Here is a 56856-nt window from a genome sequence, read left to right as displayed (position 1 = left end):
GGTGGTCCAGTTCGGCGTGATCACGCTGGTCAGCCACCTGTTCCCGGGGGTCAACCTGCTGGTGCCGAAGGGCGCGGCGATCGTCGTCGGGCTGTTCTGGAACTACCTGCTCTACCACTACGTGGTGTTCCGGCACCGGCCCGTTTCGCCCGTTCCCGGTGCAGCGCCCGCCGACTCTGCGTGATCTCGTACGCTGTTCCGAGTGCGTACTCGTGAACTGCGCTTCGGCTTGGGCGTCTTCGTCCTTTCGCTGGGCGTGCTGCTGCTCCGGTTCCTCGTGCCGAGGCCGGTCGGGATGGCGGACAACGGCGACGGCTGGCGCCTCCTGTGCGACCTCGGCGGCCGGCACCCGGAGCTGAAGTCCGAGTTCTACGTGCACTTCAGCTACGGCCCGGGGTCGGCGTGCAAGAGCGACTACATCTCGAGCCAGGCCTGGTTCGACTGGTTCGCGAGCAAGCTGGGGAAGGTGCTCGGCTCGTCGGCGGAGCTCAACCTGCTGGTGCTCGGCGCGATCACGTGCGTGCTGGTCGCGGTGGGTGTCGCGGCGACCGTCCTCGCGCTGGACCTGAGCACCCGCTACCGCGTCATCGCGGCGGTGCTGCTGCTGCTGGTGATGGCCGACTCGGCGTTCTTCGGCTACTTCGCGTCGGTGCTCAGCGAGGGCGCCGGGTTCGTGGGGATGCTGCTGACCACGGGCGGGCTGCTGCTGATGCACCGCGCAGGCGCGTGGCGCTACTGGGGCGCGGCGCTGACCGTCGTGGGCGCGCTGATCGGCATCAACGCGAAGTCGCAGACGCTGCTGCTGATCCCGCTGCTGGTGCTCGCCCTGGTGCTGGTCCGGCCGCTCGGGAAGCGCGGCCTCGCGCGCTGGGTGCTGCCGCTGGGCGTGCTGGTGGTCGTCGGCGCGGGGACGGCGCTGGTCCAGTCCCACGGCGACCCGGCGAACGCCGAGTACCGCGAAGCGAACATGTTCCACGTCGTGTTCGACAGCATCGTGGACGGCAAGCACAACACCGACGCCGACCTGGACGCGCTGGGCCTCCCGCCGAGCGCGAAGAAGTTCATCGGCAAGGGCTGGTGGGAAGCGAGCCCGTGGACGGACGCCGACTACAACGGCTTCCGCGACAAGATCAGCCGCCGCAACGTGGTCCAGTACTACGCGTCCCACCCGCTGCGCACGGCCCAGATCCTCCAGCAGGGCGCGGTCGACACCCTGACGGCGCGGCCGGCCCGGCTGGGCAGCTTCGCCGAGTCGGCCGGGTTCCCGCAGATGGCCCAGGAGTTCCGCGTGCCGGTGTTCTCCGGGCTGTCCGCGCTGGCGGCGCCGCTGGGGCTGTTCGTGCTGGTGCCGTTCTGGCTGCTGATCGGCTGGGCCGGCATCCGCGCGTTCCGCCGCCACCGGCGCGAGTTCGGGATCGTCGTGTTCTTCCTGCTGCTGTTCGCGGTGGGCCAGTTCGGCCTCTCGGCGCTCGGTGAGGGTGTCGAGGGGGTGAAGCACCAGCTGCTGACGCTGTTCCCGACGTTCCTGGCCCTGGTGTTCGGGGTGATCAGCTTCTTCCCGAAGCCGGTGCCGCCTGCGTCGGAGCCGGCGCTGGAGGAGGACGAGCCCGTCACCGAGGTGTTCGACGCCTTCCGCGAGCCGGAATCGCCCGCCGTCCGCTGACCGCTTTGGGCAGCCGTCGAGGACGACGCGCTGGTCGCCGACCAGCGCAGACGGGCCGTGTCGGCTCCCCGATCACGCGTGTCGACCGCTCAATCACGCGCGCGACCGAGCCGAACCGCACGGGATTCGGCACCGCGTACTTCACCCCGATGACGTTCGGGGCGGCTTCGCCCAGCGCCCGCAGCTGCTCGCCAGGTTGCGGACATAGAGCACCACCTCGAGTTCACGCGTGTCGGCCCTCCGGACACGCCGGCAGGCCGGTTCGTGTGCGTCGAGGGTCGACAAGCGTGATCAGGGAGCCGACACGCGTGATTGGAGCGTCGACACGACGTCAGCCGGCCGAGGCCGCCAGGCGTTCTTCGCGGTCCGCCGTCGCCAGGGCGTCCAGCACACCGTCCAAGTCGCCGTCGAGGACCTGGTCCAGGTTGTACGCCTTGTAGTTCACCCGGTGGTCGGAGATGCGGTTCTCCGGGAAGTTGTACGTCCGGATCCGCTCCGAGCGGTCGACCGTGCGGACCTGCGACTTGCGCGCGTCCGACGCCTTGGCCGCCGCCTCCTCCTCCGCGATCGCCTGGAGGCGGGCCTGCAGCACCTGCAGGGCCCGCGCGCGGTTCTGGATCTGGGACTTCTCGTTCTGGCACGACACGACGATGCCGGTCGGCAGGTGCGTGATCCGCACCGCCGAGTCGGTCGTGTTGACGCTCTGGCCGCCCGGGCCGGACGAGCGGAACACGTCGATGCGCAGGTCGTTCGGGTCGATCTCGACCTCAACCTCCTCCGGCTCGGGGTAGATCAGCACCCCGGACGCCGACGTGTGGATCCGGCCCTGCGACTCCGTCGCCGGCACGCGCTGGACGCGGTGCACGCCGCCTTCGAACTTCAGGCGGGACCAGACGCCGTCGACGACCGCCGACTTCGTCTTGATCGAGAGTGTGACGTCCTTGAAGCCGCCCAGGTCGGAGTCGACCGAGTCGAGCACTTCGGCCTTCCAGCCGTGGCGCTCGGCGTAGCGCAGGTACATCCGCAGCAGGTCGCCGGCGAACAGGGCCGACTCCTCGCCGCCCTCGCCGGACTTGATCTCCATCACGACGTCGGAGCCGTCGTACGGGTCGCGCGGCAGCAGCAGCTCGGTGAGCTTCGACTCCAGGTCGGGGATCTTCGCGCTCAGCTCCTCGGCCTCCGCGGCGAACTCCGCGTCCTCCGACGCCATCTCCCGCGCGGCCGCGAGGTCGTCGCGGGCCGTGTCGAGCTCGTGGACGGCCCGCACCACCGGCGTCAGCTCGGCGTAGCGGCGGCCGAGCTTGCGGGCGCGCGCCTGGTCGGCGTGCACCGCGGGGTCCGCGAGCTGCGTCTCCAGCTCCGCGTGCTCGGCGAGCAGCCCCTTGAGCGAGCTCGAATCCACCTCTGCCACCTCTCAGCTCGGTTCCGCGGACAAAGCAACGGCGCCCACCCGCGCGTGCGGGTGGGCGCCGTGAAAAAAGCTACTTGGCGTCGGCGTCCTTCTTCTGCCGCTTGCCGTAGCGAGCCTCGAAGCGCGCGACCCGGCCACCGGTGTCCATGATCTTCTGCTTGCCCGTGTAGAACGGGTGGCAGTTCGAGCAGATCTCGACGTGGATGTTGCCGCTGGTCTTGGTGCTGCGCGTGGTGAAGCTGTTTCCGCAGTCGCAGTTCACTTCGGTGACCACGTACTCGGGGTGAATGCCGCTCTTCATGGTGTCCTCTCTCGTTGGCTCCGGGTCCCCAGTCGTCCACGGGGTGAACCGGCGCCGGACTTCAGCGGATAATTCTGCCAGACGGGCTGACGATCACTGGAACGCACCCCGCTGACCTGGTATTCCGAACGCGCCGGAGGCCTCCTCGCGCCGACCGCGGGGAGGCCTCCGGCGTACGCGCTCAGTCGTCTTCGCCGCCACCGAGGGCGGTCTTCGAGACCTGCATCAGGAACTCGACGTTCGTCTTCGTCTTGCGCAGCCGCGAGATCAGCAGGTCGATGGCCTGCTGCGAGTCGAGCGCGTGCAGCACCCGGCTCAGCTTCACGGTCACGGCCAGCTCGTCCGGCGAGAGCAGCAGCTCGTCCTTACGAGTACCCGACGGGTTGACGTCGACGGCCGGGAACACCCGGCGCTCGGCGATCTTGCGGTCGAGCTTGAGCTCGGCGTTACCGGTGCCCTTGAACTCTTCGAAGATGACCGTGTCCATCGTCGACCCGGTCTCCACCATCGCCGTGGCGAAGATGGTCAGCGAGCCGCCGTTCTCGATGTTGCGCGCCGCGCCGAGGAACCGCTTCGGCGGGTAGAGCGCGGTCGAGTCGACACCACCGGACAGGATCCGGCCGGACGCCGGGGCCGCCAGGTTGTACGCACGCCCGAGCCGGGTGATCGAGTCGAGCAGCACGACGACGTCGTGGCCCATCTCGACCAGGCGCTTGGCCCGCTCGATCGACAGCTCCGCGACCGACGTGTGGTCGGACGGCGGCCGGTCGAAGGTCGAGGCGATGACCTCGCCCTTCACCGAGCGCTGCATGTCGGTGACCTCTTCCGGACGCTCGTCGACCAGGACGACCATCAGGTGGCACTCGGGGTTGTTCGTGGAGATCGCGTTCGCGATGTCCTGCATGATCGTGGTCTTACCGGCCTTCGGCGGCGACACGATCAGGGCGCGCTGCCCCTTGCCGACCGGCATGATCAGGTCGATCACGCGGGTCGTGAGCTTGTGCGACTCGGTCTCGAGGCGCAGCCGCTCGTTCGGGTACAGCGGGGTCAGCTTGGTGAAGTCGGGACGGCGCTTGGCCTCGTCCGGCTCCAGGCCGTTGATCGAGTCGACGCGCACCAGCGGGTTGAACTTCTGCCGCTGCTGCTCGCCGTCACGCGGCTGGCGCACGACGCCGGTGATGGCGTCACCGCGGCGCAGGCCGTACTTGCGGACCAGCGAGAGCGACACGTACACGTCGTTCGGGCCGGCGAGGTAGCCGGAGGTGCGCACGAACGCGTAGTTGTCGAGCACGTCCAGGATGCCCGCGACGGGCAGCAGGACGTCGTCCTCGCGGATCTCGGTGTCCGGCGAACCGCCGTCACGCTGGCCGCCACCACTGCCCCGGCGACGACGGTCGCGGAAGCGACGGCCGCGGCGGCCGCCTTCCTCGTCGTCGTCCGGCTGCTGGTTGCGGTTGTCGCGGTTGTCCTGCCCGCCGCGGTTGCCGCCGTCCTGCTGGTTGCGCTGGCGGTTGCCGTCCTGACGGTTGTCGTTGCGGTTGCCGCCGCCCTGACGCTGCTGGTCACGGTTGTTGCCGCCGCCCTGCTGGCGGTCGCCGCCCTGACCCTGCTGGCGCTCACCCTGCTGACGGTCGCCGCCCTGCCCCTCGGGCGCGCCGGCGGCGCGGTTCGACCCGCGGCGGCGCCGGCTGCGGCCGCCCTCCTCGGGCTGGCCGTCCTGGCCCTGCGGGCCGTCCTGCTTGTCCTGCCGGTCCTGCTGCGGGCGCTCCTGCGGCGGGGCGTCCACCGCGGGCGCGCTCGCCGCCGGGGCCTCGGCCTGCGGCTCCGGCTTGGTCTCGGCCGGCGCCGACGGCGCTTCGGCCTTGGGCTCGCGCTTCGGAGCCTTGACCGGCTCGCCGACGCCCTCCAGGGGCAGCGTCTCGGCGGCCGGACGCTTGCGGGACTTGCCCTGACGCTCGCGGATCGCGGCGATCAGGTCGCCCTTGCGCATGCCCGTCGTCTCGCCGACGCCGAGCTCCCCAGCCAGCGAACGCAGTTCCGCCACGGTCTTACCGGTCAACCCGCCGACCGTCTTCTTGGGAGCGGGGGTGCTGCCGTTCGACTCCGCGGCGCTGCTACCCACGTCGCTCAAAAGATCGGTGTTGCTCACACATGTCCTTCCTGACCGATCCACGCCTCCAGGCGGATCAGCGGACTGCCGCTCGCTTCTGATCGCGAACCGGCGTAACTGCCCCCCGATACGGGAGATGAGCTCTTCGGCCGTGCGAAACACAGCTGGAGCGCCTCCACCACAGGGGTTTGCGTCCTCCATTCGGAGGATGCGGAATCCGACACCGCCGAGACCGGAAACCCGCCTGCGTCCCTCCGCGTTACCCCGCTTGCCAGGCGGTGCGGATTCGGCGGATCGACGAAGGATGCCATCCGGGAAATTTCCCGGGACCGGCATCGGGTGCGGAAACGCACGGTGATCGAACGCCCCCGAGGGTAGACCGCGGCGGTGCCGGGTGCAACAACCACCCCCCGCGTGGCGGGACCGGCCGCGGCCACGTGACCCAGCCTTTACTGAGCCGCAACCTGCACACCCGTGAGATCCACGGGCAGCTCGAAGACGTCGAAGCCCTCAACGTCGACCTCCGGCGGCAATATTCCCGTCGTCGTCAGCGCGAGCACGGTCGGGCCCGCTCCGGAGACAGTGGCGGCCACGCTGCGTGCACGAAGCGTCGCCACCAGCTCGCCGCTCGCCGGGTAGGCGGGCGCGCGGTAGTGCTGGTGCAGCCGGTCGTCGGTGGCCGCGAGCAGCAGCTCCGGCTTCGCCGTCAGCGCGTGCACGGCGAGCGCGGCGCGGCCGGCGTTGTGCGCGGCGTCGGCGTGCGGCACCGCCGCCGGCAGCAGGCCGCGGGTGGTCGCGGTGGCCGAGCGCACCGACGGCACGGCCACGACCGGCCGGATCGAAGCGTGCGGCGCGAGCCGCTCGGCGTGGAACTCCCCGCCCTCGCACCAGGCGACGACGAGCCCGCCGACCAGGCTGGCCGCGGCGTTGTCGGCGTGCCCCTCGAAGCCCGCGGCCAGCTGCAACGCGCCGAAGTTGTCGAGCTGACGACCGGCCAGCGCGTACCCCGCGGCCACGCCGGACACGACGGCCGCCGCGGACGAGCCGAGCCCGCGCGCGTGCGGGATCGCGTTGAAGCAGCGCAGGTGCAGGCCGGGCGGCTCGACCCCGAGGTGCGCGCAGGTCCGCCGGATCGCGCGCACCACCAGGTGGGTCTCGTCGGTCGGGACGTCCGCGACGCCGCCCGCGCCGGCGTCGACCACTTCGACCTTGAGCCCGGCGTCGACGACCTGCACCTCGACGACGTCGTAGAGGCCGAGCGCCATCCCGAAGGCGTCGAAGCCCGGCCCGAGGTTCGCGGTGGACGCCGGGACGGTGACGCGGAACCCGGTCATCGCAGGTCCAGCGCCGCCGCGACGGCCGAGGGGTCGACGGCCAGCGGCTCGACCTCGACGTTGCCCGCCAGCGCCGTCTGCGGGTCCTTCAGGCCGTGGCCGGTGACCGTGCAGACCACGCGGGAGCCGCGCGGCAGCCGTCCGTCGGCGGCCGTGGCCAGCAGGCCCGCCACGCTGGTGGCCGACGCCGGCTCGACGAACACGCCTTCGCGCCCGGCCAGCAGCCGGTACGCCTCGAGGATCTTCTCGTCGGTGACGGCCTCGAAGAGCCCGTCGGAGGCGTCCTTCGCCTTCACCGCGGCGGTCCACGACGCGGGGCTGCCGATCCGGATCGCGGTGGCGATCGTGTCCGGGTCGCGCACCGGCTCGCCGTGCACCAGCGGCGCCGCGCCGGCCGCCTGGAAGCCGAACATCCGCGGGGTGTTCTTCACCACATCGTCGGTCGCGTACTCCGAATACCCCGCCCAGTACGCCGTGATGTTGCCGGCGTTGCCGACCGGGAGGCAGTGGATGTCCGGCGCCTCGCCGAGCACGTCGCAGATCTCGAAGGCCGCGGTCTTCTGGCCGGCGATGCGGACCGGGTTGACCGAGTTGACGAGCGTGACCGGGTAGTCGGCCGCGGTCTTGCGGGCCAGCTCGAGGCAGTCGTCGAAGTTGCCGTCGACCTGCAGGATCCGCGCGCCGTGCAGCACGGCCTGGGCGAGCTTGCCCATGGCGATCTTGCCCTGCGGCACCAGCACGGCGCAGGTGAGCCCGGCGCGGGCGGCGTAGGCCGCGGCCGAGGCGGAGGTGTTGCCGGTCGACGCGCAGATCACCGCCTTGAGCCCGCTCGCGAGCGCGTGCGTGATGGCCACGGTCATCCCGCGGTCCTTGAACGAGCCCGTCGGGTTGGCGCCCTCGACCTTGAGGTGCACCTCGCAGCCGGTCAGCTCGGACAGGTGCCGCGCGGGCAGCAGCGGTGTGTTGCCCTCCCCGAGCGTGACGACCTGCGCGCCGTCCGGGACCGGGACGCGGTCCCGGTACGCCTCGATGATTCCGGGCCAGGGATGCCTGATCACTGGTCTTCGCCTTCCACGCGCATGACGCTAACAACTTCGTGCACGACGTCGAGCCGCGCGATTTCGTCCACAGTGGACTGCAGGGCGGCGTCGGGCGCCTGGTGCGTCACGACGACGAGGCTCGCGCGGTCGCCGACGTCGCTCTGGCGCACCGCCGCGATGCTGACGCCCCTCGCGGCGAACGCCTGCGCCACCTGCGCGAGCACACCGGCGCGGTCGGCCACGGAAAGGCTTACGTGGTACCGGGTCGGCGTCTGGCCCATCGGGCGCACCGGCAGCGCCGCGTGCGCGGACTCGCGCGGGCCGCGGCCGCCGGCGACCCGGTTGCGGGCCACCGCGACGAGGTCGCCGAGCACCGCGCTCGCGGTCGGCGCGCCACCCGCGCCCTGGCCGTAGAACATCAGCTCGCCGGCCGCGTCGGCCTCGACGTAGACGGCGTTGAACGCGCCGCCGACCCCGGCCAGCTGGTGGCTGCGCGGGATCATCACCGGGTGCACGCGGGCGGACACCGACTCGACCCCGTCGTCGTCGGCGACCCGCTCGCAGATCGCCAGCAGCTTCACCGTGCGGCCGAGCATCCGGGCCGCGCCGAGGTCGGCGGCCGTGACGTCGGCGATGCCCTCGCGGTGCACGTCCGAGGCCGTGACCCGGGTGTGGAACGCGAGCGAGGCGAGGATCGCGGCCTTCGACGCGGCGTCGTACCCGTCGACGTCGGCGGTCGGGTCGGCCTCGGCGTACCCGAGCCGGCTGGCCTCGTCGAGCGTCTCGGCGTAGCCCGCGCCGGTGGAGTCCATCGCCGAGAGGATGTAGTTGGTGGTGCCGTTGACGATGCCCATCACGCGGGTGATGCGGTCACCCGCCAGCGACTCGCGCAGCGGGCGCAGCAGCGGGATGGCCCCGGCCACGGCGGCCTCGAAGTAGAGGTCGGCGCCCGCGGCGTCGGCGGCTTCGAACAGATCGGCGGAGTGCTCGGCCAGCAGCGCCTTGTTCGCCGTGACCACCGACTTCCCGGCCTTGAGCGCGGCCAGCAGCCAGCCGCGCACCGGCTCGATGCCGCCGACCAGCTCGACCACAACGTCGACGTCGTCGCTGGTCACGAGCTTCTCGGCGTCCGCGGTCAGCAGCTCCGGCGGCAGCTCGGGGTGCTTGTCCGGGCGGCGGACGGCGATGCCGGCCAGCTCGACCGGCGCGCCCGCCCGCGCGGCCAGCTCCCCGGCCTGCTCGGTGAGCAGCCGGGCGACCTGGCCGCCGACGGTCCCACAGCCGAGCAGGGCGACCCTGATGGACGGTCGTTCCTCTGGGGCAGACACTGGTGCTCAGACCTCCAGGCGCAGCATGTCGTCGGTCGTCTCCCGCCGCAGCAGCAGCCGGGCGCTGCCGTTGCGCACGGCGGCCACGGCCGGGCGCGGCTGCCGGTTGTACGTGCTCGCCATCGAGTAGCAGTAGGCGCCGGTCGCCGCGACGGCCAGCAGGTCGCCGGGAGCCAGCGTGTCGGGCAGCCAGCAGTCTCGTACGACGATGTCGCCGGACTCACAGTGTTTTCCCACGACCCGGGACAGCACGGCCTGCGCCGGCTGCTCGTTGTCGCCCGCGGACCGGGAAACGAGCCGGACGTCGTACACCGCGTCGTAGAGCGCGGTCCGGATGTTGTCGCTCATCCCGCCGTCGACGCTGACGTACCGGCGCGACCGGTCGTCCCCGAGCGAGACGTCCTTGATGGTGCCGACCTCGTAGAGCGTGATGGTGCCGGGACCGGCGATCGCGCGGCCGGGCTCACCGGCGATGCGCGGCACCGGCAGGCCCGCGTACGCGCACTCCTTGCGGACGATCTCGCGGATCTGCGTGATCATCTGCGCGGGCGGCGGCGGGTTGTCCTTGTCGGTGTAGGCGATGCCGAAGCCGCCGCCGAGGTCGACCAGGCTCAGCTGGTCGAGCAGCTCGGGACCGTGCTCCTTGGCCAGGTCGGCGAGCAACCCGACCACGCGGCGGGCGGCGACCTCGAAGCCGTCGGCGTCGAAGATCTGCGAGCCGATGTGGCTGTGCAGGCCGACCAGCTTGAGCGACGGCGAGTTCAGCACCCGGCGCACCGCCTCGGCGGCGTCGCCGGAGGCCAGCGAGAACCCGAACTTCTGGTCCTCGTGCGCGGTCGCGATGAACTCGTGGGTGTGCGCCTCGACGCCGACGGTCACCCGGATGAGGACCGCCTGGGTGATGTCGTGCCGCGCGGCGATGTCGGCCAGCCGGGCGATCTCGAAGTAGGAGTCGAGCACGACCGTGCCGACCCCCGCGACGATCGCGGCCTCGAGCTCCGCGGGCGACTTGTTGTTGCCGTGGAAGGTGATCCGGTCGGCCGGGAAGTTCGCGCGCTGTGCCACGGCGAGCTCGCCGCCGCTGCAGACGTCCAGGCTCAGCCCCTGCTCGGCCACCCAGCGGGCGATCTCGATGGAGAGGAACGCCTTGGACGCGTAGTGCACGAGCGACGGGTCGTCGAACGCCTCGGCGTAGTCCGCGCAGCGGGACTTGAAGTCGGCCTCGTCGACCACGAACAGCGGCGTGCCGTGCTGCTCGGCCAGCTCGCGGACGTCGACGCCGGCGATCCGCACGACGCCGTCACCGCCGCGGAAGGTGTTGCGCGGCCACACTTTCGCGGGCAGCTTGTCGAGCTCTTCGACCCCCGAGGGCTGCAGCCCCGAGGTGTCGGCGTGGGGGTAGACGTCGGCGTGCCGGGGGCCCGCGGGGTGCGCCATGGGTTACATCCGTTCCGGAGCAGAGACACCGAGCAGGGCGAGACCGTTCGCCAGCACCTGGCGCGCCGCTTCGCACAGCGCGAGCCGCGCGAAGGTCAGCGGGGTGGCTTCTTCGTCACCCATCGGGAGGACTCGTCCCACGGTGTAGAACTTGTGGTAGGCGCCCGCGAGTTCTTCGAGGTAGCGCGCGATCCGGTGCGGCTCCCGCATTTCGGCGGCACGGCGCACGGTTTCCGGGAACTCGCCGATGGTGCGGATCAGGTCGCCCTCGGCGGGCAGCGTGAGCAGTCCGAAATCGACGTCGGAACCGGACTGCTTCGTGAGGCCGAGGTCGGCCGCGTTGCGCTGCAGGGACGCCAGCCGCGCGTGCGCGTACTGGACGTAGTAGACGGGGTTGTCGTTGGAGTGCTTGCGCAGCAGGTCCAGGTCGACGTCCAAACTGGAGTCCACGGAGTAGCGGATCAGCTCGTAGCGGGCCGGGTCGACGCCGACCGCCTCGACGAGGTCCTCCATGGTGATCACGGTGCCGGCGCGCTTGGACATCCGGACCGGCTTGCCGTCGCTGACCAGGTTGACCATCTGGCCGATCAGCACCTCGACCGTCGCCGGGTCGTCGCCGAACGCGGCGGCCGCGGCCTTGAGGCGGGCGATGTAGCCGTGGTGGTCCGCGCCGAGCATGTAGATGCAGAGGTCGAAGCCGCGGTTGCGCTTGTCCTTGAAGTAGGCCAGGTCACCGGCGATGTAGGCCGGGTTGCCGTCCTGCTTGATGACGACGCGGTCCTTGTCGTCCCCGTACTCCTTCGACTTCAGCCACCAGGCGCCGTCCTCGAAGTAGAGGTTGCCGGAGTCCTTCAGCTCCTGCACGGCGGCGTCGACCGCGCCCGACTCGTGCAGCGAGTTCTCGTGGAAGAAGACGTCGAAGTCGGTGCCGAACTCGTGCAGGCTCTGCTTGATCTCGGTGAACATCAGCTCGATGCCGATCCGGCGGAACGTCTCGTGCCGCTGCTCCTCCGGCAGCGAGAGCGCGCTCGGCTCGGCCTTGATGACCTCGGCGGCGATGTCGTTGATGTAGCCGCCCGCGTAGCCGTCCTCCGGCGCGGGCTCACCCTTCGCGGCGGCGATCAGCGAGCGGACGAACCGGTCGATCTGCGCGCCGGCGTCGTTGAAGTAGTACTCGCGGGTGACCTCGCCGCCCTGCGCGCCCAGGACCCGGCCCAGCGCGTCGCCGACCGCGGCCCAGCGGGTGCCGCCCAGGTGGATCGGGCCGGTCGGGTTCGCCGAGACGAACTCGAGGTTGATCTTCGTGCCGGCCAGCGCGTCCCCGCGGCCGAACGCGGCGCCGGCGTCGAGCACCTGGCGCACGATGTCGCCTTGGGCGGCCGCGGCGAGCCGGAAGTTGAGGAAGCCGGGGCCCGCCACCTCGGCCGAGGCAACGCCTTCGTCCGCCGAGACCGCCTCGGCCAGCGCGTCGGCGAAGTCGCGCGGCTTGAGCCCGGCCTTCTTGGCCACCTGGAGGGCCAGGTTCGTCGCGTAGTCGCCGTGGTCGGGGTTGCGCGGGCGTTCGATGGTCACCTGCTCCGGCAGCACGGCGTCGGTGATGCCGCGTGCGGCGAGCACCTGCACGGCGGAGCTGCGGACCAGGTCGGCGAGAGCGGCGGGAGTCACTCCGCGAATTCTAGGTGTGCCCAGGTCGGGCGCTTTCAGCGGTCTCGGCCACGTCACGGCGGGCGTCCGTGTGAGGCGTTAACGGTGATCAGACGCGCGGTCTCTACACTGGCTCGGGCGGGAATCCGTCCGCAGCCACCAGAGGGAGAACGCGGGAGCCATGGCGAACCGGACAACTCGGAAAAAGGGGTCGGCTGTGAAGGCTGCCCGCGGTTCCGTCGTGAGCAAGAAGGGCACGCCGTGGGGCACGATCGTCGCGGTCATCGCCATCGTCGCCCTGGCCGGCGCCGTGATCACCTACTACATGGTCGCGTCCGCGCCGAAGCGTGAGCAGTCCGACCGCGAAGCGGCCGCCGCCTCCTTCGCGCCGACCGCGTCCGACCCGGACCCCTCCAAGCGCATCCCCGGCGTGGTGACGGCCACCTACACCGGCAGTGTGCACGTGCTCCCGACCGAGCGCGTCGCCTACGACAAGACCCCGCCGTTCGGCGGCCCGCACGACGGGTACTGGGCCACCTGCACCGGCACGGTGTATCCGAACGCCGTCCGCACCGAGAACATGGTGCACGGCCTCGAGCACGGCGCCGTGTGGATCGCCTACAACCCGCAGCAGATCACGGGTGACGCGCTGAACCTGCTCAAGGTCCGCGTCGAGGGCAAGCCGTACACGATGATGTCGCCGTACCCGGGCCTCGACAAGGCGGTCTCGCTGCAGTCGTGGGGTCACCAGCTGAAGGTCGACAAGGCCGACGACCCGCGCATCGACGAGTTCATCGCGGCGCTGCGGAGCAACCCGAACGGCGTCTACCCCGAGGTCGGCGCCTCGTGCGACGCGCTCGGCCCGGGCCAGTTCGACCCGGACAACCCGCCGCCGTTCGACCCGTCGAAGCCGGGCCCGGACGCGAAGCCGATGGACTACAAGGGCACGCCGAACGCGCAGACCGACCAGCAGACCGGCGGGATGAGCCAGCAGCCGTCGGCCCCGGCCACCAAGTGACTTCGGAGGCCCCCGGGCCGCCCACGTGGTCGCGCTGGGTGATCATCGGCGGCGCGCTGCTGGCGGTCCTGCTGATCGGCGCGACCGCGGGGATGTTCCTGACCCGCACCCTCGACAACGGCTCGGCTGCCGCGACTCCGGCAGCCGGGTCGGTCGAGGTGGGGTTCGCCCAGGACATGTCGACGCACCACCTGCAGGCCGTCACGATGGCCGGCTGGGCGCGCGACCACTCGACCGACCCGGAGATCCGCCAGCTGGCGTTCGACATCGAGCGCACGCAGCTGGAGCAGGTCGGCCGCATGAAGGGCTGGCTCATGCTGTGGGACCAGCCGGAGCAGGCGATCGGCACGCCGATGAAGTGGATGACGGAACCGATGTCCGGCATGCCGGGCATGTCGATGGGCACATCGTCGGTCAACCCGGCGGCGGGCGCCCTGATGCCGGGCATGGCGACCGAGGCGGAGCTGGCCAAGCTGCGCTCGCTGTCGGGCAAGGAGCTGGACGTGTACTTCCTCCAGCTGATGCTGCGCCACCACCAGGGCGGAACGGCGATGGCCCAGTACGCGGCGGGGCATTCGAACCTGACGGCGTTGCAGGCCCTGGTGCGGAGCATCCTGACGTCGCAGGGTGCGGAGATGGACCAGATGAAGCTGATGCTCTCCAGCCGGGGCGCCCAGCCGCTCCCCTGACTACCAGGAAAGCTCCTGGCAGCGCCGCGCACATTGCGGCGCCTCCACCTGCAGGGTCGCGTGCTCGATCGCGTACCGCGAGGCCAGCAGGTTCTGCGCCTCCGTCAGCACGTCCGACTGCTTCGCCGGCGGAGCCAGCGTCAGGTGCGCCGAAGCCACCTCCATGCCGGACGTCAGCGTCCAGACGTGCAGGTCGTGCACGTCCGCGACCCCCGGCAGCGCGGCCAGCTCGGCGTTGATCGCGCCCACGTCGACGCCGTGGGGTGCGTGCTGGAAGAGGATGCGCAGCGCGCGGCGGGCCAGGGCCCACGTGCGGGGCAGCACGAACAGGCCGATCGCCACGCCGATGATCGGGTCCGCGTAGCGCCAGCCGGTCAGCAGCGTCAGCGCGCCGCTGACCAGGACGCCGACCGAGCCGATCAGGTCGGCCAGCACCTCCAGATACGCGCCGCGGACGTTGAGGCTCTCCTTCGCCCCCGAGCGCAGCACGGCGAACGACACGACGTTGGCCAGCAGACCGGCCGACGCGGCCAGCAGCACCGGCAGGCCGGGCACCGCCGGCGGGTCGCTGATCCGGCCGATGGCCTCGACCAGGACGTACCCCGCGACGCCGAACAGCAGGATCGCGTTGCCGAGCGCGGCCAGCACCTCGGCCCGGTAGAGCCCGAACGTGCGGCTGACCGTGGGGCCGCTGCGCCGCGCCAGGACGATCGCGGCCAGGGCCATGCCGACCCCGAGGACGTCGGTGAACATGTGCGCGGCGTCGGAGATCAGGGCCAGCGAGCCGGTCGTGAAGCCGACGACGAACTCCAGCACCATGAAGCCGGCGCCGATGCCCAGCGCGATGGTCAGGCTGCGCACGTAGCGCCCGGACGCGCTCGCCGGCGCGCTCGTGTGGCCGTGCCCGTGGCCGTGTCCCATCTCGCCTCCGCTCCGCGTGTCGTTCCGAGGCCAAAAATATAGTCGAATGCGCATATGTGCAACAGAGGTGAGGCTAAGTTCACCCATCCGAAAGCTACTCCGCGGCTTGTTCGTCACCAATCCACCAGGAGGGGTTTCCCGCCTGGTGGACCGGTCACGCTTCGACGTCGCCCGCGGCTAGCGCACCAGCCGGAAGAAGCCGCGGACCTGCTCGACGAACAGCCGCGGCTGCTCGAGGGCGGCGAAGTGCCCGCCGACGGGCAGCTCCTCGAACCAGCGCAGGTCGGTGTACCGCTGCTCGGCCTGGCGCCGCGACGGCCGCACGATCTCCTTGGGGAACACCGAAACCCCGGCCGGCACGTCCACAGTGGACAGGTCGCGGTCGTTGTTCTCCCAGTACATCCGCGCCGACGAGGTCGCCGTGGCGGTGAACCAGTAGACCGAGATCGCGTCCAGGATCTTCTGCCGGTCGACGGCGTCCTCGGGGTGGCCCTTGTTGTCGGTCCACGCCCAGAACTTCTCGGCGATCCAGGCGGCCTGCCCGGCCGGCGAGTCGGTCAGGCCGTACCCGAGCGTCTGCGGCCGCGTGCCCTGCTCGGCGGAGTAGCCCGCCCCGGTCCGCCGGAACTCCTGCAGGTCGGCGAGCGCCTTGCGCTCCTGCGGCGTCGGATCGTCCTGCTCGAGCCGCACGGGCGCGAAGTTGACGTGCACCCCGGCCACCCGCGGCGAGCGCCCGAGCGCGTTCGTCACGGCGGCGCCCCAGTCGCCGCCCTGGGCGCCGTAGCGGTCGTAGCCGAGCGACACCATCAGCGCGTCCCACAGCTCGGCGACCCGCGCGATCTTCAGCGCGGGCTTGTCGCTCCAGCCGTACCCGGGCAGGGAGGGAATGACGACGTGGAAGGCGTCGGCGGGATCTTCGGGCTCGGTGAGCGGCCCGATGACGTCGAGGAACTCCAGCACCGAGCCGGGCCACCCATGGGTGAGCACGAGCGGCAGCGCGTCCGCGTGCGGCGACCGGACGTGCAGGAAGTGCACCCCGACCCCGTCGACGCTCGCCCGGAACTGCGGAAAGGCGTTGAGCCGCCCGGCGAACCCGAAGTCGTACTCCTCGCCCCAGTCCCGGCAGAGCTCACGCACATAGGCCAGCGGAACCCCCTGCGACCAGTCGCCGACGGTCTCCGCCTCCGGCCACCGCGTCCGCCGCAACCGCTCCCGCAGATCGGCGATGTCGACCTCGTCGAGAGGTACCTGGAAGGGTTCGGCCATCTCGCCTCCTTCGGGTGAGGCTCCCACGCTAGCGACGTGCGGGTGAGTGGATCAACTTTCTTGCGCCGACCAGCGGGATCACCCATCGCCCCACCTGCCCGCGCGAGCCGTGGGGGATGCGCTAAGCTTTCCGAGTCGCCCAGCGATGGGCCCTCGTAGCTCAGGGGATAGAGCACTGCCCTCCGGAGGCAGGTGTCGCAGGTTCGAATCCTGCCGAGGGCACCCGAGATGCCCGAGGTCTGTTCGCGGATTGCGCGAACCAGGTCTCGGGTTTTGTGTTTTCTGGGGGCCGAGCCCCCAGACCCCCGCCGGGGGCAAGCCCCCGGACCCCCCAAGGTGGTCACCTTGGGTTGAAACCTTCCTTCGCGCCCGGCGCTCGATGGTCTCCAGAGCAAACGTGGAGACGTCTTCGCCGCGTCCGGAATCGTACGGTTCCGCCAAAGAACCGACCGGCCAGCGTGAAGGAGTAGGTCGTGAGTGACAGCAATGGCGGCGCGGCGAGGCTAGTGCCCGTCGGCCCAGGCTCCGGGGGCACGGCGACGCCGGCCAAGGCGCTGAACTCGTTGACAGGGCTGCGGTTCATCGCCGCGATCATGACGTTCCTCTTCCACACCGGGCTGATGATGAGCCCGCTCGGCCCGACGTTCGCGTCGGTCAGCCCGTTCGCCGACACCGGCGCAGCGACGTGGTACGCGACGACCTTCGCCTTCAGCGGCTACATCGGGTTGTCCTTCTTCTTCGTGCTGAGCGGCTTCGTCATCACCTGGTCCGCGCGGCCGACCACCACCGCGAGGTCGTTCATCCGCCGCCGGCTGGTGAAGGTCTTCCCGAACCACGTGGTCATGTGGATCGTCGTCATGGTCCTGTTCGCCGGTGGCGTGGTCAGCTGGCGCGTGTGGCTGCCCAACCTGTTCCTGATCCAGTCGTGGTTCCCCACCTACGAGATCAGCCAAGCCATGAACGTCCCCGCCTGGTCGCTCTGCGCGGAGCTGCTCTTCTACCTGACCTTCCCGCTGCTCGTCCGGCCGCTCTTCCGGCTGAAGGCGCGCGGCCTGTGGATCGGCGCGGTCGCGATGCTCGCCGGCCTCGGGATCTACCAGCTCCTGGTCAACACCGTCATCGAGGGCCCGGCCGCCGGCTCGCCGGACCCGATGTCGCCGACGCAGTACTGGCTCGCCTACCTCTTTCCCGTCGGGCGCATCTTCGAGTTCCTGACCGGCATGTTCCTGGCGCGCATCGTCGCCGCGGGCAAGTGGCCGAAGCAGGTCGGCCCGCTGGTCGCGACCGTGATCATGGTCGTCGCCTGGTTCGTCGCGCTGTACGCGCCGGTGCAGCTGGCGATCAACCTGATCACCCTCGCGCCGATCGGGATCGTGATCGCCGCCTTCGCCAGCGCGGACCTGCGGGGCGCGCGCACCCGGGTGAACGGCAAGCGCTGGGTCTTCCTCGGCCAGATCTCCTTCGGGTTCTACATGGTCCAGATCGTGACGGTCTTCTGGTTCCGGGGCGTCACCGGCGGCCAGTTCTCCACCCCCGTCGCGATCCTGGTCCTGCTCGGCATGGCCGCGCTGAGCATCCTCGGCGGCTTCATCCTGTTCCGCTTCGTCGAGTCGCCGATGATGCGCAAGTTCGGCCGCAAGAAGACCGCGCCGCTCAAGGCGGTCGAGACGCCCGGCCCGAAGTCGCCGGACGCGGGTGAGGAGCGCAGCGCGGCATGAGCACCGAGCCCGCACACCGGGACGACCGTGAGGTCGAGGTCTACGCCTGGGCGACCGACGATGATCCCGAGCGGGTCGTCGAGAAGGCCGCGGTCGACTCTCTTGTGGAGGTGTTCGCCCGCCGGTCGCCCGACCTGGAGTTCGTCAACCCCGTCCTCTCCGGGGACGGGGTGGCGGACCCGGTGGCGGCGCTCACCTCCCGGTTGCGGGCCGGCGACCCGCCGGACAGCTTCCAGGTCCACCCCGGCGGCGAGGTGACCGACCACGTCGCCGCCGGGGCGCTCGCCGACCTGGACGACCAGTTCGCGCGGTGGGGCCTGACCGATCTCCTGCCGCCGGGGCTGCTCGAGGGCCTCTCGGTCGACGGGAGCGTCTACTGCCTGCCGACGGGCATCCACCGCCTGTTGTTGTGGGGCAACGGGGACACGCTGGCCGGGGCCGGGCTCACCGCCCGGCCGACGTCCCTCGCGGAGCTCTTCCACCACCTGGACGAGCTGCGCGCCGCGGGCCTCGACCACCCGCTCGCACTCGGTCCACATTGGACTCAGCTCGACCTCCTCGAAGGGCTCCTGCTCGGCGAGCTCGGCGCCGACCGCTTCGAATCCCTCTGGACGGCGGACGCCGACTGGGCGCACGCGGACATCACCCGGGTGCTCGAGGACTACAAGAAGCTGCTGTCGTACTCCAACCCGGACCGCGACAGTCTGCATTGGACCGAAGCGGCGAAGCTGCTGAGCGACGGGAAAGCCGGCTACTTCTTCATGGGCGACTGGGTGGCCGCCGAACTGGAGGACAACGGCCTCACGAACTACACGTACCAGCCGTTCCCGGGCGCCGAGGGGACGTTCCAGTGGCTCGGTGACGGGTTCGTCCTGCCCAAGAACGCCCCCAACGCGGCGGGCGCGATCCGTTGGCTCCAGACCGTCGCCGGCCTCGAAGGGCAGCGGGCTTTCAACACCCGCAAGGGATCCGTCCCCATCCGCCGGGACGCCGACCCCGCCGACTACCCGCCCTACCAGCGGGCGGCGATCGCGGACCTCCACCGGCTGCGGCTCGTCCCGTCGTGCATGCACGGCTCGGCGACCTCCCCGGACCGGGTGATGCCGGTCGTCCTCGCGGTGAACTCCTTCTCCTCGACGGGTGACGTCGCGCAGCTGCAAGCCGCGATCGCGGCGGGCCTCACCGGCCGGTGAGGCCGAAGACACTCCAGGAGTAGACCCCCACGGCGGGGGTTCAGAAGAATCAGAGGGAGCCGAACAGGCTCGATCGTGAGGTCCGGAGCTCGGGGATCCGCCGGCGGACGGCGAGATCCACCGCTTCCCCAACGCCGGTGGCCGGGTTCCGGTCGGTGCCCGCGACCTGAAGCGCTGAGACTTGGGAGTGGACATGACGCTCGTGCAGCAGGAAAGCCCACCGTCGTCCGCCTGCTCCGCCGGCGAAGCGGGGAGGCGGGTCCGATGACGGAGCTCACGGTCCGCGCGGAGCTGCTGGACTGCCTCCAGGCCAACCTCGCGGTGGTCGCCGACCGCCACCACGGTCCCGACACCCACCTGGCCCTGGGCGCCGCGTTGCGGTTCCGGCCCGCGGCCGGCCCGGACGGGCTGCCGACCGTCGAGCCGAGCCTGGCCGCCCACCTCGCCGACGCGGAAGAGTTCCTGGGCCTGCGGGTGACCGAGCACTGGCGGGACGTCCCGGCGGCGGAGCTCGCGGACCTGGCGCTCCAGTACGGCGAGCTCTACGTCGTGGCCGACGCCTACGACCTCTCCTGGACGCCGTACTACGGCCAGCAGCACATGGAACACAGCTTCCTGGTGGAGAACAGCCCCGCCGGCGCCGAGATCACCGACGCCTACCGGAACCAGACGCCGTGGGGCAACGCCGTGCCCGGCCACTGGTCGACCGACTGGGCGAAGCTCCCCACCGCGGACCACGTCGTCGCGCTGGCGCCCGCCACGAGCGCGCCGGATGTCACCCCGGTCGTCGACATCGCCGATCCGGCGTCCTACCTGGACTCTTACGCCCGGCACGAAGACCGGGCCGCGGCGCTGCACCGGCTGACGCTCGAAACCTGGCTGCTGACCCGGTCCCGCAAGCTGCACGCCGCGTTTTCGGGCGCCGGCGCGGCCGAGGACCACCTGCGCGCCTGGGACCTGCTGACCGAGCAGACCTACCTGGCCGCCCGCCGCGTGGAGCGGGGCCGCCGGGAGCCGACCGGGCTGCTCGACCGGCTCGGCCAGGCGCTGGCCGCCGACCGGGACGTGTTCGGCGCGGCCTCGCCGGACGACCTCCGCGACAGCGTGGCCGCGATCGTGGCCGACGTGCTGGGCACGAGCACCGAGCGCGTGCTGGCCGAGCCCGAGCTCACCCTGCTGCCGGGGTTCGACTCCGTGCGGCTGGTCGAGGTCGTGGCGCGCCTGGAAGACCGGCTCGACGTCGAGTTCGACCCGGACGACCTGCTGCCGGAGAACCTGCACCACCTCGACGGGCTGTGCCGGCTGGCCGGCGCCACGGAAGGAGCCGCGTGAACTCCCAGCCGACCCTGCTGGCGCAGCTGCTGGACGACGCCGCCGCCCGATGGCCCGGCCGGCCGGCCGTGACCAGCGGCGGGACCACCCTGACCCACGCCGAGCTGGCGGCCGCGAGCCACCGGCTCGCCCACCGGCTGGCGGACCGGGGCCTGCGGCGCGGCGACCGGATGGTCGTCGTCGCCGGCTCGACCCCGCTCACTCCCGCGCTGCTGTACGCGGCGGCGCGCGTCGGGGTGGCATTCACCCTCCTGCACGAGCAGGTCCGCGGCCGTCCCCTGGCCCACGTGCTCGACGACTGCGAGCCGGTCCTGGTCGTCGGGGCCGACGAGTCGGTCGTCGACGACGCTCGCGCCAAAGGCATCGACGCGATCGGCACCGAGGAGCTGGCCGAAGCCGCGTTCACCGGCGAACCGCGGCCCTGGACGCCGCCGGCCGGCCAGGAGCCGCTGCCGGTCGACCCGGTGTGCCTGATCTACACCTCGGGCACGACGTCGCTGCCCAAGGCCGTCGTCTCCACGCACCAGCAGGCCGTCTTCGCGGTGCTCGCCATCCACTCGCAACTGTCCTATCAGGACGACGACGTCGTGTACTCGCCGCTGCCGCTGTCCTTCGACTACGGGCTCTACCAGCTGTTCCTCGGGGCGGCGAGCGGGGCGCACGTCTGGCTCGGACAGCCGGCGGAAGTCGGGCCGGCGTTGGCCCGCAACCTCGTGCGCGCCGGCGCCACGGTGCTGGCGGCGGTGCCGGCGGTCGCGGAGGCGCTCGCCCGGCTGCTGGCCCGCGGCGGTCCGGCCCCGGCGTTGCGGCTGATCACCAACACGGGCGCGGCGATGCCGTCCGAGGCGCTGGTTTCCCTGCGCGCCGCCATTCCCACGCTGCGCGTGCAGCTGATGTTCGGGCTCACCGAGTGCAAGCGGGCCACCATCATGCCTCCGGACGAGGACCTGGCCCGCCCGGGTTCGAGCGGACGCGCGCTGCCGGGCACCGAGGTGTTCGTCGTCGACGACGTCGGACGGCGCCAACCGCCGGGCGAGGTCGGCGAGATCGTCGTGCGCGGGCCGAACGTGATGGCCGGTTACTGGCGGCGTCCCGACCTGACCGAACAGCGGTTTCCCAAGGCCGACGGGCTGTTCCCGCAGCTGCGCACCGGCGACTACGGCTGGGTCGACGAGGACGGTTACCTCTACTTCTCCGGCCGCCGGGACGACATCTACAAGGAGCGCGGCTTCCGCGTCAGCGCGACCGAGGTGGAGGCCGCCGCACGCCGGGTGCCCGGCTGCGCGTCGGCCGCGGTGCTGCCGCCGGGTGACGGCGAGCCGGCGTCGCTGGTGGTCACCGGGTCGTTGACGGCCGAGCAGGTCCTGGCCGGCATGCGGGAGCAGATCGAGGAGTTCAAGATCCCCCGCCGCTGCGTGGTCATCGACGAGCTCCCCTTGTCCCGCAACGGGAAGGTCGACCGCAAGGCGCTCGCCGGCCTGATCAAGGAGGCGCGGCATGTCTGAGGCGGTGCTGGACCAGCGGCTCACCCTGACCCCGTCGGTGCGGGACGCGCTCGCGCAGGTGGGCACCCCCGCCTACGTGTACGACCTGGCCGAGGTGCGGCGCAACGCGCGCCGGCTGCGGGCCGCGCTGCCCGAGGGCTGCGGCCTCTACTACTCGCTCAAGGCGAACCCGCACCCGGCGCTGCTGCGGGAGCTGCGGGAGGCCGGCGCGGAGCCCGAGGTGTGCTCGCCGGGTGAGCTGGCGGCGTCGATCGAGGCAGGCTGGCCGGCGGCGAAGGCCCTCTACACCGGGCCCGGGAAGCGCGACGCCGACGTCGCGGCGGCCCTGCGCGCGGGCGTCCGCACGTTCTCCGTGGACTCGCCGGCGGCGCTGGACCAGCTGGACCGGATCGCCGCGGGCCTCGGGGTCCGGGCGCGCTGCCTGCTGCGGGTCAACGACGACCAGCCGACCCCCGGCCAGCGGCTGGCGATGACCGGCGTGCCGTCCCAGTTCGGCGCGGACACCGGCTGGGTGCTCGCCGAACCCGGCCGGTTCGCGGGCCGGCCGCACGCGGCCGTGGTCGGGCTGCACCTGTACATGGGCACGAACCTGGTCGGCACCGACGACCTCGTCGCCCAGTTCGGCCACACCCTGCGCACCACCGCGCGTCTCGTCGCGGCGCTGGAGGCGGAAGGGGCGACGATCGAGGTACTGGACCTCGGCGGCGGGTTCGGCGCGCCGTTCGCGCGGGCCGGCGCCGCGGTCGAGTTCGCCGGGCTGCGCGAACGGCTGGAGCAGCTCTTCGACGACGGTGTGCCCGGCTGGCGCACCGGCAGCCCGGAGATCGCGTTCGAGTCGGGCCGCTACCTGGCCGGCACCGCGGGCACGCTCGTCACCGCCGTGCTCGACGCAAAACGTTCCCACGGCCGGGAAATCGTGGTCCTCGAGTCCGGCATCAACCACCTCGGCGGCATGTCCGGCCTGCGCCGGCTGCCGCCCCTGGTCCCCCACCTGCTCACCGTCGGCGACGCACCCGATCGGGGCGACGCGGTCGAGACGACCGTCGTCGGCCCGCTGTGCACCCCCCTGGACACCTGGGCGCGCAACACCCCGCTGCCCCGGCTCGTGCCCGGCGACCTGCTGGCGGTCCCCAACACCGGGGCCTACGGCCTGCACGCGAGCCTGCTGGGCTTCCTCGGCCACCCCGCCCCGGCGGAGCTCGTCATCGACGGTGACCGGCCCGGCTCGCCCGTTGTCCACGCCTCCCGGCTGCACCTCGCGCGTGACCCGATTCGCCTTGGTGCCACAGGAAAGGAATGATCATGGACCCGCGATTCACCGAGCTGCTCACCCGATTCCTGAGGTTCCTGGACGGGCGGGAGATCACCCCCGAGTCGAAGCTGTGGGAGCTCGGGCTGGACTCCATGCAGTCCATCGAGCTGCTGTTCGCCATCGAGGACGTCTTCGACGTCTCGCTGCCGGACGAGGACCTCACCGACGCCACGTTCGCCACCGCCGGCAGCCTGTGGAACGCGGTGCAGGCCGCCCTCGGCACCCCCGGCGAGCAAGCGGCATGAGCGACGCGACGGTGGCCCTGGCCGAGCCGTCGCCGGCGAGCGTCACAGCCCTCGCGAAGCGCGTGGCCGCGGTGGCCGCCGAGCACGCGGCGCACCACGACCGGGAAGCGACGTTCCCGGTGGAGGCGCTGGCCGAGCTGCGGGCGACCGGGCTGCTGGGCCTGCTGGTCCCCGGCGACCACGGCGGCCTCGGCGGCGGCGTCACCGACCTGCTGGACGCCGCGATCGAGCTCGGGCGCGCCGACATGTCCGTGGCGATGATCTTCGCCATGCACTGCCAGCAGGTCGCCGCGGTGGTCGGGCACGCGGGCCCGCGGCTGCGCGCGGAGCTGCTGCCCGAGATCGCCGCGGGCCGGATCTACCTGGCGTCGGTGACCACGGAGGCCGGCAAGGGCGGGCACCTGCGCACCGCGCAGGCCGAGCTCGAAGAGTCCGGCGGCGACCTGGTCGTGGACCGGTTCGCGCCGATCGTGACCGGCGGGACGCACGCGGACGGCTTCCTCGTCACCATGCGCAGTCCCGGCGCGACGTCGCCCAACCAGGTCTCGCTCGTGTACGCGCACCGGGACCAGCTGCAGCTGACCGCGTCGGGCGATTGGCAGCCGATGGGGATGCGCGCGAGCCACAGCGCACCGCTGCGGCTGGACGGGCGGCTGCCCGCGCACCAGGTCGTCGGGGAGCACGGCGGGTTCGCCAAGATCGCGTCGGAGGTCTTCGGGCCGCTGGCCCACCTCGGGTGGTCGGCGAGCTGGCTCGGCACCGCCTGCGGCGCGCTGTCGGGAGTGCTGACGCTGTTGCGCGCCCGGGAAAGCCGTCGCCGGTTCAACCTCGACTCCGAACTGCTGCTCAGCCGGCTCGGGTCGGCCCGGCAGCGGGTGGACGCGGTGCACGCCCTGCTGCGGCAGACCGCGCAACGGGTGGCGGAGGCCGACGACCTGTCACGCCCGCGTTACCAGCTCCTGCTGAACGCGCTGAAGGTCACCGCCGCGGAGCAGTGCCACGCCGCGGTGGAGGACCTGATCGACGCGGTCGGCCTGCAGCACGGCTACCTGAAGGACTCGCCCACCGGCCTGGAGCGGTCGCTGCGCGACCTGCGGTCCGCGGCGCTGAACTACAGCAACGACCGGCTGCGGCTCGCGGACGGCCGGCTGGCCCTGCTCGACCCGGAGGTGCGTCTTGCCTGAGCTGCGGCCCGACGCGGGTGACGCGCTGACCGGCGGCGGCCGGGAGGTCTGGGCCGCGCTGGGCGCGTCCGGCGCGCTGCGGTCGGCGTACCGCGGCGGCGACCCGACGCTCGGCGTGGACCCCACCGGCCTCGGCCGTCTGCTGTCCGAAGTGGACGCTCAGGTGAGCGTCGGGGCCACGCTGTCGGTGTGCGTCCAGGTGGCCACCGCGGTGCCGCTGCTGACGACCGGCTCCGGCCCGGCCGCGGCGGCGCTGGCGGACGCGCTCGCCGGGACGTCGGTGACGGCGCTGGCCGCCACCGACACCACCGCCGGCTCCGACCTGACCGCGCTCGGCACCGAGGTCACCATCGGCGACGACGAGCTCGTGCTGACCGGCGGCAAGCGCTGGATCACCAACGCCACCCAGGCCGACCAGTTCCTGGTGCTGGCCCGCCACCGCCCCGGCCGGCACTTCACCAACTTCACGTGGGTGCTGGTCCCGGCGCCGGCCGCCGGGGTGACCGCGTGCGAAGCGGACACCGAGCTGTTCGAGGGCGCCGGCGTCGGGCACGTGACCTTCGAGGACGTGCGGCTGCCGCGTGAGCACCTGGTCGGCCGCCCGGGCCGCGGCCTGGCCGGGTTCGCCCGCCAGATCGCCGTGGAACGGCTCGCCGGCGCCCTGTGGGCGGTCGCGCTGTGCCGGCGAGTGCTGACGGCCACGAAGAGCCGGCTCGAAGACCCCGCGCGGTCCGACGAACCGTTGTGGCGCAACGACAGCGTGCGGCAGCGGTTCGCCGCGTCCGTGGTGGCGGTGCGGCAGCTGCACGCGCTGTGCCAGGAGCTCGGCGACCGCGTGGCGACCCGGTACGACGGTTCGGCCGCCGCGCTGCTGAAGGCCAGTGCCGGGCTGACCGCCGAGCGGGTGCTCGCGGACTGCGCCCAGCTGCAGGGCGCCGACGGCTTCGCGACCGGCGGCGCGCAGTGGCTGCGCGCCCAGGCCGCGGTCTTCGGGATCGGCGGCGGTGTCACCGAAGTCGTGCTGTCCGGGGTCGCGGACGCGGCCGACGCGCTGCTGGCGGAGACGGCCTGATGACGGCCCAGCCGAGGAGGGAACCCATGACCGACACCCGCACGCTCGACGACTGGTTCACCACCACCGTGGCGCGGTTCGGCGACCGGACCGCGCTGGAGGTGGCCGGCGAGCAGTTCAGCTACACCGAGCTCGACGCGCTGGTCCGGCGGCTGGCCGCGGTGCTCGTCGCCGAGCACGGCGGGGTGCCGGCGAGGATCGGCCTGCTGGCCGCGCGCTGCCCGCTGGCCTACGCGGGATACCTTGCGGCGCAACGCCTCGGCGCGACCGTCGTCCCGCTGAACCCGGCGTTCCCGGTGGCCCGCAACGCCGCGATCACCCAGGCGGCCGGCCTCGACCTGGTGCTGACGCAGGAAGACGTCCCGGACTTCCCGGCGCCCGTCGTCCGGATCGACCCTCAGCTGGCCGAACTCCGTGAGGGGACTCCGCCCGAGCTGCCGCGCTCCGCGGCCGGTCCGGACGACCTCGCCTACATCCTCTTCACGTCCGGGTCCACCGGCACCCCGAAGGGCGTGCCGATCCGGCACCACAACGTTTCCGCTTACCTCGACTACGTGATCCCGCTGTACGGCGTGGGCCCGGACGCGCGGGTGTCGCAGATCTTCGACCTCACCTTCGACCCGTCCGTGCGCGACATGTTCCTGGCGTGGGGTTCGGGCGCGACGCTGGTGGTGCCCACCGGCAACGACGTCCTCGCGCCGGCGCGGTTCGTGAAGCGGGCGCGCATCACGCACTGGTGCTCGGTGCCGTCGGTGGTTTCGTTCGCGCAGCGGCTGCGCGGCCTGGCTCCCGGCAGCATGCCGACGTTGAAGTGGAGCGTGTTCTGCGGGGAGGCGCTGACGACGAGCCAGGCGGAGGCGTGGCGCGCGGCGGCGCCGGACAGCGTGCTGGAGAACAGCTACGGCCCCACCGAGGTGACGATCACCTGCACCGGCTACCGCCTGCCCGGCGAGCTCGGCGCGTGGCCGCGGCCGGCGAACGGCACGGTCCCGATCGGGACGGCGTACCCGGCGCTGGAGACCCTGGTCGTCGACGAGGACGGCGTGCCCGCGGAGGACGGCGAGCTGTGCATGCGCGGGCCGCAGCGGTTCCCTGGGTACCTGGACCCCGCCGACAACATCGGCCGGTTCGTCACGTTCGACGGCGAGCGCGCCGAGGTCTACGACGGATCGACGCCGTTGACCGACGAGCACTGGTACCGCACCGGCGACCGCGTCCGCATCTCCGACGGCGAGCTCGTCCACCACGGCCGGCTCGACCACCAGGTCAAGATCCGCGGCTACCGGGTCGAGCTCGGCGAGATCGAGGCGGCGCTGCGGACGCGGCCGGGCGTGCGGGACGCGGTGGTCGTGGCGCTGGCCGGCCCGAACGGCGAGCTGGACCTCGAGGCCGCGTACACCGGCGGCGTCCAGGACGCCGAGGCCCTGCTCGCCGGGGTGCGGGCGAAGCTGCCCGCCTACATGGTGCCGCGCCACGCGACGGCGTTCGACGAGCTGCCGCTCAACCCGAACGGCAAGGTCGACCGGGCGGTGGTGGCCGCCCGGCTGGCCACGCCCGAGGCCGCGTGAGGATCCCGTCAACGCGAAGGAAAGGTGACCCATGGCCGACAACCAGCCCGTGATCGGCAGGATCGAGCCCTGCCGAATCATCGACTTCCCCGAGCACGCCGACGAGCGCGGCCGCCTGACGGTGATCCAGCCCCGCCACGACATCGAGTTCGAGGTCCGCCGAGCGTTCTACCTCCACAACATCACGGACGGCGCGTCCCGCGGCGCCCACGGCCACCGCGAGCTGCGCCAGCTCCTGATCGCGATCCACGGAAGCTTCACGGTGGTCGCGAACGACGGCTTCGAGCAGGCGACGTACGTGCTGGACAACCCGAGCCGGGGGCTGTACGTGAGCCCGATGGTGTGGTGCGACGTCACGGAGTTCGCCCCGGGAGCGGTGTTGCTGTGCCTGGCCTCCGAGGAGTACGACGAGGCGGACTACTACCGCGACTACGACGAGTTCCACGAGGCGGCGCAGGGGCTGGCCGCTTAGCGGGCGGGGCTCCTGGGCCGGCGTTCGAGGGCCCGGGAGCCCTCGGCTGGAGATTAAAAGATCGTCAGGTCGTTCATGAGGGCGACCCTCCGCAGTGGACGGTTCCGCTCGCTCGCCTCGATCGCCACCGAGGAGTCAGCGGAGGTCGGTTCGTCCGAAGCGGTCCCGCCGTCGTTCATTCCCCGCGCAAGGCGACGAAGGCCGGCCCGAGGTGCGCTATCAGCTGCCGGACCAGTTCCGGCAGGTCGAGTCGCGTGGCCTGCTCGTGGATGCCGCTGTCGGGATCAACGGGCGGCATGGGGTCTCCCAGGTCCGGACGCCACTGGTGCCGCAGCCCCGCCGCACCACGCCGACCCATCGGCGCACGAGGGACCCGCAGCAGGCCGCTCCCCGACCCTCGGCATCCCCTTATGCCACCCATAAACCCCACTCAATCAACTACCGAAAGTAATATCCGCAGGTCGAGACCTCACGTGAACACACACGGAGTACGGCTGCGACGAGCAGCACGGGACCCGGCTGCCCGACCAACACTCGGCTCACCCCAGACGAGAAAGCGCTCCCGCGCCCGGCCACGCACAAGGCCGCCATCAGGCCTTTTCGGCATTTCTGTCCAGGAATTTTCCAGGATCTGTCCACTTTTCCATTCCCCGATATCCAACCGTTGCCAATACCTTATGCCGTCCTGACCTGATCCGGTAACGTTCCAAATGGCTGACGAGACTTCGATCTCAGCGATGGAAAAACGATCCAGTGAAGGCGAGCCGACCATGTCTGTCCCCTGTGCGCGGTGTGGAACGGCGCCCACGCGACCGGGCGGGGAGCTCTGCGACGGCTGCGGGCCGGCGACCGCCATGTCCATGACCCTCGAATTCCCCGCCGTGCAGCCGGAAGCCGAGCACGCCGAGGACGAGACCGACCTCCGGCTGATCCCGCTGGAGGACCTGCCACCCGCACCCGCGCCGGTGCTGGTGCCCGGCACTCCGCCGCCCGCCGAGCCGGCGCCCGAGGAGCCCGCGCCGGGCGAGCCGCGGCACGTCAAGCGGATTCTCGCCGCCGTGGCGGCGGTCGCCGTGGTCGCCGCGATCGTGGTGATCGTCGCCTTGACCGCCAACACCGAGCGCAAGACGCCGGTCGCGGCCGCGCCCAGCGACGTCGCGGCGCCGGGCACGACCACCGCTCCGCTCGAGGTCGCCACGAGCACGCCGGATCCCACGCCCACCGACGAAAGCTCGGCGCAGCAACGGCTCGAAGCCCAGGTCGCGCACGACCGCGGCCAGGTCGAACAGCTCGCGGACTCCTGGGTGCCCCAGCTGTCCTCGAAGTCGCTCGGACTCAAGGCGAACGGCACGACCTACAACCACCTGGCCATCTGGGCGGACTTCGCGAACCTGCAGGCGAGGTACCCCGGCGCATTGCTGCTGTGGTCCGGGGACTACAGCAGCTTCAAGCAGGGCAACTTCTGGGTCACCGTCCTCCCGCAGCCCTACAGCAGCGGCGAGTCCGCGAACGGCTGGTGCGACACCGCCGGCATCGACAAGGACGGCTGTTACGCGAAGCGCATCACGCACACCGGCGGCTACAACGGCAGCACTCTGCTCCGGAAATAACACTCACTGGACAACTGACGGACAAAAACACGACGAACTCGGATACGGAGAAGCTCCCCGTGACCCAGGTTTTCCTCAGTTATCGCACCACCGACGAACCGTTCGCGGCGGCATTCTTCGACCACGAGCTCACCCGCGAGTTCGGTCCGGACGCCGTGTTCTTCGCCTCCCGTTCGATCGACCTCGGCGACGACTGGGAGACGGCGATGTTCGACGCCGTGTCCGCGTCCGTCGCGGTGCTCGTGGTGATCGGTCCGCGGTGGCTGACCGCGACCGGCAAAGACGGCCGGCGGCGGCTGGACGACCCGAACGACTTCGTCCGCCGCGAGATCGAGCTCGGGCTCCGGCTGAACAAGCAGGTCATCCCGGTGCACCTCGAACGCCGTCACCTGCTCGACCCGGCCGAGCTGCCCGGATCGCTGCGCGAGCTCACCGAGAAGCAGAGCACCATCGTGGCGTTCCGCAACAGCAAGCCCGACCTCGACCGGCTCGTCACGCGCCTGCGGCGGCAGATCCCGGCACTGGGCCCGGCCCCGGCGCCGCCGAGCGCGCCCGGCGCCGGCACCACCACGAACAACACCGTCCTCGGCACGGTCCACGGGAACGTCATCCAGAGCGGCACGCACATCGGCGGCATCTTCCTCGGCGACTGGCCCGCCGGCACCTGACCGATCTCACCCAGCCCGTCAGAGGAGAGTCCCCGTGGCCGACGAAAGACCACCCAGCCCGCCGCCGACGCCACCGGCGACGCCGCCCCCACCACCTCCGCCGCCCGCCACGCCCCCGCCGGAGGCCAAGGCCGGCGAGAAGCCGGAGACCAAGACCGAAGAGCCCGCCGCGCCGTCGTCCCCGCCGGCGGACCTCGGGCGCGACAGCGCCGTGCGCAACCTGCAGGGCGAGACGAGCGAACTGGCCCAGACCCGGATGGGCGAGTACGTCGCCCGCGGGATCAACCAGTTCAACGCCGAGACGATCACCGTCTTCACCGGCTCCTTCGACGAGGAGCTCGACCGGCGGCGTCCCGGCCGCCGCTCGCCGAAGGTCAGCTTCTCCGAACGCGACCTGGACGAAGCGACGGCGTCCTTCGTCGACCCGCCGGGGTTCCGCGAAGAGCTGGACCTGCTCGCGGAGCGGAACCTCGTCGTGCTGGGCGGCCCGGCCCGCACCGGCAAGCGGACGCGGGCGCTGCAACTGCTCCGGACGACCCTCCACGAGGCCAAGCTGGCCGAGGCCGTCGCCGAGGTGCCCGCGTCGGTGCTCACGAACCCGATGTGGCGGGTGCCGCGCGAGGACACCGGGTTTGTCGTGTTCGACGAACCCGGCCGGAACGACGCCTTCACCGCGGCCCGGATCACCGAGGAGTGGCTGCGGAACACCGCGCAGCGGCTGCACGACGCGAACAGCTACCTGGTCGTCGTCACCGGCCCGCCCCGCGGCTCGCTCGACGACGTGCCCAACCGCGCCGAGTTCGTGCTGGACGAGTGGGAGCTGCCCGACCCGGTGGAGATCCTCCGCCGCCGCCTGCGGGACACGATGCCGTCCGAAGCCGAGGAGCTGCTGGAGGAGCTGGCCGGAACCGAACTGTTCGAAGTGCTCGCCGAGCGGAACACGCCGGCGTTCGCGGTCCGCGCCGCCACGGAGATCCAGGAGAGCCACCGCACCGGGCGCAGTCTCGCGGAAACCGCCGCGAAGCTGGGCAACCCGGAGGGCCTGGTCCGCGAGTGGCTCAGCCGGGAACCGGAGGCGAAGGATCTTTCGCTGGTGCTGGCCACGGCGGTGCTGGACAACACCGGCTACCTCAAGGTGGCGGACGCGGCGGTCTCGCTCTACAAGCGGCTGAGCGGCGGCAGCCGGGCGCCGACGTCCCTGCGGTACACACAGCGGCTGCTCGCCGACCACACCTGGCTCCAGCTCGTGCCGTCCGAAGATCTGCGCCGCGCGCCGTCGGTCCGGTTCCGGCACCCGCGGGTGCGCCCGGCGGTGCTCGGGATCGTCTGGTGCGGCTACGACGGGGCGCGGCTGAAGATCCTGGAGTGGCTCAAGGAGCTGGCCGAACACGCCGACGTCGAGATCCGCGCGGGTGCGGCGCAGGCCATCGGCATCCTGGCGCGGCAGGACTTCCAGCACGGGGTGCACGAGTACCTGCAGCCGTGGGGCCGGGAAAGCTCGCCGTGGCTGCGGCAGACGGCGGCGCAGGGGCTCAACGTCGCCGGCGCGCTCGGTGACGAACGGGCGGCCTGGTCGGTGCTCGAGGACTGGGCGGTGGCGGCGTACTCCAAGAACACCGAGAACCTCTGCACGACCGCGGCGCTGGCCGCCGGTGGTCCACTCGGGATCCGGGAACCGCAAAGGGCGTTGGGAATCCTTCGCGACTTCGTGGTCTGCCCGGACAAGTGGGAGGTGCTGGGTGCGGTGGCCGCGAGCGCGGGCGCCCTCCTCGGCGCGGGCTGCGGCCGCGACGTGCTGGAAGCGCTGGGCGAGTGGACGGACAACCGCGACGACGAAGACGCGTTCATCAAAGCGCTGCTCGTGTTCACCTGCGTCGTCCGGCCCGAGACCGACGAGAGCTGGCCCCTGCTGCTGCGGACCGCGGACGAAAACCGGGAGTACATGGCGATGCTGTGGAGCCGGGCCATGAGCAACCGGTTCGTCCGGGACCTGGCCCTCGCCGGGCTGCGGACCTGGGTGCGTCGTGTCGACGAAGACGCCGACGCCGGTGAGGTCGTCCTCGGCCTCGTCGCCGACATCGCGGACGAGAGCACCGGCGACCAGAACCGCGTCCACTACGCGCTGGGCCTGTGGGCCCAGGACCGCTACCAGCCTTCGGTCGCCGCGGCGACGTTCTACGACCTGATGGACGAGGCGGAAGAAGAGGTGTCATGACCCGGACCTACAACCCCATCCTGGAACGCACCGAGGTGGGCCGGCGCTGGTTCGGCTCGCCCCCGGTGCCCGAGCTCGGCACGGCGCACGTGCTCATCCGCACCGCGGGCGAGCCGATCGTGCTGTGGCACGGGCGGCCCGCGCCGACCGGCCGGCTCGGCAAGTACCGGCGGTACGTGATCGACGTCGCCAACCACGGGCTCTCGTTCACCGTGCAGGCGGCCAGCGCGGAAGCCGTGTTCCCCTTCTCGGTGCGGGTCGAGCTGGCGTGCCGCGTGCTCGACCCGTTCACGATCGCGCGGGACAGCATCCAGGACATGACCGCCGCGCTGCTCCCCTCGCTCGCCCGCGAGATCCGCGACACGGCGGCGCGGTTCGACGTGCTGCGCCCGACCGAGGCGGCCCGGGCGATCGAGGCGCGGTTGAGCTCCGCCCACCCGTCCCGGGACGTGGAGCTCGGCGGCTACTCGGTCACGGTCCAGCCGGTGAACACGCAGGGCGTGGTCGAGGCCAAGCAGGAGCTCGGGGTGCAGGAGCTGCGGCGCAAGGAGCTGCGCGAGGTCTCCCACGGCAGTTCGGAGGAGCAGATCGCGCAGCTGCTCGCCACGAACAACGGCGACGTCCGCGAGGTGCTGGCCTACCTGAGCAGCGAGCGCAACACCGAGGCCGAGATCAAGCTGAAGGCGCTGCAGATCGCGATGGGCGGGAACCTCGAGGACATGGACGTCTCCGAGGTGCACCGCACCGCGTTCGGCAACCTCTTCGGCGGCAACCACAACGGGCTCGGCGACAAGCGGGAGACGATGCGTCAGCGTCTCGAGCGCCGGAACACCAAGGCGGCGATCGAAAGCGGTCCCGTCGTGTCCGGGGTCACCGAGCCGGCCGCGGCCAAGCCGGCGGACCCGGCGCCGAAGCCCGCGCCCGCCAAGCCGTCGTCCGACAAGGCACCGGCCGAGCCGGCGGGCGGCTCGAACGGCGCCGGGCCCTCGGGCGACGCGTGATCCTGTCGAAAAGCTGAGAAACGGACGGATCCGGCACTACCCGGTCCCCTCCGGACGTTCTCCAGGTGAGACGGACGGAGGGAACCATGGGTGCGCTAGGGACACTGCTCGGCTTCGCGCTGACCCTGTACATGCTGGTGCTGATCGCGCGGATGGTGCTGGACTGGGTCGGGATGGTCGCCGACAGCCCGCCGTGGGCGCGGAGGGCCCGGGGGCTGGCCTACTCGGCCACCGAACCCGTCATCGGGCCGGTGCGGCGGGTTGTGCGGCCGGTGCGGATCGGGGGGATTTCGCTCGATCTGGCCTTCACGCTGGTCTTCGTCGCCGTGCTGGTGCTGCGGTCGGTCGCGTTCGCTCTATAACGAGCCGCGGAAGCCCGCGGACAGGCGGTCGATGCCGCGTTCCAGCTCGGCCCGGACGCCTCGGAGGTCGACGCCGTCCGGGTCGACCAGTGCCTGCATCGAGATGCCGCGCAGCTGGGCGAGCAGCGCCGACGCGTAGGAGTCCGCGTCGCGGACGCCGGTGATGGTCCCGTCCGCGACGCCGCTGGCCACCGTCTGGGCGATCGCGAACCGGAAGCGGCGGTCGGCCTCGGTCAGGGCGCCGCGCAGGGCCGAGTTCTCCGCCGTCGCGTCGCCCCAGAGGGCGAGGAACGCCTGGTTGAGCGTCGGCATCGTGCGGATCAGCTCGAAGATGATGTCCAGCAGCGCCCGCAGCATGTCCATCGGCGTCGCGGTCGCCGCGCCGGTCCGGGCCGCGACCGCCTCGCTGTAGGCGTTGGTGAACTCCTCGACGGCGTGCTCGACGAGCCGCTGCCCGAGCCCGTCCTTGTCGCCGAAGTGCTGGTAGATGACGGACCGCGCGTACCCCGAGCGAGCGCAGACGCCCCCGAGCTTGAGACGGCCGAACCCGTCCTCGGCGATGAGGTGCGCGGCGGCATCCAAGATGCGCGCCTCGACGATCTCCTCGCCGTCCTGGATCCGGCCTGCGGCGGAGCGGTCCACCGCGCCATGCTAACCACTCGAACCGGGCACCACCGGCCCAATGGCCACGCGGCCACCCGAGCAGCGGGTACGTCAGCGTTCCCGCAGCGACTCGTCGAGCGCGCCGAGCTCGTCGAGCACTTCCGGCCGCCAGCTCACGAGGTGCCGGGCCGTGAGGATGCCCAGCAGCCGCCCGCGGATCTGCCGGGGGGTGTCGAGCGACTGCACAGTGGCCCGGAAGTCGGTGAAGGCGGACTCCTGCCACTGCAGCTCCGCTTCGAGCAGGTCCAGGTTCTGCAGCAACAGGTTCGCGAGCCGGCGGCGTGAGCGCATCTCCGCGCGGGCGGCCGGGGTATAGAGCCCGGGCCAGAGGTACCGCAGCGGTGACCAGATCGCGGTGGCCAGCGCCTTGAGCCCCAGCACGAGCTTGGGGAGGAACACGACGAGCACGAGGACGCCGATGATGACCGTCGGCACGCCCCACTCGCCGGTGAGGACGTCGACGTAGCTCGGCTCCGCTGCCGCGCGGGCTGTCACGAGCACCACCCTCCCCTGGGATCTGAACTCCCCGGGGAAGTCGCCCGCCCGGGCGAGCGGGTTACACCTGGCCGTCAGCGGATCGTGCGAGGGCCGTCAGCGGTCTCCCGCACTCTTCGGTCATCAGCAGCGACCGAGAGGAACTTCCGATGACCGCCAAGACCGTGCTCGTGTCCGGGGCCAGCATCGCCGGCCCGTCGGCGGCCTTCTGGCTGCACCGCAGCGGCTACCGCGTCACCGTGGTCGAGACCGCGCCCGCGCTGCGGCCCGGCGGGCAGGCCGTCGACTTCCGCGGGGAGCAGGTCAAGCTGCTCGACGCCATGGGCATCCTCGACGACGTCCGCCGCCACGAAACCGCCATGGGTGACCAGACCGTGCTCGGCCTCGACGCGCGGCCGGCGCTCACCGTGCCCGGCGCCGCCTGGAGCGGGGAGGTCGAGATCCTGCGGGGTGACCTCGCGCGGATCCTCTACGAGCACACCGCGGACTACACCGAATACGTCTTCGGTGACCGCGTCACCAGCCTGACCGAGACGGCGGACGGCGTCGAGGTCACCTTCCGGCACGGCGCGACGCGCACGTTCGACCTCGTCGTCGGGGCCGACGGCGTCCACTCCGGAGTGCGCGCGGCCGCCTTCGGGCCCGAGACGGACTTCCGGCGCGACCTCGGGTTCGGCATCGCCGGGTTCACCGCGCCCAACCACCTCGGCCTCGACCACAGCAGCGTCATGTACAACGAGCCCGGCCGCGGCCTGACCGTCGGCAGCCACCGGCTGCCGGACCGGCTGCACGTCGCGCTCGTCTTCGCCGCCGACGGTGTCGAGTTCCGCCGCCGCACCACCGACGAGCAGCGCGCGCTCGTCGCGCAGCTCTTCGCCGACACCGGTTGGGAGACGCCGAAGCTGCTCGAAGCGCTGCCGACCACGGACGACCTGTACGTCGACTCGATCAGCCAGATCCACCTCGACCGCTGGTCCAAGGGCCGGGTCGTGCTCCTCGGTGACGCCGCCTGGTGCGCCGGGCCGGGCGGGTCCGGCACCGGGCTCGCGATGATGGGCGCGCAGGTGCTGGCCGGCGAGCTCGCCGCGGCCGGTGGTGACCACGTGACGGCGTTCGCGAAGTACGAGGAGCGGCTGCGCAAGCCGGCCACGGTCGGGCAGAAGAACGGCAAGGGCTCGGGCAACTTCCTCGCCCCGCGGACCGTCGCGAAGATCCGCAGTCGCAACCGCGGCTACCGGATGCTGAACACGCGGTTGTTCGGCAAGGTGTTCCTCTGGATGACCGACCGCGCGGCCAACGCGGTGGAATATCGTGAGTACCCGGCGCTCACCGCCGCGTGAGCTGCCGGTGGCCGGCGACGGCGCCACCTACGCCGCCCGGTTCCCGATCCGGCCAAAAGCAGGCCGCCCCTCCAGCGGCACGTAACGGTAGATGCGAAATCATGCGGCCGTGGCTGTGGCCGGATCGGGAACAGCCGGCACAGTCGGTGAAGCAGCCGGATTGGCCAAGGGCAACGACGTCCGCGTCGCCGGGGTCAAGGTCGGGCGGGTCGCGGACATCGAGCTGAGCGGCGACCACGTGCTGGTTTCCTTCCAGGCCAAGGGAGCCTGGCTCGGGGACACGACCGGCGCGTCGATCCGGCTGAAGACCGTGCTGGGCCAGCAGTACCTCGCCCTCGACCCGCAGGGTGAGGGCACGCTCCACCCGGACGTGCCGATCCCGCGCTCCCGCACGAGCGTCCCCTACGACATCCTCACGGCGTTCGGCGACCTTTCGTCCACTGTGGACCGGATCGACACCACGCAGCTGGCGAAGAGCTTCGACACGCTTTCGGCGACACTGGCGAACACTCCGCAGAGCGTCCGGACCGCGCTCACCGGGCTGTCTCGGCTGTCGGACACGCTCGCGTCGCGAGACCACCAGCTCGGCACGCTGCTGGCCAACACCCGGGTGGTTTCGCAGACGCTCGTCGACCGCGACAGCGCCGTGCGGCAGCTCCTCGCCGACGGCAACCAGCTGCTGTCCGAGGTGAGCCGACGCGAGCAGGCGATCAGCACCCTGCTCGACGGCTCGCGGCAGCTCGCGACCGAGCTGTCCGGGCTGGTCGACGACAACAACGCCCAGCTCGACCCGCTGCTGACCCAGCTCGACCAGCTGACGTCGATGCTGCAGCGCAACCAGGACGCGCTCGCCGCCGGCATCAAGGGGTTCGCGCCGCTGGTCCGGCTCGCGGTGAACCTCTCCGGGAACGGCCGGTGGATCGACGGGTACCTGTGCGGGCTGGTCCTGCCGTCGATGGGCCCGCTCAACGAGGAAGGCTGCCACGGCTGAACCGTCCACTATGGACGAATCAGGTCACGACGAGCCGGAACCCCGCGTCCCACTCCGGCCGGTCGATCAGCTCCGCGTGCTCGGCGTGCCAGCGGCCCGACTCCAGGTCCGCCCGCAGCCGCGCGATTCCCCGCGCGACGGCGTCCGGCGCGGTCTGCGCGAGTGCCGAGCACGCGCGCCGCACCGCCGGGTCGAGGTAGGCCTCCGGACGCCGCCAGTGCGCCGGGAAGACGCCGTCGGTGAAGTCCCACGGCACCGGCAGCTCGACCACCGAAGCCGCCCCGAGGAAGGCCGCGATCTCCGGCGCGGACGGCCGGGACGACTCCAGCGCGGCGACCTCCGGCACGTACTCGCGCACCAGCCAGAAGTTGTTGTGCAGCGCGGTGTCGTAGGCCAGGACGACCTGACGGCGCGAGACCCGGCGCAGCTCGGTGAGGCCGCGGCGCCAGTCCGGCCAGTGGTGCACGGTCAGCACCGCGAGCGCGGCGTCGAACGCGCCCGCGGCGAACGGCAGCGCTTCGGCGACCGCGCGCACGACCGGCGCGGCGCCGGGACGGCGTTGCCGGATCATCTCCGCCGACGGCTCGACCGCGACGACCGCGCGCCCGGGCGGCTCGTAGGAACCGGTTCCGGAGCCGACGTCGACGACCGAACGCGCGTCTCCCAGCGCGTCGAGCACCGGCGCCAGCCAGCGCGGGTCGGTCCGCCGCCCCAGCGCGTAGCCGACGCCGATCTCGTCGTAGCGCGTCATCAGCGCTCGGGGCCGTCGCCGCCGTTCTGCTCCGCCAGGAAGCGCTCGAACTGCGAGCCGAGCTCCTCGGCGGTCGGCATGTGCTCGACGGACTCCGCGAGCAGGCTGCCCTTCTCGGACGCCTCGATGAACGTGTCGTACTGCCGCTCGAGCGCGCGGACGACGTCGGCGACCTCGTCGGACTCGGCGACCTGGCGGTTGATCTCGGCGTCGGCCAGCTCGGCGGCCGCGCGCAGCTCACCCTCGGGCAGGCTCAGCCCGGTCGCGCGGCTCAGCGCGTCGAGCACGATCAGCGACGCGCCCGGGTACGTCGACTGCGCGAGGTAGTGCGGCACGTGCGCGGCGAAGCCGATGGCGTCGTGGCCCCACTCGCCCAGCCGGTACTCCAGCAGCGCGGCGGCGCTGCCCGGCACCTGCAGCCGGTTCGGCAGCGGCTGGTGCTCGCCGACCAGGTCCTTGCGGGTGGCGTGCGCGGTGACGCCGAGCGGGCGGGTGTGCGGCGCGCCCATCGGGATGCCGTGGAACCCGGCGGTCAGCCGGACGCCCCAGCGCTCGACGAGGTTGCGGACCGCGGCGCAGAACCGCTCCCAGTCGTGGTCCGGCTCCGGGCCCGACAGCAGCAGGAACGGCGTGTCGTCGGCGTCGTGCAGCAGGTGCACGACCAGCTCGGGCGCGTCGTAGTCCTCCCAGTGGTCGACCGCGTAGGTCATCGTCGGCCGCCGCGAGCGGTAGTCGATGAGCCGGTCGACGTCGAAGCGCGCGACCACCCGGTGGTCCCCGCCGAGCAGGTGCTCGGCCAGGAGCCGGCCCGCCGAGCCGGCGTCCATGAACCCTTCGAAGTGGTGCAGCAGCACCGCCCCGGTCAGGTCGGGGACGTCCGAGTCCACCTCGTAGAGATCGTCGGGCTCGAATCCCACGGGTCCTCCTGCTCGCAGCTACTTCTCTCCGTAAAGCACAACACACGCGCGAGGGAATTCCATTCCACCGGCGGTGGCGCCGATCGTAACGGCACGCGATCGAGGCCGGACCGGATCGGCATCGTGACACATGTCCTGGGCACACAAGCCACCGATCGGGCACGCTTGAGCCCGTGAGCGAACACACCACGAACACGGCGTTGCGGCTGCGGCCACCGGCGCACCGGGTCAGCCGCCGGGCCATCGGCTACTGGACGGCGACCGCCGCGATCCTCTGGATCGTGCTGCTCGGGATCCAGACCGCCATCGTGGTGACCAGCGACGATCCACCGGCGTTCCTCGACGTCACGCTGGTGGTCTCCGCCGTGCTGGCGCCGCTGCACCTGATCGTCATGCCGCAGTGGCGCTACCGCGTGCACCGCTGGGAGGTCACCGACGAGGCCGTCTACACGCAGGCCGGCTGGCTGAAGCAGCAGTGGCGGATCGCGCCGGTTTCACGGATCCAGACCGTCGACATCGAGCGTGACCCCTTCGAGCAGCTCTTCGGGCTGGCGAAGATCACCGTGACGACGGCGTCCGCGGCGGGCCCGCTGCGCATCGCGGGCCTGACCCACGGCCGCGCGCTGGAGCTGGCGGACGAGCTCACGAAGACGACGCAGGCGATCCGGGGGGACGCGACCTGATGAGCACCGAAGCCACCGAAGCCGTTGTGGTCCTGCCCGCCGAAGGCACGCAGGACGCGCCGTGGCACCACCTCGACCGGCGCATGCTGCTCATCCGGCCGGTGCTGGACCTGGTGAAGTCGCTGCCGGTGCTGCTGGGCGCGCTGCTGTTCGGCCACGGCGAGCCGTGGCAGTGGATCGGCCTGGTCTTCACCGCGATCGCCGTGTTCACCGGTGTCTCGCACGTGCTGACCTCGCGCTACCGGATCACCGCGTCGCAGGTCGAATGGCACACCGGGCTGCTGCTGCGCAAGCAACGGGCCATCCCCCGCGACCGGATCCGCACGGTCGACGTCACCTCCGAGCCGAAGCACCGGCTGTTCTCCCTGGCCGCGGCGCGGATCGGCACCGGGCGGCATTCGCACGGCAAGGGGCCGGGCAAGGACGAGCTGGTCCTCGACGCCGTCACCGTCGCGGAGGCGCAGCGGCTGCGGACGCTACTGCTGCACCGCAAAGCGCCCGCGGCCGACTCCGCGGAGGAGCCCGCCGCGCCGCCGGAACAGCTCGTCGCCGCCGTCGACAAGAAGTGGCTGCGGTACGCGCCGTTCACGCTGTCCGGGCTCGCGGTGGTCGGCGCCGCCGTCGGCACCGTGTACCACTTCGCGCACGAACTGCACTTCGACCCGATCCAGTTCTCGCTGGTCCGGGCGGTCGTCGGGCACTTCGCGGACACGCCGACGTGGCTGAGCCTGGTGCTCGCCGCGGCCGGGCTGCTGGTGCTCGTGTCGGTGCTGTCGGTCGGCGGGTACGTGCTGTCGTTCTGGAACTTCCGGCTGACCCGCGAGCCCGCCGGCACGCTGCACATCCGGCGCGGGCTGATCACGACGCGCTCGGTGTCGATCGAGGAGGACCGCCTGCGGGGCGTGGAGATCCGCGAGCCGCTGCCGCTGCGGCTGGCCGGCGGCGCGCGCTGCGTCGCCATCGCCGGCGGCCTGCGCGAGGGCAAGGGCGCGGACAAGAGCGGCGGGCTGCTGCTCCCGCCCGCGCCGCTGGCGAAAGCGCACGAAGTCGTCGCCGAGGTGCTCGGCGAGGACCCGGTCGCGACGCCGCTGACGCGCCACCCGCGCCGGGCGCTGTACCGGCGGCTCTCCCGCGCCGTCACCGGCGTGCTGCTGCTCGCCGCCGCGCTCTACGGCCTCGCGTGGCTCGGCGCCCTGCCGGACTGGCCGTGGCAGGCCGCGCTCGTGCTGCTGCCGTTCGCCCTGCTCGTCGGCTGGGACCGCTACCGCGGCCTCGGGCACGCGTTCACCGGCCGGTACCTGGTGACGCGCTCGGGCTCGCTGGACCGCGGCACGGCGGCGGTCCGCTGCGACGGGATGACCGGGGTCGTCGTCGAGCGCTCGTACTTCCAGCGCCGGGCCGGGCTGGTCACGGTCATCGCGCCGGTCGCCGCGGGCAAGGGCCACTACCGCGTGCTCGACGTCGCCGAAGCCGACGGGCTGACGCTCGCCGACCAGGCCATGCCGGGCCTGCTGACACCGTTCCTGACCGGTCAGCGGGATCGCGGTTGACGCCTCACCCGCGCGGCTCGTAGCCGGAAGCTCCTTGGCGTGCTGGCCGCGGGGATCGTCGCGGCCTCGGTGTTCGCCCCGGCCGCGCAGGCGGTGGACAACCCTTACGGTGACCCGAACCTGGTGCCGATGTTCACCGGCACGGACCTGAGTTCCTGGACGTCGTCGAAAGTCGGCCTGTGGTCGGCGAAAGACGGCGTCATCCACGGGAATGGCACCGCGCGCGGCTGGTTGTACTACAACAAACAGCAGGTCGGCACGTTTCGGTGGATATTCAATGTCCGGCAGGTCAAGGGCAACCACAAACCGACCGTGTTGATCTGGGGCACCACCGACCCGATCCGCGACGCGTTGAGCGCTCTCGCACCCCACGATCGACATCAAGAAGTGGGCGCAGTGCGAGCTGATCGGCGACCAGGCGACGGGCGTGGCGCGGATGGCCTGCTGCCCGCTCACCGGGACGGCCGTGACCTGCAAGGGTGTCGAAGTCCTGCAGTTCACCGACAAGACCGCCGGGCGCGTCGGCCCGCTCGCGCTGCAGGTGCACAACTCCGGGATCCAGGACGAGTACCGCGGGCTCTACGTCGAGTCACCGGTGGTGACGAAACCGGGCGAGTTCCTCACGCTCTGACCCGCGGTTTTCTCGAATGGTGGGGCCGTCGGCGGATTGCTGGCTTTCCTTTCACACAACGTGCTAATTTATTCACCCCGTGTGATAGCGAAGGTCGTTTTTGTCTCACCGAGAGGTCATGATGACGCCTGCCGTCAGTACCGTCGACGGTTCCGCCACCACCGAACCCCGCCGCACCCCCGGCGCCAGCAGTTCCCGGAAGGTCCTCCAGCTGCTCCTCGCCTTTTCCGAGCGCCGCTGGGAGGCCAGCGTCGCCGAGCTCGCCGCGACGATCGGCACCCCGGTCGCGACGACGTACCGCTACGTGGCGTTGCTCAAGGAGCTGCAGCTGCTCGAGGAGGGCCGGGCCGGGCACTACCACCTCACCAGCCAGGTGATGCCGCTCGCGCGCGCCGCGCAGCTGGCGAACGACCTCGTGCGGCTGGCGAAGCCGGCCATGGAGGAAGCCGCGCGCGAGCTCGGCGAGACGGTGATGCTCTTCCAGCAGTTCGGCGACGCCGCCGTGTGCGCGGACCGCGTCGAGTGCGACCGCGCCATGCGGTTCACGTTCGAGCCGGGGCATTCGGTGCCGCTCGGCGTCGGCGCGTCGGGGAAGATGCTGCTCGCGCTGCTGCCGGAGATCGAGCTCGAACGGCGGCTGGCGACGGTCGTCGAGCGGCGGGGCACGGCCGTGCGCGACGAGCTCAAGCACGCGCTGGAGAACCGGTTTTCGGTCAGCTCGGGGGAAATCGACGAAGGCGTGTGGGCGTGTTCGGTGCCGGTGCCCACCTACGGGCGGCGGCCGACGGTGCTGAGCCTGGCCGGCCCGGCCGCGCGGATCACCGAGGAGGCCCGGCAAGCCGCGATCACCGCCCTGCAGGAGTACGCGACCCGGATCCAGCGGACCGTTTCGTCTTATTCGCTGTGAAAATCCCGGCCGGGCGCGTACGAATGCGATCGTGATCCGGCTCGCGCGCCCCGACGACCTGCCCGCGTTGATCGAAATCGAGCGTGCCGCGGGCAGCCTCTTCCGCGACGTCGACATGGCCGCGATCGCCGACGACGACCCGGGTTCGGTGGCCGAGCTGGCGGTGTACCAGTCCGCCGGGCGCGCCTGGGTGAGCGTGGACGACTCCGACCGGCCGGTGGCGTACCTCGTCGCCGAGGTCATCGACGGGCACGCGCACGTCGAGCAGGTCTCCGTCCGGCCCAGCCACGCCCGGCGCGGCCTCGGCAGCGCGCTGATCGAAGCGCTCGCCGCGTGGGCCGTCGAGCGCGGCCTGGCGGCCCTGACGCTCACGACGTTCGCCGCGGTTCCGTGGAACGCGCCGTACTACGAGCGGCTGCGGTTCCGGGTCCTCGAGGACGCGGAAATCGGCGCCGGCCTGCGGGAGATCCGTCGTGCGGAGGCCGCCCGCGGCCTGGACGCGTGGCCGCGCGTGGCGATGATCCGACCACTCTGACCTGCGATTTTGCCCTTTACTCCCCTGGGCGGGGGATCCACTGGCGCACCCGGTCGAACATGTGTTCTACTGTGCGGGCCGGTCCCGGAGGGGGAAGCTCCGCGGGCCGGCCCACAGACTTCGGGAGGTTGTTGTGGCGGTCAAGATCACCCACTTGATGAACGGCCAGCAGGTGCGGTTCGCCAACGCCGACGGCGCCCGCCGGTACGCCGAGATCATGGGCGGCGGCGTGGACAAGTGGCGCTTCACGGTCGTGCCCGAGGACCCGAGCCTCCGGAAAATGTCGGACTCGGTCGTTAACGTGCCGGTATGGCGCATGACTTCCAGGTAGTGGTGGATTCGGCGGACCCGCACGTGCTGGCCGACTGGTGGGCCGAGACGCTCGGCTGGTCCGTCGAACCGACCGACCCGGACTTCGTCCGGGAGATGATCACGAAGGGGTACGCGAAGGAAGAGGAGACCAGGACCCACCGCGGGTCGCTGGTCTGGCGGGCGGGGGCGGCGATCCGGCACCCGGACGCACCACCCCGCCGGATCCTGTTCCAGGAGGTGCCGGAGGCGAAGTCGGTGAAGAACCGCGTCCACATCGACGTCTGGGTCGGCGCGGACAACGTCGAGGCGACGCTGGAGAAGCTGAAGGCCCGCGGCGCGACGTATCTGCACCGCGGGCGGCAGGGGCCGCACAGCTGGGTGACGGTGGCCGACCCGGAGGGCAACGAGTTCTGCGTGTCGTGAACGTCAGCGCAGGCGGTCCAGGGCCTTGGGCAGCGCCGAGGCCAGCAGGTCGAGCTCCGGCTCGGCGGCGATGAGCGGCGGCGACACCGCAACACCGCGTCCCAGGTTGCGGACGATCACCCCTTCGTCCCGGCAGGCGCGCTGCAGCTTCACCGGCGCGCCCGGGTCCGCGTCCATGACCTCGGCCGTCAGCTCGACGGCGGCGAGGAACCCGAGCCCGGCCCGCACCTCCGCGACGAGCGGGTGGTCACTCACGCCGGACACCGCGTCGGCCAGGGGCTTCTCGAGCTCGCGGCCGCGCGGGATGAGGCCGTCGCGCTCGTAGATGTCGAGCGTCGCGAGGCCGGCGGCGCAGGCGACGGGGTGGCCCGCGTACGTCGCGCCGTGGCGGAAGATCGGCGCGCCCGGCGCGCCCGTGAAGAAGGGTTCCGCGACCCCCGGGGCGACGACCAGCGCGCCGAGCGGGATGGTGCCGCCGGTGATGCCCTTCGCGGTGGTGATCATGTCGGGCTGGACGGCCCAGCGGTCGATGCCGAACCAGGTGCCGAGCCGGCCCCAGGCGGCGATGACACAGTCGGCGACGAACAGCACGTCGTGCCGCCGGCAGATCTCGGCAACGGCTTCGATGTACCCGTCCGGCGGCAGCAGAACCCCACCGGCGCCGATCACGGGCTCACAGAAGAAGGCGGCGACGTTCGCGGCGCCGACCCGCCGGATCTCGGCTTCGAGCGCGTCCGCACTGTCAAAGGCAACATGCGAAAACTCGGGCGGCTGCGGGCCGACGTCCTTGGCGTTGGCGGGAATGCCGCCGACGGCGGTGCCGAAGCCGTGGGTGCCGTGGTAACCCTGCGCCCGCCCGATGACGTGCACCTTCTCGGGCCGCCCGGTGTGCGCGAAGTAGGCGCGCGCGAGCTTCACGGCGGTGTCGATGACGTCCCCACCGCCCGAGCCGAAGAAGACCTTCGACCCCGGCGTCGGCGCGAGAGCGGCAACCCGGTCCGCCAGCTCGATGGCCGGCTCGTTGGCGTTGTAGCCGAACAGGTTGTACGAGTCGAGGGTCTGCAGCTGCTTGCGGACGGCCTCGGTGATCTCGGGCCGCCCATGCCCGAAGTTGGCGTACCAGAGCGAGGCGGTGGCATCGAAGTACCGCCGCCCGGAGTCGTCCCAGACGTACGAGCCCTCACCCCGGGTGATGACCATCCGATCCCCGTCGACGGCGCCCATATCGGCGAAGGGGTGCCAAAGGGCGTGCTGTGCTGACATCGGTCCTCCTCAGTCCTGCCCCCATCCCTACCAGGGCGAAGCGGGAAGCGCGAACACTCCATCGTGCACAGTTCGACGCCCGGAGCTGGCCGGAGTGGCAAGGCAACCTATAAGGGCCACGCGGCCTCGCCGACCTTCCTGCACTGGAGACCCGCCCCAGGCTGAACCTCACTCCAGGAACTCCGCGATCTCCGCCGCCGAATACCCGAGCTCGCCCAGCACCTCAGCAGTGTGCTGCCCCAAGGTAGGCGGAGCCGACGTCGCCCGAGCCGGAGTCTCCGAAGCCTTCACCGGAAACCCCGTCCCGACATAAGTCCCCACAGTCGGATGCGGCAGCCGCACCACCTGCTCCCGCGCCACCGCCCACGGATCCGCGTAAACATCGTCGATCGAGTTGATCGGAGCCGCCGGAATCCCCGCCGCGTCGAAGTCCTTCAACCAGTCCGCCGCCGTGCGGGTCGCCAGCACCGGCTCCAGCAGCGCGTTCAACGCATCCCGATGCGCCGACCGAGCCGCGTTCGACAAGAACCGGGCGTCCGAAGCGATGTCCAACCCCAGCACCCCACAGAACGCGTGCCAAAGCTTCTCGCTGCCCACCGCGATGATCAACCAGCCATCGGACACCCGATACGCCTGGTACGGGACGATGCTCGGGTGCGCCGAGCCCATCCGGCGCGGCCGAGGGGTGTCGTAAAACGAAGCGCCCGCCGCGTAAACATGCCAAGCCAGCTGACTGTCCAAAAGGGACACGTCGAGGTACTGGCCGCGGCCGGTCGTGTGCCGGGCCTGCAGCGCCATCAGCACCGCGATGATCGCCCACGTGCCCGCGTTCAGGTCCGCCACCGGCAGCCCGACCTTCGCCGGCGCGCCGTCGGGCTCGCCGGTCAGGGACATGACGCCGCCGAGGGCCTGCGCCACCAGGTCGTAGCCCGCGCGGTCGCGGTACGGCCCCGTCTGCCCGAAGCCGGTGATCGACACGTGGATCAGCCGCGGGTTCAGCGCGGACAACGCGGCGTAGTCGATCCCCCACCGCTCCAGCGTCCCCGGCCGGAAGTTCTCGACGAGCACGTCCGCGTCCGCGACGAGCCGGCGCAGGGCCTCGCGCCCGCGGTCGCTCTTGAGGTCCAGGACGATCCCGCGCTTGTTCCGGTTCGCCGCCAGGTAGTAGACGGCTTCGTCCCCGACGAACGGCGGCCCCCAGCCCCGCGTGTCGTCGCCGTGGCCCGGCGGCTCGACCTTGACGACGTCCGCGCCCATCTCACCGAGGTACTGCGTGCAGTACGGCCCGGCGAGGATGCGCGAGAGGTCGACGACCTTGATCCCGTCCAGCGGACGGAAGGGGGCAGGGGTCATCAACGGCTCCTCGTCGGGCTCGGCGTCCGGCCCCCTTTCTACCTCCCCCTGACCGGGAAATGGATTACCTACTAACGGACGTAGACGACAGTCACTCCCATCCTGTTCATTGTTGAGTGAGTCTGTGCAAAGTTGCGCACTCCCGGAGGGACCTATGCGTCGTCTTGTTGGATTGGCGGCCACGCTCGCCGCCACCGTCGTCACCGTCGCCCCAGCCACGCCCGCCCAGGCCGCCGAACCCCAGTACTTCGCCGCGCAGCGCGTCGGCGAGCGCCCGCCGATGGGCTGGAACAGCTGGAACAAGTTCGGCTGTGACATCAACGAGGACCTGATCCGCGGCGCCGCCGACACACTGGTGTCGTCCGGCATGAAGGACGCGGGCTACCAGTACGTCAACATCGACGACTGCTGGGCCGAACAGAACCGCACGGCCGAGGGCAAGCTCGAGCCCAACCACGAGAAGTTCCCGCACGGCATCAAGGCGCTCGCCGACTACGTCCACGGACTCGGCCTCAAGCTCGGCATCTACACCAGCGCGGGCACGCTGACCTGCCAGAAGACGATGCCCGGCGCGCTCGACCACGAGGACGCGGACGCGCAGTCGTTCGCCGACTGGGGTGTCGACTACCTCAAGTACGACAACTGCAACAACGAGGGCCGCGACGCGATCGAGCGCTACACGAAGATGGGCGACGCGATCAAGAAGACCGGTCACCCGATGATCTACGCGCTCTGTGAGTGGGGCGAGAACGACCCGTGGACCTGGGGCCGCGACGCGGGCGCGCAGCTCTGGCGCACCACCGGCGACATCAGCGACAACTGGGGCAGCATGACCGGCATCCTCGACCAGCAGGTCGGCCTCGAGAAGTACTCGGGACCGGGTGGCTGGAACGACCCGGACATGCTCGAGGTCGGCAACGGCGGCATGACCGACGCCGAGTACCGCTCGCACTTCGCGCTGTGGGCGCTGCTGAACGCGCCGCTGCTGGCCGGCAACGACCTGCCCGCGATGTCGCCCGCCACCAAGAAGATCTTGGAGAACCGGGACGTCATCGCGCTGGACCAGGACTGGGCCGGCACGCAGGGCCACAAGATCCGCGACGACGGCGACACCGAGGTCTGGGCGAAGCCGATGTCCGACGGCTCGGCCGCGGTGGTGCTGTTCAACCGCGGCTCGGCGGCGGCGGAGCTGCACACCACGGCGAAGGACCTCGGTCTCAAGGGCCACACGTACCGCGTCCGCGACCTCTGGAGCGGCACCGAGTCCGAAACCGCGGGCACTCTCCGCGCCGCCGTCCCGTCGCACGGCTCGGCCGTCTTCCGCGTCTGGCCGTCGACGCACCCGGCGGCGGCGCCGATGACCACGCTCGCCCTCCCGGCCCCGGACTACGTGCCCGCCGACCGGCCGCTGACCGCGACGCTGAAGGTCACCAACGACGGCAGCACGCCGATCGCGGCCGTCCGGACGAGCATCACGGCGCCCGCGGGCTGGCAGCTGGCCGGCCCGGGCTCCTTCACCACGCCGTTCGTCCTGCCCGGGAAGTCCTGGCAGCACGACGTCACATTCAAACCCGCCGGCCCGACCGGCGAGCGGGTCACGCTCACCGCGAAGACGAGCTACCTGACCGCGTGGGGCAAGCTCGAGCTGACGTCGGAAGGCACGTCACCGCTGGTCACGCGGCCCGCGGCGGGCACGACGGCGTTGTCGAAGGCCGCGTGGATGTCCTCCGACAACGGCTGGGGCCCGGTCGAACGCGGGACCAGCAACGGCGAGAGCAAGGCGGGCGACGGCCACCGGATCACCATCGCCGGCACCGGTTACGACGACGGCATCGGCGCGCACGCGCCGTCCAGCGTCCGGATCTACGTCGGCGCGTCCTGCACCTCGGTCAGCGCGCTGGTCGGCATGGACGACGAGAACTCCGGCGGCAGCGCGGGCTTCCGCCTCCTCGGCGACGGCAAGGAGCTGGCCGCCACCGGCGTCATGCATCCCGGGGACAAAGCGCGGCCGCTCGACGCGCAGCTGTCCGGCGTCCAGGTGCTGGAGCTGGAGGTGAACGACGCCGGGGACGGCAACACCAACGACCACGCCGACTGGGCGAACGCCACGGTCACCTGCTGAGTCTCAGGCCTCGTCCAGGAGCACCACGGCCTGCGGCGTCTGCTGGTAGAGCACGAACCGCCCGTCCCGGACCTTGCTGACCAGCCCGGCGCGGTGCAGCGCGCCGAGGTGGTAGGAGATCGTGCCCGGCGCGTAGCCGATCCGGGTGGCGAGCTCCGCGGTCGACCTCGCGGTCTCGAGGTCGGCCAACAGGGCCGCCCGGGCGGCGCCGACCACCTGCGCCAGCTTGCCGCGCCGGTGGTCGCGGCCGGTCCCGACGCGGTGGGCGGGGTAGTAGAGCACGAGCTGGCCGGGCACGTCGACCTGCACGGCGAAGCCCGGCCAGCTCAGCACCCCGGGCGCGAGCACGAAGTCGCGGCCGGTGCTGTCGACCTCGCCGCTCCAGGTCGCGGCGAAGGTGATCGTGCGGCCCGTCCAGCCGATGCCGGGGTGGAGGCTGCCGAGCACACCGCCGATCCCGTGGCGGGTGATGGTGTTCGCGCGGTGGGTGATGTCCTGCTCGATGATCGAGTTCAGCTCGGCCCAGCCCTCGGCCAAGGCCTCCCGCCAGAACCGCGCGAGACCGGCGGCCAGCCGCCGGGCCAGCCGTCCCGAGTCCGCGACACGGCGGGTCGTGACCGGCAGCGGCCGGCTCCAGTGCGCCCGGGTATAGGTGAAGACCTGCTCCTCGAGCTCGTCCGGCGCGGTCGTTTCGATCCGCGCGAGCTGTTCGTCGAGCAGGTCGCGGGGCCGGGTGGCGGTGCCGGGCTGAGGGGTGAGCAGGTCGGGTGTGTAGACGTCACCGGGGCGCGGCAGCAGGCCCGCGAGCAGGGCGACGTCCGGGTGCGCGAGCGCGGCGCGGGCGAGCGGGCCGGGATCGCCGAACACGGGGTGGCGTCCCGCGGCTGCGGTGAGCTTCAGCCACGCCAGCGACTCCGAAGCCGGGGACGGCGAAAAGCGGGTCCTGGCCACCGTCTCGGCGTCGACCCGCAGCGTGAACACCGGTCGACGGTAACACCGGCCGCCCGATTTGAACCGGCTCGAATCCTTTCCGGTCCGGTGCTCGCGGAGGGTTCAGTGGACGCATGTTCGCCCGCGCGAAGACCACCGCCGCCGTGGCCGCGCTGGTCCTCGCCGGGGCGCCGGCCGCCGAGGCGGGTCCCCTCGGCTACGCGGTCACCCACGTCGTCGGCACGGTGACCCGGCACCACTGGTCCGCCGGCGCCGACGGGACGTACCGGGCCGTCACGTCCCGCGAGCTGTGCACTTTAACGATCGTTTACCCGACGGCTCAGGACTCGCTGAGCGCGAGCAGCCGGGCTTCGGCGTCACGCAGGTAGCGGTCCAACGCCGACTCCGCCGCGGCGAACCGGCCTCGCCGCAGGTCGCGCAGGATCTTCTCGTGGCAGTCGAGGAACGGCTCGTAGAACTCCCGCGTGTTCTCGTTGAGGACGAAGAACAGCCGCGTTTCGGCGAGCACCTGGCGCATGGTCGCGGAGATGCGCTCGCTGCCCGCGAGGTCGACGACGGCCTGGTGGAAGTGGATGCTCGCGGTGCCGACCGCAGGCCAGTCCGCGGCCCGCGCCGCCGTCCGGCCGTCCCGCAGGGCCTGCTCGACCGGGCCGAGGTCCACCTCGGGCAGCTCGGCCGCGCGGCGCAGCGCCCCGCATTCGGTGGCGCGGCGCACGACGTACAGGTCTTCGATGTCCTCGACGGTCAGTTCGCGCACGAACACCCCGCGGTTCAGCTCGTGCACCGCCAGCCGCTCGTGGGCCAGCAGCTGGAACGACTCGCGCAGCGTGTTGCGCGAGACGCCGAGCGCCGAGCTGATCACCGGCTCGGACAGCCGTTCACCGGGGGCGAACACGCCGTCGGTGATGTACTGGCGCAGGATCGCGGCGACCCGCTCGGCGGTGCCACTGCGTTCGAGCTGGTGCCGCTCGCTCTCCAGCCCCGAGGCATCGACGGACACGGCGCTACCTGACGCCGAGCTCGAAATCGAGGCTGTAGCGGTTACCCGGCATCGCGCCCGCGGCCTTCGCGCCGTCGATCGGGAGCACCACGCCGTTGATGAACCGCGACTCGTCACTCGCCAGGAAGACGACCGCTTTCGCGACTTCCCAGGCTTCGCCGACGCGCGCCGCGGGGGTGCTCGCGACGAGCTGGTGCTGCTTGGTTTCGAACTCCTCCGGCGAGTTGAGCGTGCCGCGCAGCATGTCGGTGTCGATCGCGCCGGGGTTCACCGTGTTGGCGCGGATGCCTTGGTGCGCGTGGGCGACGGCGATGGACTTCGTCAGCCCGACCAGCGCGTGCTTGGTGGCGTTGTAGACGGGGTCGCCGGGGCGGCCCATCACCCCGCCGTTCGACGACGTCGTGACGATGCTGCCGGCCTTGCGCTCGATCATGTGCGGCAGCACGGCGCGCGTGCCGAGGAAGGCGGCGCGCACGTTGAGCGCGAAGATGCCGTCGAACTCGGCCAGCGTCGTGTCGGCGAGCGGCTTGCCGAGGTGGCCGCCGACGTTGTTGAACAGGACGTCGATCCGCCCGGTTTCGGCGACCACGCCGTCGACGAACGCCGCGACCTGGTCCTCGTCCGTGGCGTCCACAATGGAGTGGCGGTACCCGTCGATCCGTTCCGCGGGTTCGCGGATGTCCGAAGCGAACACCGTGGCGCCTTCGGCGAGGAACTCCTTCACCGTGGCGAGGCCGATACCCCGCGCGCCACCGAACACGACCGCCACCTTGCCGGCCAACCGACTCATGTCACTCCCCTGCCCTCAGCCGAGCTGTCCGCTCGTCGTCCACCTCGTAGTCCTCGGGCAGCCGGACGAGCGCGTCCGGTTCCCCGAGGTAACGCACCTCGACGCCGTACACCGCACGCGCCGCCGCCACCGAGACGTACCCCTCGACGACGTCGGCGAGCACCGCCGTCACCGGCCGCTCGAACGGCGGCCCGTACCCGCCGCCGCCCGGCAGCGTGACGTCCACAACGGACTCCGCGGCCAGCGTCACCCGGCTCTTCGCGGGCAGGTCGTCGCCTTCGCGCAGCCCGAACCGGCCGACCGCGCCTGGTCCGCCACCGTCCACTCCGGATGCTTCGGCACGCACCCGGTCGACGTTCCCGTTGACACTCCACGCTTCCGAGCCACGGACCGCCATCGTGGTCACCTGGCCGAGGCCGCCGCGCCACCGTCCGGCGCCGCCGGAGTCTGCCCGCAGCTCCCGGGTGTGCTGGACGAGCGGCGCCATCGTCTCGATGACCTCGGTCGGCGTCGACCGCAGCCCGCTCGGGAAACCGGTGGTGTTCAGGCCGTCCTTGTCCACCCGGGCGCCCGTCCCGCCGGTCTGGAAGACGTTGAGCATGAACCCGGGACCACGCCAGATGGTCATCCACAGCGCGTCGGCACTCGGCGCGATCGCGGTGCGGGGCAGCGCGCCGATCAGCAGCGACGGCAGGAAGTGCCCGATCAGGTGCCGCGACGCGACCGGCGCGGGTGGCAGGCAGTTCAGCACCGAACCTTCGGGCGCGGTGACGCGCACCGGCCGGAACGACCCGGCGTTGTGCGGCACCTCCGGCGAGATCGCCGCCTTGACCGCGAACGACGCGTACGCGCGCGTGTAGTTCAGGACGACGTTGATCCCCCGGCGGCTCTGCGGCGACGAACCTGCGAAGTCGAGGTGGATCTCGTCACCGTCCACAGTGGCCGTCACCCGCAGGACGACTTCTTCGTCGTCGAAGCCGTCAGTCGCGATCTCGTTGGTGTACGTGCCGTCCGGCAGCTCCCGCAGCGCGTCGCGCAGAGCCTTCTCGGACCGGTTCATGATCTCCGCGGCGACGTCGTCGAGCGAGTCGAGCCCGAACTCGTCGAGGAGCCGCAGCAGGCTCGCCGCGCCGACCTCGTTGCCGGTGACCTGCGCGTACAGGTCGCCGATGGTCTCCTCCGGCGTACGGACGTTGGCGCGAACCAGCCGTTCCAAATCGGTGTTGACCTCACCCGCGCGCAGGAACTTGAGGATCGGCAGCCGCAGGCCCTCTTCGAAGACCTCGTGCGCCTCGGCGGAGACGAGCCTGCCGCCGATGTCCGGCGCGTGGCAGCACGACGCGAACCACGCGACGAGCCGGCCGCGCCGGAACACCGGGGTCGCGACGGTGATGTCGTTGATCTGCCCGGCGGTCTGCCACGGGTCGTTGGTGAGCAGCACGTCGCCGGGTTCGAGCGTCTCCGGCGGGTAGGCCGCGACGAAGTGGTGCATGCCGGTGGCCATCGCGTTGATGTGGCCGGGCGTGCCGCCGACGGACTGCCCGATCATCTCCCCGCTCGAGTCGAACACCGCGCAGGCCAGGTCGAGCGATTCCCGGACCACCGCGGAGAAAGCCGTGTTGACCAGCGCGTTCTGCTGCTCGGCGAGGATCGAGTGCAGCCGGTTGCCGAACAGTCCGACCAGGATCGGGTCGACGCTCACACCGTCACCTCCAGCGCGGCGTCCTCCCGGACGACGCAGTGCGCGCCGGGTGGGACGACCACAGTGGACTCTCGTTCCTCCACAATGGCCGGTCCGTCGATCCGCATGCCCGGTTCGAGCCGGTACCGGTCGAAGACCGCCGTGTCGACAAATCCCCCGGCGGCGGGAAAGTAGGCCTTGCGGGTGCCCTTGCGCGCGTCACCGCTGGTCACCCGCGTCTTGAGCCGCAACGTGACCTCCGGTGCGGGTCCGCTCGAGACGACCCGCCAGTTCAGCACCTCGACACCGACCTCGGGCCCGGTGCGCCGGTAGAGCGCGCGGTAGGTGGCCGTGAACTCCTCGATGAGGGTGTCCGGCCAGCTGCCATCCTGAACCGGCACGCGGATTTCGTACCCCTGCCCGGAATAGCGCATCTCGGCGATCCGGCGATGGGTCACTTCGTCCACACCGGACTTCGCGAGCAGCGCCGCGCCCTCGGCCTCCATCTCGGCGAACAACGCGTCGACCTGCTCCCACGCCAAGTCGTGCACGGCCGCGCGGGCCGACCGGACGAAGTCGAACGCCAGCGGCGCGGTGAGGAACCCGGCCGCGCTGAGCACTCCGGCAGCGGGCGGCGCGACGACCGACGGCGCCCCGAGCGCGCGGGCGACACCCACGCCGTGCACCGGGCCCGCGCCGCCGAAGGTGTACATCGGCAGCTTCGCCGGGTCCTGGCCACGCTCGACGGCGTGCACTCGCGCGGCGTTCGCCATGTCCTCGTTGACACTCGTGTGGATGCCCCACGCGGCCTCTTCGACACTCACGCCGAGAGGTCCGGCGATCTTTTCCGCGATGGCCGACCGCGCGGCCGCGGCGTCGAGTGTCATGCTGCCGCCGAGGAAGTACCCCGGGTCGAGGTAACCGAGCACCAGGTCGGCGTCGGTCACCGTGGGCTCGGTGCCACCCCGGCCGTAACAGACCGGCCCGGGCTCGGAGCCCGCCGAGTCGGGCCCGACGGTCAGCAGGCCGAGCGCGTCGATCCGGGCGATCGACCCGCCGCCGACGCCGATCTCGATCATGTCGGTGACCGGCACCTGCACCGGCAGCCCCGATCCCGGGAGCAGCCGGTACTTGCGGTCCACTTCGAACTGGTGCGTCACCAGCGGTGCGCCGCCGGCGATCAGGCACAGTTTCGCCGTGGTGCCGCCCATGTCGAAGGCCAGCAGGTCGCCGGGTCCGATCGCGGCCGCGGCGAGCGCCCCGCCTGCCGGGCCGGACTCGAGGATCCGGATCGGGTGCCGGGCCGCGGTGTCCACAGTGGCCAGACCGCCGTTGGACAGCATGATGAGCGGCGCGCCGCCGATCCCGAGCCGCCGCAGCCGGTGTTCGAGATCCCGCAGGTAGCGTTCGGTGAGGTCCTGGACGTAGACGTTGGCGACCGTGGTCGAGGCGCGTTCGAACTCGCGGATCTCCGGGACGACGTCCGACGACAACGCCACCCTCAGCGACGGCGCCGCCTCGGCCAGGATCTCGGCGGCGCGCCGTTCGTGGTCCGGGTTGGTGAACGAGTGCAGGAAGCAGACCGCGACCGCTTCGATACCGCGGTCCACGAGCTCGCGGCCCAGTCGCGCGACGTGCGCCTCGTCGAGTCCGATGTGGACGGACCCGTCGGCGAGAATCCGCTCCGGGACGTCGAAACGCAGATGCCGTGGCACGAGCGGCGCGGGCAGTTCGAGGTGCAGGTCGTAGAGCTCGTACCGGTGCTCGCGCCGCATCTCCAGGACGTCGCGGAAGCCCGCCGTCGCGAGCAGCGCGGTCCGCGAGCCCTTGCGCTCGATCAGCGCGTTGGTCACCAGCGTCGTCCCGTGCACGACCTGCTCGACGTCCCCGGCGACGATCCCGGCGTCCGCCAGCAGCGCGTCGAGTGCCTGCGCGATCGCGCGGGCCGGCTCGTCGTGCGTGGTCAGGACCTTGCCGACCGCGACGATCCCGGTCTCGTCCACCGCGCAGAGGTCGGTGAACGTGCCGCCGATGTCGACGCCGATCCTCATCCCGCGGCCTTCCGGTACCACCGCGGCGAGGTGTTGAGCGGCGGCTTCAGCTTGGCCTTCACCACCAGCACGTTCGGCTCGTCCGACTCGACGAACTCCCCGAGCAGCCGCCGGAACGCCCGCCCGAACCCGGACACGCGGTCGGCGTGCACCCCGAAGGACCGCGCGAGGCCGACGAAGTCCGGGCTGTCCCAGTCGACCCCGCGACGCGGGAGCCCCTCGCGTTCCTGGTCGTAGCGCAGCATGCCGTACCCGCCGTCGTCGACCAGGACCACCGTGACCGGCAGCTGTTCCTGCGCGAGCGTCGCGAGATCTCCGCAGGCGTAAAGGAAACCGCCGTCCCCGGTGATGCAGATGGCGCGCCCGACCCCTGCGGCGGCGGCGCCGAGCGACGCCGGGAAGCCGTACCCCAGAGTGCCCCAGCCCATCGGGTAGGCGAGCTTGCGCGGCGCCCGCACCCGGTGGAAGCCGCCGACCCAGTACCCCGCGACGCACATGTCGGAGACGAGCACGGCGTTCGTCGGCAGCACCTCGTCCAAAGTGGACAGGAAGTCGTAGGCCTGCGGCTCCTCCTCGCGGATCCGCTGCCGCACCCGGCGGCCGATCCCGGCCAGCCGCAACGTGATGTCGTTGAGCCCCGGCCGTTGTTTCGGCAGCAGCCGCTCGACGATCGCCCGGGCGTCGCCGACCAGTGTCAGGTCCGGCGGGTAGTTCTTGGCGGCGTCGTCGGCGTCGACGTTGACCGCGATGAGCTGCCGCGGCTTCGGCATCAGCCAGTTCTGCGTCATCAGGCCGTCGAAGTCGGTGCCGATGGCGAGCACGACGTCGGCCTCGTCCCACAGCTCCCCGACCTCCGGCGTGTGCACCGGGTTCGGCGCCAGGCACGGGTGGTCGAGCGGGAGCAGGCCGCGCGCGCCGAAGGTGGTGATCACCGGCGCGGCGATCTTCTCGGCGAGCGCGCCGATCGCGTCCCCCGCGCCCGACCGCAGCGCGCCACCCCCGGCCCAGATCAGCGGGTTGCGCGCGTCGGACAGCATCGCTTCGGCCCGCGCGAGGTCGGGGACGTCGCTCTCGGGCTTGCGGTGCGGCGCGGGCGGACGCCGGTGCGGCACCGTCTCGCGCAGGTAGTCGGTCGGCACGCCGAGGTAGACGGGCCCGCTCTGCGGCTGCAGCGCGAGCCGCGCCGCGCGGTGCACGGTGGTGCCGATCTGGTCGGCGGCCCGCACGGTGAAGCCGCCCTTGGTCACCGGCGCGAACATCGCCTGCTGGTCGGACGTCTCGTGCAGCACCCCGCGCACAACACCCGGACGCCGCAGCGTCGAAGGGATGTCGGTGGCGATGACCAGCACCGGAGCCGCGGACGCCATGGCCTCGCCGACCGCGCCGAGGGTGTTCGCCGCGCCGGGCCCGGTGGTCACCAGCGCGACGCCGAGCTTGCCGGTGGCGCGGGCGTACCCGTCGGCCGCGTAGCCGGCGGTCTGCTCGTGCCGGACCCCGACGAGCTTGATGTCGGTCTCGGCGAGCGCCTCCCACAACGGGAGGTTGTGCACTCCCGGGAGCCCGAAGACGATCTCGGTCCCGAGTGTTTTCAGCGCGTCCACCAGCTCCCGAGCACCACTCACAGCCACGGCCCGGATACTGCCAGATCGTTGAACGATCTGGCAATCAGCCCCTAGACGATGTTGCGCTCGGCCGGTGCGGTATCGGCGCCTTCGAACCGCCGGACGTCGAGCCCGGCGATGTCCACGGCCGGCGGTCGCCCCAGGTAGAGGTCTCGGACGAGCTCCCCGGCGGCCGGGCCCATCTGGAAGCCGTGGCCGGAGAAACC

At 71.6% G+C, this 56856-nt stretch carries 53 protein-coding genes, 1 tRNA gene and 1 pseudogene (2 of these 55 only partly in view); 30 read left to right on the top strand and 25 right to left on the bottom strand.

Annotated elements, in window-relative coordinates; all coding sequences use genetic code 11:
- Both ACZ63E_RS14320 and wsfD read left to right on the top strand, forming a co-directional pair.
- A protein-coding gene (locus ACZ63E_RS14320; protein ID WP_465336365.1) for a GtrA family protein crosses the window boundary here: on the top strand, positions 1–184 show its end. 248 nt of this gene lie to the left of the window's left edge; the window shows 184 of its 432 coding nt (coding positions 249–432); the start codon falls outside the window, past its left edge; it ends in the stop codon at positions 182–184.
- An 18-nt stretch (positions 185–202) separates the two neighbouring features.
- Complete coding sequence (gene wsfD, locus ACZ63E_RS14315; protein WP_465336364.1) at positions 203–1663, top strand: glycan biosynthesis hexose transferase WsfD; 1461 nt, start codon at positions 203–205, stop codon at positions 1661–1663.
- 97 nt (positions 1664–1760) lie between these two features.
- Here the strand turns inward: wsfD and ACZ63E_RS14310 are convergent.
- The 9 genes and pseudogenes from ACZ63E_RS14310 to argS form a co-directional block, all read right to left on the bottom strand.
- Positions 1761–1888, bottom strand: a pseudogene (locus ACZ63E_RS14310) (dihydrodipicolinate synthase family protein); the annotation flags it as partial.
- Between the two features lie 106 nt (positions 1889–1994).
- Complete coding sequence (gene prfA, locus ACZ63E_RS14305) at positions 1995–3065, bottom strand: peptide chain release factor 1 (RefSeq protein WP_465312703.1); 1071 nt, start codon at positions 3063–3065, stop codon at positions 1995–1997.
- A 79-nt stretch (positions 3066–3144) separates the two neighbouring features.
- Complete coding sequence (gene rpmE / locus ACZ63E_RS14300; RefSeq protein WP_086863515.1) at positions 3145–3375, bottom strand: 50S ribosomal protein L31; 231 nt, start codon at positions 3373–3375, stop codon at positions 3145–3147.
- A 181-nt stretch (positions 3376–3556) separates the two neighbouring features.
- The gene (rho, locus tag ACZ63E_RS14295) at positions 3557–5524 is read right to left on the bottom strand and encodes a transcription termination factor Rho (protein WP_465336363.1); all 1968 of its coding nucleotides are present in this window, start codon (positions 5522–5524) and stop codon (positions 3557–3559) included.
- A 410-nt stretch (positions 5525–5934) separates the two neighbouring features.
- A complete protein-coding gene (thrB, locus tag ACZ63E_RS14290) occupies positions 5935–6819 on the bottom strand; it encodes a homoserine kinase (RefSeq protein ID WP_465336362.1) in 885 nt (294 codons plus the stop codon).
- Complete coding sequence (gene thrC, locus ACZ63E_RS14285) at positions 6816–7877, bottom strand: threonine synthase (RefSeq protein ID WP_465336361.1); 1062 nt, start codon at positions 7875–7877, stop codon at positions 6816–6818. Before thrC ends, thrB begins: the two co-directional genes overlap by 4 nt.
- A complete protein-coding gene (locus ACZ63E_RS14280; protein ID WP_465336360.1) occupies positions 7874–9187 on the bottom strand; it encodes a homoserine dehydrogenase in 1314 nt (437 codons plus the stop codon). Before ACZ63E_RS14280 ends, thrC begins: the two co-directional genes overlap by 4 nt.
- Positions 9188–9193: 6 nt before the next feature.
- The gene (gene lysA, locus ACZ63E_RS14275) at positions 9194–10624 is read right to left on the bottom strand and encodes a diaminopimelate decarboxylase (RefSeq protein ID WP_465336359.1); all 1431 of its coding nucleotides are present in this window, start codon (positions 10622–10624) and stop codon (positions 9194–9196) included.
- 3 nt (positions 10625–10627) lie between these two features.
- Positions 10628–12289, bottom strand: a complete 1662-nt coding sequence (argS, locus tag ACZ63E_RS14270; RefSeq protein ID WP_465336358.1) for an arginine--tRNA ligase — start codon at positions 12287–12289, stop codon at positions 10628–10630.
- Positions 12290–12485: 196 nt separating this feature from the next.
- Here argS and ACZ63E_RS14265 point away from each other — a divergent pair, with 196 nt between their 5' ends.
- Entirely contained in the window at positions 12486–13286 is an 801-nt protein-coding gene (locus ACZ63E_RS14265; RefSeq protein ID WP_465336357.1) for a DUF3105 domain-containing protein, read from the top strand.
- A complete protein-coding gene (locus ACZ63E_RS14260) occupies positions 13283–13975 on the top strand; it encodes a DUF305 domain-containing protein (protein WP_465336356.1) in 693 nt (230 codons plus the stop codon). Before ACZ63E_RS14265 ends, ACZ63E_RS14260 begins: the two co-directional genes overlap by 4 nt.
- On the opposite strand, the gene ACZ63E_RS14255 is transcribed toward ACZ63E_RS14260, so the two are convergent.
- Together ACZ63E_RS14255 and ACZ63E_RS14250 are read right to left on the bottom strand one after the other, a co-directional pair.
- The gene (locus ACZ63E_RS14255; RefSeq protein ID WP_465336355.1) at positions 13976–14896 is read right to left on the bottom strand and encodes a cation diffusion facilitator family transporter; all 921 of its coding nucleotides are present in this window, start codon (positions 14894–14896) and stop codon (positions 13976–13978) included.
- A 177-nt stretch (positions 14897–15073) separates the two neighbouring features.
- Positions 15074–16162 (bottom strand): epoxide hydrolase family protein, encoded by a 1089-nt coding sequence (locus ACZ63E_RS14250; protein WP_465336354.1) that lies wholly within the window; start codon positions 16160–16162, stop codon positions 15074–15076.
- Between the two features lie 149 nt (positions 16163–16311).
- Here ACZ63E_RS14250 and ACZ63E_RS14245 point away from each other — a divergent pair.
- From ACZ63E_RS14245 to ACZ63E_RS14195, 11 genes are all read left to right on the top strand, one after another.
- A tRNA-Arg gene (locus ACZ63E_RS14245) sits at positions 16312–16384 on the top strand.
- 251 nt (positions 16385–16635) lie between these two features.
- The gene (locus ACZ63E_RS14240; protein ID WP_465312714.1) at positions 16636–17880 is read left to right on the top strand and encodes an acyltransferase family protein; all 1245 of its coding nucleotides are present in this window, start codon (positions 16636–16638) and stop codon (positions 17878–17880) included.
- The gene (locus ACZ63E_RS14235) at positions 17877–19073 is read left to right on the top strand and encodes an ABC transporter substrate-binding protein (RefSeq protein ID WP_465336353.1); all 1197 of its coding nucleotides are present in this window, start codon (positions 17877–17879) and stop codon (positions 19071–19073) included. Before ACZ63E_RS14240 ends, ACZ63E_RS14235 begins: the two co-directional genes overlap by 4 nt.
- A gap of 264 nt (positions 19074–19337) precedes the next feature.
- Positions 19338–20405 carry an acyl carrier protein gene (locus ACZ63E_RS14230; protein ID WP_465336352.1) on the top strand — a complete coding sequence of 356 codons (1068 nt, stop codon included), beginning with the start codon at positions 19338–19340 and terminating at the stop codon, positions 20403–20405.
- Positions 20402–21910 carry a class I adenylate-forming enzyme family protein gene (locus tag ACZ63E_RS14225; RefSeq protein ID WP_465336351.1) on the top strand — a complete coding sequence of 503 codons (1509 nt, stop codon included), beginning with the start codon at positions 20402–20404 and terminating at the stop codon, positions 21908–21910. The genes ACZ63E_RS14230 and ACZ63E_RS14225 overlap by 4 nt, the downstream gene beginning before the upstream one ends.
- Positions 21903–23210, top strand: coding sequence for a type III PLP-dependent enzyme domain-containing protein (locus ACZ63E_RS14220; protein WP_465336350.1), 1308 nt, complete (start codon positions 21903–21905; stop codon positions 23208–23210). Before ACZ63E_RS14225 ends, ACZ63E_RS14220 begins: the two co-directional genes overlap by 8 nt.
- A gap of 2 nt (positions 23211–23212) precedes the next feature.
- A complete protein-coding gene (locus tag ACZ63E_RS14215) occupies positions 23213–23467 on the top strand; it encodes an acyl carrier protein (protein WP_465312719.1) in 255 nt (84 codons plus the stop codon).
- Positions 23464–24651: an acyl-CoA dehydrogenase family protein gene (locus tag ACZ63E_RS14210; protein ID WP_465312720.1), complete on the top strand. Its 1188-nt coding sequence runs from the start codon at positions 23464–23466 to the stop codon at positions 24649–24651. Before ACZ63E_RS14215 ends, ACZ63E_RS14210 begins: the two co-directional genes overlap by 4 nt.
- On the top strand, positions 24644–25723 hold the full coding sequence (locus ACZ63E_RS14205; protein ID WP_465336349.1) for an acyl-CoA dehydrogenase family protein: 1080 nt from the start codon (positions 24644–24646) through the stop codon (positions 25721–25723). The genes ACZ63E_RS14210 and ACZ63E_RS14205 overlap by 8 nt, the downstream gene beginning before the upstream one ends.
- Before the next feature lie 26 nt (positions 25724–25749).
- A complete protein-coding gene (locus tag ACZ63E_RS14200) occupies positions 25750–27291 on the top strand; it encodes an amino acid adenylation domain-containing protein (RefSeq protein ID WP_465336348.1) in 1542 nt (513 codons plus the stop codon).
- A gap of 31 nt (positions 27292–27322) precedes the next feature.
- Complete coding sequence (locus tag ACZ63E_RS14195) at positions 27323–27763, top strand: sugar 3,4-ketoisomerase (RefSeq protein ID WP_465312723.1); 441 nt, start codon at positions 27323–27325, stop codon at positions 27761–27763.
- A 175-nt stretch (positions 27764–27938) separates the two neighbouring features.
- Here the strand turns inward: ACZ63E_RS14195 and ACZ63E_RS14190 are convergent, their stop codons facing one another.
- The gene (locus ACZ63E_RS14190) at positions 27939–28061 is read right to left on the bottom strand and encodes a hypothetical protein (protein WP_465336347.1); all 123 of its coding nucleotides are present in this window, start codon (positions 28059–28061) and stop codon (positions 27939–27941) included.
- Between the two features lie 562 nt (positions 28062–28623).
- Between ACZ63E_RS14190 and ACZ63E_RS14185 the strand changes: the two genes are divergently transcribed.
- The 5 genes from ACZ63E_RS14185 to ACZ63E_RS14165 all read left to right on the top strand — a co-directional run bounded on the left by ACZ63E_RS14185 (position 28624) and on the right by ACZ63E_RS14165 (position 33619).
- Complete coding sequence (locus tag ACZ63E_RS14185) at positions 28624–29373, top strand: hypothetical protein (protein ID WP_465336346.1); 750 nt, start codon at positions 28624–28626, stop codon at positions 29371–29373.
- A 59-nt stretch (positions 29374–29432) separates the two neighbouring features.
- Positions 29433–30041, top strand: a complete 609-nt coding sequence (locus tag ACZ63E_RS14180; RefSeq protein WP_465336345.1) for a TIR domain-containing protein — start codon at positions 29433–29435, stop codon at positions 30039–30041.
- 34 nt (positions 30042–30075) lie between these two features.
- A complete protein-coding gene (locus ACZ63E_RS14175) occupies positions 30076–32256 on the top strand; it encodes a hypothetical protein (RefSeq protein ID WP_465336344.1) in 2181 nt (726 codons plus the stop codon).
- Entirely contained in the window at positions 32253–33257 is a 1005-nt protein-coding gene (locus tag ACZ63E_RS14170) for a hypothetical protein (protein WP_465336343.1), read from the top strand. The genes ACZ63E_RS14175 and ACZ63E_RS14170 overlap by 4 nt, the downstream gene beginning before the upstream one ends.
- A gap of 86 nt (positions 33258–33343) precedes the next feature.
- Positions 33344–33619 carry a YggT family protein gene (locus ACZ63E_RS14165; protein ID WP_465336342.1) on the top strand — a complete coding sequence of 92 codons (276 nt, stop codon included), beginning with the start codon at positions 33344–33346 and terminating at the stop codon, positions 33617–33619.
- Here ACZ63E_RS14165 and ACZ63E_RS14160 read toward each other — a convergent pair.
- Positions 33614–34261, bottom strand: a complete 648-nt coding sequence (locus ACZ63E_RS14160; protein ID WP_465336341.1) for a TetR/AcrR family transcriptional regulator — start codon at positions 34259–34261, stop codon at positions 33614–33616. The two genes, ACZ63E_RS14165 and ACZ63E_RS14160, sit on opposite strands and share 6 nt — an antisense overlap.
- A gap of 72 nt (positions 34262–34333) precedes the next feature.
- Positions 34334–34777, bottom strand: a complete 444-nt coding sequence (locus ACZ63E_RS14155) for a hypothetical protein (protein WP_465336340.1) — start codon at positions 34775–34777, stop codon at positions 34334–34336.
- A 149-nt stretch (positions 34778–34926) separates the two neighbouring features.
- On the opposite strand from ACZ63E_RS14155, the gene ACZ63E_RS14150 reads away from it, so the two are divergent.
- Both ACZ63E_RS14150 and ACZ63E_RS14145 read left to right on the top strand, forming a co-directional pair.
- Positions 34927–36117 carry an FAD-dependent monooxygenase gene (locus ACZ63E_RS14150; RefSeq protein WP_465336339.1) on the top strand — a complete coding sequence of 397 codons (1191 nt, stop codon included), beginning with the start codon at positions 34927–34929 and terminating at the stop codon, positions 36115–36117.
- Positions 36118–36208: 91 nt separating this feature from the next.
- Positions 36209–37108, top strand: a complete 900-nt coding sequence (locus ACZ63E_RS14145) for an MCE family protein (protein ID WP_465336338.1) — start codon at positions 36209–36211, stop codon at positions 37106–37108.
- A 19-nt stretch (positions 37109–37127) separates the two neighbouring features.
- Here the strand turns inward: ACZ63E_RS14145 and ACZ63E_RS14140 are convergent, their stop codons facing one another.
- A complete protein-coding gene (locus ACZ63E_RS14140; protein ID WP_465336337.1) occupies positions 37128–37859 on the bottom strand; it encodes a class I SAM-dependent methyltransferase in 732 nt (243 codons plus the stop codon).
- A complete protein-coding gene (locus tag ACZ63E_RS14135) occupies positions 37859–38776 on the bottom strand; it encodes a proteasome assembly chaperone family protein (protein ID WP_465336336.1) in 918 nt (305 codons plus the stop codon). Before ACZ63E_RS14135 ends, ACZ63E_RS14140 begins: the two co-directional genes overlap by 1 nt.
- Before the next feature lie 173 nt (positions 38777–38949).
- On the opposite strand from ACZ63E_RS14135, the gene ACZ63E_RS14130 reads away from it, so the two are divergent.
- The 7 genes from ACZ63E_RS14130 (at position 38950) to ACZ63E_RS14100 (ending at position 43817) form a co-directional block, all read left to right on the top strand.
- Positions 38950–39459 carry a PH domain-containing protein gene (locus ACZ63E_RS14130; protein ID WP_465336335.1) on the top strand — a complete coding sequence of 170 codons (510 nt, stop codon included), beginning with the start codon at positions 38950–38952 and terminating at the stop codon, positions 39457–39459.
- The gene (locus ACZ63E_RS14125) at positions 39459–41009 is read left to right on the top strand and encodes a PH domain-containing protein (RefSeq protein WP_465336334.1); all 1551 of its coding nucleotides are present in this window, start codon (positions 39459–39461) and stop codon (positions 41007–41009) included. The genes ACZ63E_RS14130 and ACZ63E_RS14125 overlap by 1 nt, the downstream gene beginning before the upstream one ends.
- Positions 41010–41436: 427 nt before the next feature.
- Positions 41437–41640, top strand: coding sequence for a hypothetical protein (locus ACZ63E_RS14120; RefSeq protein ID WP_465336333.1), 204 nt, complete (start codon positions 41437–41439; stop codon positions 41638–41640).
- A gap of 121 nt (positions 41641–41761) precedes the next feature.
- Positions 41762–42547: an IclR family transcriptional regulator gene (locus tag ACZ63E_RS14115; protein ID WP_465336717.1), complete on the top strand. Its 786-nt coding sequence runs from the start codon at positions 41762–41764 to the stop codon at positions 42545–42547.
- Between the two features lie 31 nt (positions 42548–42578).
- Entirely contained in the window at positions 42579–43082 is a 504-nt protein-coding gene (locus ACZ63E_RS14110; protein ID WP_465336332.1) for a GNAT family N-acetyltransferase, read from the top strand.
- A gap of 133 nt (positions 43083–43215) precedes the next feature.
- On the top strand, positions 43216–43413 hold the full coding sequence (locus ACZ63E_RS14105) for a hypothetical protein (RefSeq protein ID WP_465312740.1): 198 nt from the start codon (positions 43216–43218) through the stop codon (positions 43411–43413).
- Complete coding sequence (locus ACZ63E_RS14100) at positions 43413–43817, top strand: VOC family protein (protein ID WP_465336715.1); 405 nt, start codon at positions 43413–43415, stop codon at positions 43815–43817. Before ACZ63E_RS14105 ends, ACZ63E_RS14100 begins: the two co-directional genes overlap by 1 nt.
- Positions 43818–43820: 3 nt before the next feature.
- Here the strand turns inward: ACZ63E_RS14100 and ACZ63E_RS14095 are convergent, their stop codons facing one another.
- Positions 43821–45080, bottom strand: coding sequence for an aminotransferase family protein (locus tag ACZ63E_RS14095; protein WP_465336331.1), 1260 nt, complete (start codon positions 45078–45080; stop codon positions 43821–43823).
- A gap of 168 nt (positions 45081–45248) precedes the next feature.
- On the bottom strand, positions 45249–46433 hold the full coding sequence (locus tag ACZ63E_RS14090) for a CaiB/BaiF CoA transferase family protein (protein ID WP_465336330.1): 1185 nt from the start codon (positions 46431–46433) through the stop codon (positions 45249–45251).
- Between the two features lie 154 nt (positions 46434–46587).
- Here ACZ63E_RS14090 and ACZ63E_RS14085 point away from each other — a divergent pair, with 154 nt between their 5' ends.
- A complete protein-coding gene (locus ACZ63E_RS14085) occupies positions 46588–48555 on the top strand; it encodes an NPCBM/NEW2 domain-containing protein (RefSeq protein ID WP_465336329.1) in 1968 nt (655 codons plus the stop codon).
- Between the two features lie 3 nt (positions 48556–48558).
- Here ACZ63E_RS14085 and ACZ63E_RS14080 read toward each other — a convergent pair whose 3' ends face one another.
- The 7 genes from ACZ63E_RS14080 to ACZ63E_RS14050 form a co-directional block, all read right to left on the bottom strand.
- Positions 48559–49536: a helix-turn-helix domain-containing protein gene (locus ACZ63E_RS14080; protein ID WP_465336328.1), complete on the bottom strand. Its 978-nt coding sequence runs from the start codon at positions 49534–49536 to the stop codon at positions 48559–48561.
- Positions 49537–49825: 289 nt separating this feature from the next.
- A complete protein-coding gene (locus ACZ63E_RS14075; protein WP_465336327.1) occupies positions 49826–50506 on the bottom strand; it encodes a GntR family transcriptional regulator in 681 nt (226 codons plus the stop codon).
- Positions 50507–50510: 4 nt separating this feature from the next.
- Entirely contained in the window at positions 50511–51296 is a 786-nt protein-coding gene (locus tag ACZ63E_RS14070) for an SDR family NAD(P)-dependent oxidoreductase (protein WP_465336326.1), read from the bottom strand.
- A 1-nt stretch (position 51297) separates the two neighbouring features.
- The gene (locus ACZ63E_RS14065) at positions 51298–52998 is read right to left on the bottom strand and encodes a hydantoinase B/oxoprolinase family protein (protein WP_465336325.1); all 1701 of its coding nucleotides are present in this window, start codon (positions 52996–52998) and stop codon (positions 51298–51300) included.
- On the bottom strand, positions 52995–55028 hold the full coding sequence (locus ACZ63E_RS14060; protein ID WP_465336324.1) for a hydantoinase/oxoprolinase family protein: 2034 nt from the start codon (positions 55026–55028) through the stop codon (positions 52995–52997). Before ACZ63E_RS14060 ends, ACZ63E_RS14065 begins: the two co-directional genes overlap by 4 nt.
- On the bottom strand, positions 55025–56629 hold the full coding sequence (locus tag ACZ63E_RS14055) for a thiamine pyrophosphate-binding protein (protein ID WP_465312883.1): 1605 nt from the start codon (positions 56627–56629) through the stop codon (positions 55025–55027). The genes ACZ63E_RS14060 and ACZ63E_RS14055 overlap by 4 nt, the downstream gene beginning before the upstream one ends.
- A gap of 71 nt (positions 56630–56700) precedes the next feature.
- A protein-coding gene (locus tag ACZ63E_RS14050) for an NAD(P)/FAD-dependent oxidoreductase (RefSeq protein ID WP_465336323.1) crosses the window boundary here: on the bottom strand, positions 56701–56856 show its final stretch. The gene runs 1023 nt beyond the window's last position; only the last 156 of its 1179 coding nucleotides appear in the window; the start codon falls outside the window, past its right edge; its stop codon occupies positions 56701–56703.

Source organism: Amycolatopsis sp. NPDC104819 (genome assembly GCF_055583145.1).
Note: the sequence above shows the minus strand (reverse complement) of the source record. Positions and strands in the feature narration are given on the sequence as shown.

Bases quoted from the DNA above. Each gene is read 5' to 3' on its own strand.
- ACZ63E_RS14230 (WP_465336352.1), top strand. From the start codon at position 19,338: ATGACGGAGCTCACGGTCCGCGCGGAGCTGCTGGACTGCCTCCAGGCC.
- ACZ63E_RS14235 (WP_465336353.1), top strand. From the start codon at position 17,877: ATGAGCACCGAGCCCGCACACCGGGACGACCGTGAGGTCGAGGTCTAC.
- ACZ63E_RS14195 (WP_465312723.1), top strand. From the start codon at position 27,323: ATGGCCGACAACCAGCCCGTGATCGGCAGGATCGAGCCCTGCCGAATC.
- ACZ63E_RS14185 (WP_465336346.1), top strand. From the start codon at position 28,624: ATGACCCTCGAATTCCCCGCCGTGCAGCCGGAAGCCGAGCACGCCGAG.
- ACZ63E_RS14220 (WP_465336350.1), top strand. From the start codon at position 21,903: ATGTCTGAGGCGGTGCTGGACCAGCGGCTCACCCTGACCCCGTCGGTG.
- ACZ63E_RS14115 (WP_465336717.1), top strand. From the start codon at position 41,762: ATGACGCCTGCCGTCAGTACCGTCGACGGTTCCGCCACCACCGAACCC.
- ACZ63E_RS14095 (WP_465336331.1), bottom strand. From the start codon at position 45,080: ATGTCAGCACAGCACGCCCTTTGGCACCCCTTCGCCGATATGGGCGCC.
- ACZ63E_RS14150 (WP_465336339.1), top strand. From the start codon at position 34,927: ATGACCGCCAAGACCGTGCTCGTGTCCGGGGCCAGCATCGCCGGCCCG.
- ACZ63E_RS14250 (WP_465336354.1), bottom strand. From the start codon at position 16,162: ATGGCCGAACCCTTCCAGGTACCTCTCGACGAGGTCGACATCGCCGAT.
- ACZ63E_RS14125 (WP_465336334.1), top strand. From the start codon at position 39,459: ATGAGCACCGAAGCCACCGAAGCCGTTGTGGTCCTGCCCGCCGAAGGC.
- ACZ63E_RS14210 (WP_465312720.1), top strand. From the start codon at position 23,464: ATGAGCGACGCGACGGTGGCCCTGGCCGAGCCGTCGCCGGCGAGCGTC.
- ACZ63E_RS14140 (WP_465336337.1), bottom strand. From the start codon at position 37,859: ATGACGCGCTACGACGAGATCGGCGTCGGCTACGCGCTGGGGCGGCGG.
- ACZ63E_RS14165 (WP_465336342.1), top strand. From the start codon at position 33,344: ATGGGTGCGCTAGGGACACTGCTCGGCTTCGCGCTGACCCTGTACATG.
- ACZ63E_RS14145 (WP_465336338.1), top strand. From the start codon at position 36,209: ATGCGAAATCATGCGGCCGTGGCTGTGGCCGGATCGGGAACAGCCGGC.
- ACZ63E_RS14170 (WP_465336343.1), top strand. From the start codon at position 32,253: ATGACCCGGACCTACAACCCCATCCTGGAACGCACCGAGGTGGGCCGG.
- ACZ63E_RS14085 (WP_465336329.1), top strand. From the start codon at position 46,588: ATGCGTCGTCTTGTTGGATTGGCGGCCACGCTCGCCGCCACCGTCGTC.
- ACZ63E_RS14190 (WP_465336347.1), bottom strand. From the start codon at position 28,061: ATGCCGCCCGTTGATCCCGACAGCGGCATCCACGAGCAGGCCACGCGA.
- rpmE (WP_086863515.1), bottom strand. From the start codon at position 3,375: ATGAAGAGCGGCATTCACCCCGAGTACGTGGTCACCGAAGTGAACTGC.
- ACZ63E_RS14200 (WP_465336348.1), top strand. From the start codon at position 25,750: ATGACCGACACCCGCACGCTCGACGACTGGTTCACCACCACCGTGGCG.
- ACZ63E_RS14090 (WP_465336330.1), bottom strand. From the start codon at position 46,433: ATGACCCCTGCCCCCTTCCGTCCGCTGGACGGGATCAAGGTCGTCGAC.
- ACZ63E_RS14070 (WP_465336326.1), bottom strand. From the start codon at position 51,296: ATGAGTCGGTTGGCCGGCAAGGTGGCGGTCGTGTTCGGTGGCGCGCGG.
- lysA (WP_465336359.1), bottom strand. From the start codon at position 10,624: ATGGCGCACCCCGCGGGCCCCCGGCACGCCGACGTCTACCCCCACGCC.
- ACZ63E_RS14215 (WP_465312719.1), top strand. From the start codon at position 23,213: ATGGACCCGCGATTCACCGAGCTGCTCACCCGATTCCTGAGGTTCCTG.
- thrB (WP_465336362.1), bottom strand. From the start codon at position 6,819: ATGACCGGGTTCCGCGTCACCGTCCCGGCGTCCACCGCGAACCTCGGG.
- ACZ63E_RS14255 (WP_465336355.1), bottom strand. From the start codon at position 14,896: ATGGGACACGGCCACGGGCACGGCCACACGAGCGCGCCGGCGAGCGCG.
- ACZ63E_RS14060 (WP_465336324.1), bottom strand. From the start codon at position 55,028: ATGAGGATCGGCGTCGACATCGGCGGCACGTTCACCGACCTCTGCGCG.